58 protein-coding genes, 3 tRNA genes and 1 pseudogene (1 of these 62 cut by a window edge) are annotated in these 54,790 nt (G+C 63.4%); 26 read left to right on the plus strand and 36 right to left on the minus strand.

Translation table 11 applies throughout. The annotated features are described in order from the left end of the window. From RBB31_RS10110 to RBB31_RS10125, 4 genes and pseudogenes are all read right to left on the minus strand, one after another. Positions 1–748, minus strand: a pseudogene (locus RBB31_RS10110) (hypothetical protein); the annotation flags it as partial. Between the two features lie 130 nt (positions 749–878). Then, positions 879–2,180: an O-acetylhomoserine aminocarboxypropyltransferase/cysteine synthase family protein gene (locus tag RBB31_RS10115; RefSeq protein WP_306129169.1), complete on the minus strand. Its 1,302-nt coding sequence runs from the start codon at positions 2,178–2,180 to the stop codon at positions 879–881. A gap of 101 nt (positions 2,181–2,281) precedes the next feature. Further along, positions 2,282–2,683 (minus strand): hypothetical protein, encoded by a 402-nt coding sequence (locus RBB31_RS10120; RefSeq protein WP_306129170.1) that lies wholly within the window; start codon positions 2,681–2,683, stop codon positions 2,282–2,284. Continuing rightward, positions 2,683–3,684, minus strand: a complete 1,002-nt coding sequence (locus RBB31_RS10125; protein ID WP_306129171.1) for a hypothetical protein — start codon at positions 3,682–3,684, stop codon at positions 2,683–2,685. Before RBB31_RS10125 ends, RBB31_RS10120 begins: the two co-directional genes overlap by 1 nt. Before the next feature lie 107 nt (positions 3,685–3,791). Here RBB31_RS10125 and RBB31_RS10130 point away from each other — a divergent pair, with 107 nt between their 5' ends. From RBB31_RS10130 to RBB31_RS10175, 10 genes are all read left to right on the plus strand, one after another. Then, the gene (locus RBB31_RS10130; protein ID WP_306129172.1) at positions 3,792–4,283 is read left to right on the plus strand and encodes a hypothetical protein; all 492 of its coding nucleotides are present in this window, start codon (positions 3,792–3,794) and stop codon (positions 4,281–4,283) included. A 130-nt stretch (positions 4,284–4,413) separates the two neighbouring features. Continuing rightward, a complete protein-coding gene (locus RBB31_RS10135) occupies positions 4,414–5,490 on the plus strand; it encodes a hypothetical protein (RefSeq protein ID WP_306129173.1) in 1,077 nt (358 codons plus the stop codon). Positions 5,491–5,493: 3 nt separating this feature from the next. Further along, a complete protein-coding gene (locus tag RBB31_RS10140; protein WP_306129174.1) occupies positions 5,494–5,652 on the plus strand; it encodes a hypothetical protein in 159 nt (52 codons plus the stop codon). Positions 5,653–5,674: 22 nt separating this feature from the next. After that, entirely contained in the window at positions 5,675–5,878 is a 204-nt protein-coding gene (locus RBB31_RS10145) for a hypothetical protein (protein ID WP_306129175.1), read from the plus strand. After that, positions 5,868–6,995, plus strand: coding sequence for a hypothetical protein (locus RBB31_RS10150; protein ID WP_306129176.1), 1,128 nt, complete (start codon positions 5,868–5,870; stop codon positions 6,993–6,995). The genes RBB31_RS10145 and RBB31_RS10150 overlap by 11 nt, the downstream gene beginning before the upstream one ends. Before the next feature lie 76 nt (positions 6,996–7,071). Further along, a complete protein-coding gene (locus RBB31_RS10155) occupies positions 7,072–9,015 on the plus strand; it encodes an ATP-binding protein (protein ID WP_306129177.1) in 1,944 nt (647 codons plus the stop codon). Between the two features lie 18 nt (positions 9,016–9,033). Then, positions 9,034–9,402, plus strand: a complete 369-nt coding sequence (locus RBB31_RS10160; protein WP_306129178.1) for a hypothetical protein — start codon at positions 9,034–9,036, stop codon at positions 9,400–9,402. Between the two features lie 154 nt (positions 9,403–9,556). Next, positions 9,557–10,948, plus strand: a complete 1,392-nt coding sequence (locus tag RBB31_RS10165) for a DUF6638 family protein (RefSeq protein WP_306129179.1) — start codon at positions 9,557–9,559, stop codon at positions 10,946–10,948. A 3-nt stretch (positions 10,949–10,951) separates the two neighbouring features. Further along, complete coding sequence (locus RBB31_RS10170; protein WP_306129180.1) at positions 10,952–11,218, plus strand: hypothetical protein; 267 nt, start codon at positions 10,952–10,954, stop codon at positions 11,216–11,218. Between the two features lie 11 nt (positions 11,219–11,229). Beyond that, positions 11,230–11,892, plus strand: coding sequence for a DUF1523 family protein (locus RBB31_RS10175; RefSeq protein ID WP_306129181.1), 663 nt, complete (start codon positions 11,230–11,232; stop codon positions 11,890–11,892). Between the two features lie 18 nt (positions 11,893–11,910). On the opposite strand, the gene RBB31_RS10180 is transcribed toward RBB31_RS10175, so the two are convergent. From RBB31_RS10180 to RBB31_RS10190, 3 genes are all read right to left on the minus strand, one after another. After that, positions 11,911–12,813 (minus strand): hypothetical protein, encoded by a 903-nt coding sequence (locus RBB31_RS10180; RefSeq protein ID WP_306129182.1) that lies wholly within the window; start codon positions 12,811–12,813, stop codon positions 11,911–11,913. A 391-nt stretch (positions 12,814–13,204) separates the two neighbouring features. Then, positions 13,205–13,843: an abortive infection family protein gene (locus RBB31_RS10185; RefSeq protein ID WP_306129183.1), complete on the minus strand. Its 639-nt coding sequence runs from the start codon at positions 13,841–13,843 to the stop codon at positions 13,205–13,207. A 358-nt stretch (positions 13,844–14,201) separates the two neighbouring features. Continuing rightward, positions 14,202–15,488, minus strand: coding sequence for an AAA family ATPase (locus RBB31_RS10190; protein ID WP_306129184.1), 1,287 nt, complete (start codon positions 15,486–15,488; stop codon positions 14,202–14,204). Positions 15,489–15,635: 147 nt separating this feature from the next. Here RBB31_RS10190 and RBB31_RS10195 point away from each other — a divergent pair, with 147 nt between their 5' ends. Both RBB31_RS10195 and RBB31_RS10200 read left to right on the plus strand, forming a co-directional pair. Then, positions 15,636–15,947: a hypothetical protein gene (locus RBB31_RS10195; RefSeq protein WP_306129185.1), complete on the plus strand. Its 312-nt coding sequence runs from the start codon at positions 15,636–15,638 to the stop codon at positions 15,945–15,947. A gap of 347 nt (positions 15,948–16,294) precedes the next feature. Further along, entirely contained in the window at positions 16,295–16,918 is a 624-nt protein-coding gene (locus RBB31_RS10200; protein ID WP_306129186.1) for a recombinase family protein, read from the plus strand. 63 nt (positions 16,919–16,981) lie between these two features. Here the strand turns inward: RBB31_RS10200 and RBB31_RS10205 are convergent, their stop codons facing one another. Next, positions 16,982–17,236, minus strand: a complete 255-nt coding sequence (locus tag RBB31_RS10205; protein WP_306129187.1) for a helix-turn-helix transcriptional regulator — start codon at positions 17,234–17,236, stop codon at positions 16,982–16,984. Between the two features lie 1,701 nt (positions 17,237–18,937). Between RBB31_RS10205 and RBB31_RS10210 the strand changes: the two genes are divergently transcribed. After that, positions 18,938–19,150 carry a hypothetical protein gene (locus RBB31_RS10210; RefSeq protein WP_306129188.1) on the plus strand — a complete coding sequence of 71 codons (213 nt, stop codon included), beginning with the start codon at positions 18,938–18,940 and terminating at the stop codon, positions 19,148–19,150. A 10-nt stretch (positions 19,151–19,160) separates the two neighbouring features. Here RBB31_RS10210 and RBB31_RS20580 read toward each other — a convergent pair whose 3' ends face one another. Further along, on the minus strand, positions 19,161–19,802 hold the full coding sequence (locus RBB31_RS20580) for a DUF6538 domain-containing protein (protein WP_371931318.1): 642 nt from the start codon (positions 19,800–19,802) through the stop codon (positions 19,161–19,163). Positions 19,803–19,868: 66 nt separating this feature from the next. Further along, positions 19,869–19,952: transfer RNA gene (locus RBB31_RS10215), tRNA-Tyr, on the minus strand. Between the two features lie 107 nt (positions 19,953–20,059). Between RBB31_RS10215 and rlmB the strand changes: the two genes are divergently transcribed. The 3 genes from rlmB (at position 20,060) to RBB31_RS10230 (ending at position 21,888) form a co-directional block, all read left to right on the plus strand. Then, positions 20,060–20,842 (plus strand): 23S rRNA (guanosine(2251)-2'-O)-methyltransferase RlmB, encoded by a 783-nt coding sequence (rlmB, locus tag RBB31_RS10220; RefSeq protein WP_306129189.1) that lies wholly within the window; start codon positions 20,060–20,062, stop codon positions 20,840–20,842. A 27-nt stretch (positions 20,843–20,869) separates the two neighbouring features. Next, complete coding sequence (locus RBB31_RS10225; RefSeq protein WP_306129190.1) at positions 20,870–21,220, plus strand: hypothetical protein; 351 nt, start codon at positions 20,870–20,872, stop codon at positions 21,218–21,220. Between the two features lie 194 nt (positions 21,221–21,414). Then, positions 21,415–21,888 (plus strand): CoA-binding protein, encoded by a 474-nt coding sequence (locus RBB31_RS10230; protein ID WP_306129191.1) that lies wholly within the window; start codon positions 21,415–21,417, stop codon positions 21,886–21,888. Positions 21,889–21,910: 22 nt separating this feature from the next. Here RBB31_RS10230 and RBB31_RS10235 read toward each other — a convergent pair whose 3' ends face one another. Genes RBB31_RS10235 through hisF form a run of 3 tightly spaced genes read right to left on the minus strand, consistent with a single transcriptional unit; the run spans position 21,911 to position 23,270 of the window. Further along, a complete protein-coding gene (locus RBB31_RS10235; RefSeq protein WP_306129192.1) occupies positions 21,911–22,201 on the minus strand; it encodes a Dabb family protein in 291 nt (96 codons plus the stop codon). Continuing rightward, positions 22,198–22,509: a phosphoribosyl-ATP diphosphatase gene (locus tag RBB31_RS10240; protein ID WP_306129193.1), complete on the minus strand. Its 312-nt coding sequence runs from the start codon at positions 22,507–22,509 to the stop codon at positions 22,198–22,200. The genes RBB31_RS10235 and RBB31_RS10240 overlap by 4 nt, the downstream gene beginning before the upstream one ends. Further along, on the minus strand, positions 22,506–23,270 hold the full coding sequence (gene hisF, locus RBB31_RS10245; RefSeq protein WP_306129194.1) for an imidazole glycerol phosphate synthase subunit HisF: 765 nt from the start codon (positions 23,268–23,270) through the stop codon (positions 22,506–22,508). Before hisF ends, RBB31_RS10240 begins: the two co-directional genes overlap by 4 nt. A gap of 171 nt (positions 23,271–23,441) precedes the next feature. On the opposite strand from hisF, the gene RBB31_RS10250 reads away from it, so the two are divergent. Next, entirely contained in the window at positions 23,442–24,134 is a 693-nt protein-coding gene (locus RBB31_RS10250) for a hypothetical protein (RefSeq protein ID WP_306129195.1), read from the plus strand. A 163-nt stretch (positions 24,135–24,297) separates the two neighbouring features. Next, positions 24,298–24,750 carry a DUF302 domain-containing protein gene (locus RBB31_RS10255; protein ID WP_306129196.1) on the plus strand — a complete coding sequence of 151 codons (453 nt, stop codon included), beginning with the start codon at positions 24,298–24,300 and terminating at the stop codon, positions 24,748–24,750. 34 nt (positions 24,751–24,784) lie between these two features. On the opposite strand, the gene hisA is transcribed toward RBB31_RS10255, so the two are convergent. Beyond that, positions 24,785–25,507: a 1-(5-phosphoribosyl)-5-[(5-phosphoribosylamino)methylideneamino]imidazole-4-carboxamide isomerase gene (gene hisA / locus RBB31_RS10260; RefSeq protein ID WP_306129197.1), complete on the minus strand. Its 723-nt coding sequence runs from the start codon at positions 25,505–25,507 to the stop codon at positions 24,785–24,787. A 138-nt stretch (positions 25,508–25,645) separates the two neighbouring features. Here hisA and RBB31_RS10265 point away from each other — a divergent pair, with 138 nt between their 5' ends. Then, positions 25,646–26,038, plus strand: coding sequence for a DUF2147 domain-containing protein (locus RBB31_RS10265; protein ID WP_306129198.1), 393 nt, complete (start codon positions 25,646–25,648; stop codon positions 26,036–26,038). Positions 26,039–26,203: 165 nt separating this feature from the next. After that, entirely contained in the window at positions 26,204–26,521 is a 318-nt protein-coding gene (locus RBB31_RS10270; RefSeq protein ID WP_306129199.1) for a DUF2147 domain-containing protein, read from the plus strand. Between the two features lie 3 nt (positions 26,522–26,524). On the opposite strand, the gene hisH is transcribed toward RBB31_RS10270, so the two are convergent. The 12 genes from hisH to RBB31_RS10330 form a co-directional block, all read right to left on the minus strand. Then, on the minus strand, positions 26,525–27,163 hold the full coding sequence (gene hisH / locus RBB31_RS10275) for an imidazole glycerol phosphate synthase subunit HisH (protein WP_306129200.1): 639 nt from the start codon (positions 27,161–27,163) through the stop codon (positions 26,525–26,527). A 4-nt stretch (positions 27,164–27,167) separates the two neighbouring features. Continuing rightward, the gene (gene hisB, locus RBB31_RS10280) at positions 27,168–27,755 is read right to left on the minus strand and encodes an imidazoleglycerol-phosphate dehydratase HisB (RefSeq protein ID WP_306129201.1); all 588 of its coding nucleotides are present in this window, start codon (positions 27,753–27,755) and stop codon (positions 27,168–27,170) included. 146 nt (positions 27,756–27,901) lie between these two features. Further along, positions 27,902–27,976, minus strand: a tRNA-Gly gene (locus RBB31_RS10285). 88 nt (positions 27,977–28,064) lie between these two features. After that, the gene (locus RBB31_RS10290; RefSeq protein ID WP_306129202.1) at positions 28,065–28,199 is read right to left on the minus strand and encodes a hypothetical protein; all 135 of its coding nucleotides are present in this window, start codon (positions 28,197–28,199) and stop codon (positions 28,065–28,067) included. A gap of 167 nt (positions 28,200–28,366) precedes the next feature. After that, positions 28,367–29,935 (minus strand): GMC family oxidoreductase, encoded by a 1,569-nt coding sequence (locus tag RBB31_RS10295; protein ID WP_306129203.1) that lies wholly within the window; start codon positions 29,933–29,935, stop codon positions 28,367–28,369. Between the two features lie 15 nt (positions 29,936–29,950). Then, positions 29,951–30,481 (minus strand): Twin-arginine translocation pathway signal, encoded by a 531-nt coding sequence (locus RBB31_RS10300; protein WP_306129204.1) that lies wholly within the window; start codon positions 30,479–30,481, stop codon positions 29,951–29,953. Positions 30,482–30,572: 91 nt separating this feature from the next. Next, positions 30,573–30,968: a VOC family protein gene (locus RBB31_RS10305; protein WP_306129205.1), complete on the minus strand. Its 396-nt coding sequence runs from the start codon at positions 30,966–30,968 to the stop codon at positions 30,573–30,575. 88 nt (positions 30,969–31,056) lie between these two features. Further along, entirely contained in the window at positions 31,057–31,350 is a 294-nt protein-coding gene (locus RBB31_RS10310; RefSeq protein ID WP_306129206.1) for a ribbon-helix-helix domain-containing protein, read from the minus strand. Between the two features lie 128 nt (positions 31,351–31,478). Next, positions 31,479–32,297 (minus strand): phosphodiesterase, encoded by an 819-nt coding sequence (locus RBB31_RS10315; protein WP_306129207.1) that lies wholly within the window; start codon positions 32,295–32,297, stop codon positions 31,479–31,481. 108 nt (positions 32,298–32,405) lie between these two features. Continuing rightward, positions 32,406–35,849 (minus strand): pyruvate carboxylase, encoded by a 3,444-nt coding sequence (gene pyc / locus RBB31_RS10320; RefSeq protein ID WP_306129208.1) that lies wholly within the window; start codon positions 35,847–35,849, stop codon positions 32,406–32,408. Between the two features lie 266 nt (positions 35,850–36,115). Next, a complete protein-coding gene (locus tag RBB31_RS10325; protein WP_306129315.1) occupies positions 36,116–37,258 on the minus strand; it encodes an alpha-hydroxy acid oxidase in 1,143 nt (380 codons plus the stop codon). Between the two features lie 305 nt (positions 37,259–37,563). Continuing rightward, a complete protein-coding gene (locus tag RBB31_RS10330; protein ID WP_306129209.1) occupies positions 37,564–38,049 on the minus strand; it encodes a hypothetical protein in 486 nt (161 codons plus the stop codon). 311 nt (positions 38,050–38,360) lie between these two features. Between RBB31_RS10330 and RBB31_RS10335 the strand changes: the two genes are divergently transcribed. Both RBB31_RS10335 and RBB31_RS10340 read left to right on the plus strand, forming a co-directional pair. Next, positions 38,361–38,819 carry a hypothetical protein gene (locus RBB31_RS10335; RefSeq protein WP_306129210.1) on the plus strand — a complete coding sequence of 153 codons (459 nt, stop codon included), beginning with the start codon at positions 38,361–38,363 and terminating at the stop codon, positions 38,817–38,819. 147 nt (positions 38,820–38,966) lie between these two features. Further along, the gene (locus RBB31_RS10340; protein ID WP_306129211.1) at positions 38,967–41,477 is read left to right on the plus strand and encodes an ATP-dependent helicase; all 2,511 of its coding nucleotides are present in this window, start codon (positions 38,967–38,969) and stop codon (positions 41,475–41,477) included. A gap of 201 nt (positions 41,478–41,678) precedes the next feature. Here RBB31_RS10340 and RBB31_RS10345 read toward each other — a convergent pair whose 3' ends face one another. Then, a complete protein-coding gene (locus tag RBB31_RS10345) occupies positions 41,679–42,107 on the minus strand; it encodes a MarR family winged helix-turn-helix transcriptional regulator (protein ID WP_306129212.1) in 429 nt (142 codons plus the stop codon). A gap of 108 nt (positions 42,108–42,215) precedes the next feature. Here RBB31_RS10345 and RBB31_RS10350 point away from each other — a divergent pair, with 108 nt between their 5' ends. Beyond that, the gene (locus tag RBB31_RS10350; RefSeq protein ID WP_306129213.1) at positions 42,216–42,644 is read left to right on the plus strand and encodes an organic hydroperoxide resistance protein; all 429 of its coding nucleotides are present in this window, start codon (positions 42,216–42,218) and stop codon (positions 42,642–42,644) included. Between the two features lie 81 nt (positions 42,645–42,725). Here the strand turns inward: RBB31_RS10350 and lipB are convergent, their stop codons facing one another. Then, complete coding sequence (gene lipB, locus RBB31_RS10355) at positions 42,726–43,478, minus strand: lipoyl(octanoyl) transferase LipB (RefSeq protein ID WP_306129214.1); 753 nt, start codon at positions 43,476–43,478, stop codon at positions 42,726–42,728. 20 nt (positions 43,479–43,498) lie between these two features. Between lipB and RBB31_RS10360 the strand changes: the two genes are divergently transcribed. The 3 genes from RBB31_RS10360 to RBB31_RS10370 all read left to right on the plus strand — a co-directional run bounded on the left by RBB31_RS10360 (position 43,499) and on the right by RBB31_RS10370 (position 45,965). Beyond that, a tRNA-Leu gene (locus tag RBB31_RS10360) sits at positions 43,499–43,585 on the plus strand. Positions 43,586–43,878: 293 nt separating this feature from the next. Further along, positions 43,879–45,324: a hypothetical protein gene (locus tag RBB31_RS10365; protein WP_306129215.1), complete on the plus strand. Its 1,446-nt coding sequence runs from the start codon at positions 43,879–43,881 to the stop codon at positions 45,322–45,324. 170 nt (positions 45,325–45,494) lie between these two features. Beyond that, a complete protein-coding gene (locus tag RBB31_RS10370; protein ID WP_306129216.1) occupies positions 45,495–45,965 on the plus strand; it encodes a hypothetical protein in 471 nt (156 codons plus the stop codon). A gap of 157 nt (positions 45,966–46,122) precedes the next feature. Here the strand turns inward: RBB31_RS10370 and RBB31_RS10375 are convergent, their stop codons facing one another. The 8 genes from RBB31_RS10375 to RBB31_RS10410 form a co-directional block, all read right to left on the minus strand. Continuing rightward, positions 46,123–46,695, minus strand: coding sequence for a membrane integrity-associated transporter subunit PqiC (locus RBB31_RS10375; protein WP_306129217.1), 573 nt, complete (start codon positions 46,693–46,695; stop codon positions 46,123–46,125). Then, positions 46,692–48,776: an intermembrane transport protein PqiB gene (locus tag RBB31_RS10380; RefSeq protein WP_306129218.1), complete on the minus strand. Its 2,085-nt coding sequence runs from the start codon at positions 48,774–48,776 to the stop codon at positions 46,692–46,694. Before RBB31_RS10380 ends, RBB31_RS10375 begins: the two co-directional genes overlap by 4 nt. Beyond that, complete coding sequence (locus tag RBB31_RS10385) at positions 48,773–49,477, minus strand: paraquat-inducible protein A (protein ID WP_306129316.1); 705 nt, start codon at positions 49,475–49,477, stop codon at positions 48,773–48,775. Before RBB31_RS10385 ends, RBB31_RS10380 begins: the two co-directional genes overlap by 4 nt. Continuing rightward, on the minus strand, positions 49,438–50,067 hold the full coding sequence (locus RBB31_RS10390) for a paraquat-inducible protein A (RefSeq protein ID WP_306129219.1): 630 nt from the start codon (positions 50,065–50,067) through the stop codon (positions 49,438–49,440). The genes RBB31_RS10385 and RBB31_RS10390 overlap by 40 nt, the downstream gene beginning before the upstream one ends. Positions 50,068–50,190: 123 nt before the next feature. Further along, the gene (locus RBB31_RS10395) at positions 50,191–50,967 is read right to left on the minus strand and encodes a cobalamin-binding protein (protein WP_306129220.1); all 777 of its coding nucleotides are present in this window, start codon (positions 50,965–50,967) and stop codon (positions 50,191–50,193) included. Between the two features lie 73 nt (positions 50,968–51,040). Then, positions 51,041–52,462 carry a 3'-5' exonuclease gene (locus tag RBB31_RS10400; protein WP_306129221.1) on the minus strand — a complete coding sequence of 474 codons (1,422 nt, stop codon included), beginning with the start codon at positions 52,460–52,462 and terminating at the stop codon, positions 51,041–51,043. Position 52,463: 1 nt separating this feature from the next. Next, entirely contained in the window at positions 52,464–52,982 is a 519-nt protein-coding gene (locus RBB31_RS10405) for a hypothetical protein (RefSeq protein ID WP_306129222.1), read from the minus strand. Between the two features lie 4 nt (positions 52,983–52,986). Next, positions 52,987–54,790, minus strand: partial view of a DUF294 nucleotidyltransferase-like domain-containing protein gene (locus RBB31_RS10410; RefSeq protein ID WP_306129223.1) — the 3' portion only. It continues 17 nt past the right edge of the window; the window shows 1,804 of its 1,821 coding nt (coding positions 18–1,821); its start codon lies beyond the right edge, outside the window; the stop codon is at positions 52,987–52,989.

Here is a 54,790-nt window from a genome sequence, read left to right on the forward strand (position 1 = left end):
TGGGCGGGACCTCTGGTTCGGGCTGTGGCGGAAGGTCGGGTTCCGGCGCGGGCGGCACTTCGGGCTGCGGGCCGGGAGGGAGGTCCGGGTCGGGCGTGTGTGGCACTTCGGGATCGACGGTGTCGGGCGCGCCCTCGAGGGCGGCTTCGGGCGCGGCGCTTTCAGCGGCGGAGGCCGCAGCGGGCGTCGCGTGCAACGGGGCTGTGCCGATGACCCGGATGGCGGCGGTGTCACGGTCGATGCGCCCGCCTTCGGGCAAAAGGGATGCGGCGCCTTTGGTTTCGCCGAACCAGGGTTCGCCGACGAAATCGCGACCGCCGGGGGCGGCGACGAAACACAGTGGATTGAAGCCATGTTCGGCGGCAAAGGCCTCGGCCTCGGACAGGGTTTCGCGGGCCACCGCGGCGACATGCACCTGGCCGGCGGAAATCGACCAGTCATAGGCGAGGTCGTCGACCGGGTATGGCGTCGCGCCGTTGAGGGCGCGGTGCACGGCCGAGGCGATCTCGTCCGCTTCGAGGCCCTCGGAATCGAACTGGAGAAAGCGGATCTGGTCGTTGGGAATGACCAGCTTGGACCGGATCGGGTTGCTGTCGAGCTGTTCCGCCCGGTGGCGCAGTTCGGCCAGGGCGCCGGGCAGGTCGCTATTGTCGAGACTTACCTCGCCCACCATGTGCCAGCCGGGGAAGGCACGATGCAGAAGGCTGATGCCTTCGAAGGACAGGGTCAGGGCAAAATTCGGTTTCATTCACAACGCTCTGGCACCATGGACACGGCAGGGGCGAACCCCTGTCGCGCATGGATTCTACAGCAGCTTACCGCCGAGGGAAAGGCATACCCCGTTCACGATCCGCGCGATCGGCGGAGACCCCCGGTGGTCAGGCGCCGGCCTTGGCCAGGGCCTGTTCCAGATCGGCGATGATGTCGTCGGCATCCTCGCAGCCGATGGAAATGCGCACCACGTTGGGCGCGGCTCCGGCGGCGGTCTGCTGTTCCGGTGTCAGCTGGCGGTGGGTGGTGGAGGCCGAGTGGATGATGAGCGACCGCGTGTCGCCGAGGTTGGCGACGTGGCTGAAGAGTTCGAGACTGTCCACCAGCTTGACGCAGCCTTCGTAGCCCGACTTGAGCGCGACGGTGAAAAGCCCGCCCGCGCCCTTGGGGCAGACGGTCTTGACACGCTTGTGATAGGGAGAGGACTTCAAGCCAGCATATGTGACGCCCTCGACCGCGTCGTGCTTTTCCAGCCAGGCGGCGACGGTTTCGGCGTTCTCGACATGTTTCTGCATCCGCAGCGACAGCGTCTCGATCCCCATCAGGGTGTAATGCGCGGCTTGTGGGTTGAGGGTCATGCCCAAATCGCGCAGGCCGATGGCGATGCCGTGGAAGGTGAAAGCCAGCGGGCCGAAGGTCTCGTGGAACTTCAGGCCGTGATAGGCGGGTTCGGGTTCCGAGAGGGACGGGAACTTGTCGGAGGCGGACCAGTCGAAGGTGCCCGAATCCACCACGACGCCGCCGGTGACGGTGCCGTTGCCGGTGAGGAACTTGGTCATGGAATGCACGACGAGCGTGGCGCCGTGTTCGATGGGACGGCAGAGGTAGGGCGTGGCCGAGGTGTTGTCGACGATGAGCGGCAGGCCGGCGGCATCGGCCACATCGGCCACGGCGCGCAGGTCGGCGATGTGGCCGCCCGGGTTGGCGATGGATTCGCAGAAGACGGCGCGGGTGTCATCGTCGATGGCGGACTTGATGGCGTCCATGTCGTCGATGTCGACGAACTTGGCCGACCAGCCGAAGCGTTTGATGGTCTGGCTGAACTGGGTTATCGAACCGCCGTAGAGACGGGTGGACACCACGACGTTCTTGCCCGGACCCATCAGCGGGAAAAGCGCCATGATCTGGGCGGCGTGCCCAGACGAGCAACAGACGGCGCCGGCGCCGCCTTCGAGCGTGGCGACGCGTTCCTGAAGCACGGCGACGGTCGGGTTGGTGAGGCGGGAATAGATGTAGCCCACTTCCTGGAGGTTGAAGAGGGCGGCGGCATGTTCGGCGTCGCGGAATACATAGGCCGTGGACTGGTAGATCGGCGTCTGGCGCGCGCCGGTGGCCGGGTCAGGCCGGGCGCCGGCGTGGATTTGCAGCGTGTCGAAGCCGAACTGGTGAATGCGGTCGTCGTCGGACATGGAAAGCCTCCCTTATGGCGTTTGTCATTTGGGTAAGCGATGGCGGCACGCAGGACAAGCGGATTGAAGCGTTCTGCTGAGACTGGCGCAGAGATATGGGGCTACTTCTTCGGGGTACGCCCATAGCGGCCCCGGAGCGCGGGAGCGGTTCCGGTGAAGAGGTAGAACGCGCTTTCCACGACCCGGCGTAACAGGGAACGCTGGCGGGGCGGTGGCAGCTCGTCATCGGGGGCGCTCTCGAAGTCCGAGGGGGAAAGCACCTCGACGGAGGAGGTTTCCAGCGCGTCGAGAAAGGCCGCGGCCTCGGCTGCGCGGGCGGTCTCGACCATGATAGGCACGCCGCCCAGGGCAACCGAGAGGTATTGCGCGTTCGAGAGCGTGTGAAAGCCGGGAACGAAAACGCGGAAGCCCGCGCCTTCGAGGGCGGCGACGGCCAGCATCGCGTCCGACGGGCCGAAGACCTGCGCGATGCGGGTCAGGCCGGGCACATGGGCGAGCGCCATCAGCGCATCCAGAAGCCGTTGCGGCGGATGGTGTTGCGGATCGCTTGTTCCTTGCGCGGCATGTCCTCGCGGTCGAAGAGGTCGCGCACCTTGTGGCCGCGGCCATGGTAGATCATGAACTTCATGGCGTCGTAGTTCTTGAGGAGCTTCTTGACCGAATTGGGCGCGCTGATCTCTTCCAGCAGGGCGACGACATCATCGTTCTCGCGGGCATAAAGCAGCGGCAGCAGGCGGTAATGGCACGACACCTCGCCGTCGAGCAGACCTTCGGGCAGGGTGTCGCGACCGCCGCCAAGGGAATGAATGACGAGCGGCAGCGCGACCTGATCAAGCCAGGGATCGAGCGACTGGCAGACCAGTTCGGGGGGCGGGTCGTCGCGGATCGCCAACGCGTAGTCGAGGAAGCGCTGGCCGAAGACATGCGGGCATTTGTAGAAGAAGTAGCCGGCATTGAAGTAAAGGTAGCGGCGCCAGTATTCATCCGGTTGGGACGTGTCCAGCGAGGATTTGAAATCCAGCCCGAACTTGTCGTAGAGCGATTTCCAGGTCTGCGTGTAGCCCGGCCCGTAAAGCTGGATCTCTGGCCAGGTGCCTTCGCGACGGAGCGAGGCGGTGGGACGGTCGAAATCGAACGGCACGCGGGTGAGGTCGCCCGTGATCAGGGTATCGGTGTCGAAGAACACGAACGGTTCGCCCTTGGGCAGGGCGGTCAGGCATTCGATCTTGTTGCCGTAGGGATAGGTCTGACCGAAGTGCCGGGACTCGAACGGCACGATCTCGGCACCGTAGCTTTCCAGCAGGGCGCGGATGTCGCCGCGCATGGTCGGGTCGTTCTTCCACAGCGGGCCGGGCTGCGGCTCTGCCACGAATAGGCGGCCTTTGAAGTCGGGACTGCGAGCGCGCAGGGAGGCGGCGAACAGCACCGCCTCGAACTGAAGCCGGCCGGCCTGGCCGACCACCACGATATTGAACGCTTGGTCTTTTGACTTTTTCGCGGCCATACTCGGGTCACGCCTGCCTGAACTGCCCTTTCGGCGCAGTATAGGCGGTGCGGCGCGGTTGCGCGAGAGGCAGTTGCGCAGATTTTTGAAAGGAAAGGTATTTTCGGATGATCGACTGGTTTTTGATCGGGCTTGCCGTGGCGCTGAGCGGCGGCGCGGAGGACACAAGCCGCGATGGCGCGGCACGGGCGGGAGCGGGCGGGGCCCAAGCGCTCGCCGGGTTCGAAGCCGAGGATCAAACGCCCACAGGCAAGTTCACCACCGCCGCCGAAATCAAGCCAATTATCGAGGCCACGCGCGGCAACTGGGTGGCGGTGCGCGAATACGATGGCCAGGACCTCCTGTACCTGACCCATCTGCTGAGCTGGCGCTGCGGGATGCACCAGGTTCGGGTCGGCGTGAATGGCGGGGCGATGGAGGTCTGGCAGATGCCGCCGTGTCAGACGGACACCGCCGCCCCCAACGCATTCCCCGACAACGCGGTGATCTACAAGAGCTTCGGGCCGGGCGAGATCGAGAGCATAGCGGTCGAAATCCTGTATGACGACCTGGCCACGGCGGAGGGGACTTTTGGACGGGCGGAAGTTTTGATCCCCTGAGCATGCACGTCTTTCTTGCCCCGCGTGCAAGGTTTTGCGAAAACCTTGGGGGAGCGGGGCGCCTTCAAATCCGCGGCGGCGTGCCTATATTGATGTTAAGGTTATTAACTTTGCCTGAAAGGGATCAGTGATGGCGAATTTGGATGCGCAGGTGCGCGAAAGTCAGGAACAGGTCGCGTCGGCGCAGGCGAAGATCGCCGAGCTGACCAGCAAGATCGAAAGCGCGCGGTCCAAGATCAAGGGCGGCGAGGATGCCAGCCTTGATATCGAGAACGCGACGCTGGACGAGGTCCATGCCCATACCGAGACGATGAACGCAAACATCGCCGAGCTGATCATGGGACTGGACGACGTGACGGCCGGGTTTTCCAGGGATTTCGACGAGATGCGGACCAAGACGGGCTGGGAAAGCTTCGTCGGCATCTTCAACCGTCACAAGGCCGACAGCATGCGGCAGGAGCGGATCCGCACCGCCAGCATCGACGACAAGTTGCAGGACCTGATTTCCAAATCCGACATCATCGTGCAATTGCTGGAAGGCCAGTTGCGCACGCTGGAAGAGCACAAGGTGAAGGTGGAGACGAACCTGACCGAAACGCTGGATGAGCGAGAGGCGACGGTGGGCGAGCTGGAGACGCTGCGGGCCGATATTCAGGGGATGGACCCCAAGATCATCGAGTTGGAGAACAAGATCGCCAACGAGACCGACGCGGCGGCGCGCACCAAGCTGGAAAGCGAACTGGCCGAGATGAACGCCAGGTATAACGAGATGGTGCAGCAGGAGCAGGTGAAGCTGGCGAAAAGCCAGACGCTGGAGCGGTATATCGAGAAGGGCAAGACCTGGGTCGACAGCCTTCAGAACCAGGCGGCGACGCAGATGGTGCTGATCAACAAGTTGCAGACCGACACCAAGCAGCGGGTCGTGCTGTATGACGCGCTCACCAAGTCGCTGAAGACCGCGCAGCAGCAGGACGTGGCGCACCGGATCAACGAGATCGGGGTCAAGACCGACCAGGAGGCGCAGAGCGCCATGGCGGGTATCGGCGCGGCCACCAACCAGAAGATGGCCGACATGCTGGAGGCGCATGAGGATCACATGGTCTTTGCCCGCGAGGTGCTGGAGGCCAAGGCCAAGGCGGACGAGCGGTTCGCGCGGCGGTTCTCCAAGATCATCGAGAAGCACGACGCCAACGCTTATGGCGGCTAGGGCATGGGGCTGGGAACGCTTGCCATTGGTCTGTCCGTCGTCTGCCTCGTGGTGTCGTTCGTGTTTACCGTGCCGGCCTGGGTGAACCTTGTCGGTGTGGGCTTCGGCATTGCGGGGTTGATCGTGATCAGCAGAGGGCGCAAGGGCGGCGGAGGTTCTTGAGCGAAGCATTGCAGGGAAAAAGATGAAATATTCCAGCACGCGCAACCTGGCCCTGTTTGTCCTGTTCGGTTTGTTGCTCGCAAAGCGAGTCGTCATCGAGGTATGGGGGCGCGACGTCTACCGTGAGGGTTTCTTGCTACTATCGACCGTCGCTCTGGCGCTTGTGCTGACATATGGTGTCTTAAGTGTTTGGGGTGGTTGGAAAAAGTCGAAGCATGACGGATAGTATCCCCCAGCAATCGGACCGTGCCGCGCTGACCGACCTTTTCGCGTCGCGCCGGTACTTCGCGAAGTTCGAGCGGATCACGGCGCATCTGGGTCGCGTGGCCGCCGTGATGCAGGCAGAAGGCGCCCTGAGCACGCAGGAGGTCGAGGTTTTGACGACCTATGTTCAGGGCATCGCCTATACCTTCAAGGCGCTGAGCATGAAGTACCTGCTGGTGGGGCGCGATACCGGGCAGTTTTTTGGCTCGCTGGCGATGGACATTGAGGAAAGCGGCTTTCCGATGTTTTCGGAACTGATGGTGATGGCAAATGACGCGGCGCAGGCGCGGCGGCATTTGGAAGGCATGCCGGATACCGAAACGCTGAAGCGCGAGATGGTCGAGCAGATCATTTCCGAGAGGACGATCCCGACGCGGCTGCAATTTGCGCTGTCGCAGCGGCTTTACTATGAGGAAATGACGAAGGGTCATCTGTTCTGGGCCCAGAACGATCCACAGATCCAATGGGTAAGCGGGCTGGACGAGCGGCGGCGTTACCTGTTGCACTGGGCGGTCTATGACAGCCAGGTGAACCTGCCGACGATCTATTTGATGGAGGTCGAGGATACGGGCCGCGCGCCCCTGGGCAAGGACGAGCGGCGCTGGCCGGAGGTGCAGGCGCACCTGATGGCGCAATCCCTGGGCGGGCTGAAGCTGCTGACCATCGCCAAGGGGTTCGACGAAAGCTTTGACGACCTGCATCCCAAGCGGATGCGGCGGTTTCACGTGGGGCCGATGTACAGCCATGCCTTTACCCGGCAGTCGGGGCCGATGCGGGACGTTCTGGCCGAAGCGGGATCGCCTGTGGGTCAGGACTGGGCGCTCGCGTGGACCGACGAGGTGCTGGAAAGCGAGCGCGTGATCGAGGAGCGGTCGGGATGGTTCGGAACGGTGGAGCGCGAGGTCTTCGCGCTGGACCCGTTTTCCGGGCAGGGGGCCGAGACCGGGGCCACGCGGATGGACCGGAGCATCATTCTGCCCGAGCGGCCGTATCAGGTGCTGGCCGAAAAGACGCCGCCGGGGTTTTCTTCGGTCACCAAGTACGTGGTCAGCCCGGGGGGGCGGGTGCTGAGATATTGAACGCGAGGTGGGGTGAAACCCCACCCTACGCCAGATTGTAGGGTGGGTTTCAAACCCACCATCGGGGAGAAGATTAATGAGCCTGACGGCAGACACGATGGAATTGCGCGAAGAGGATATCGCCACGCATTACGCGGCGGCCGCGACGATGTTGGCGGGGTTCGATCACACCCCCCGGATTGCGAAAACGGCAGAGGCGCCGCAGGAAGAGAAGTCAGCCGGACTGGGCACGCGGCGGCGGTTCCGCACGACGACGCCGGGGCTGGTGACACGCTCGACCGCGCGGCCCGAGGGCGTGCATCTGGTGGAGCGGATCGAGGCCGCCGATGGCGACGACCCGCTGGTGAGCCCGATGCAGGCTACGGTATTGCACGGCTTGAGGCGGGCGATTGCCATCGCACTGGCCGTGGGCGAGCAGTTTTCCGACGCCACGGGGCTGGCCGATTTGCGGCGGGCGAACCTGGCCGGGTCGCTGGGCGTGGACCGCAAGACCGAGTTCACCGAGCTTCTGGGGGCCGAGGCGCTGGCGGTGGGGCATGTATTCGCCAACGCGACGGCCTTCCTTCTGGCGCCGCATGGCTCGGAGGTGAGCGTCGAGGTGGGTGAGGTGGAGGAGGTTCTGACCGACAATTCTCAACTGGCTTTGCATGGTGCGTTGTGGGAACTGGACCAGGATATCGCGGCCCACGCTGGCGACGATGCGCGTCTGGTGGCGACGGTCAGCGCCTTTGCCGAGCAGTTGATGGAGAAGATCGCGCTGCGCGCCCAGAATGCCGGGCGGCTGAGCGCATTCACCGGCGCAAGCTGGCGGGTGGAGGCGGATGATTTCACCATTCGCGGTTTTGACGCCGCATCAAAGGGCAAGTCGTCGACCCTGACCATGACCTTCAAGCAGCCGCATGAGGTGGTGGGCAACCATATCGCCAAGTATCAGGCGCTGAAGCTCAGCAAGATGCTGATGGCCTATGATTTCGAGCGAAAGCTGAACCCCTTCGCCGAGCTGGGCGGGTTCATCTTCACCTTCATGGGCGACGGCAAGCCGGGGACGGGCAAGACGACGCTGATCCAGATGATGGCGGGGCTGATCAAGGGCTATTGCGACAACGTGGGCTATCCGTTTCGGTATCAGAACCTGAGCACCGAGAGCATCGACAGCTACCAGGGCAAGTCGGCGCAGAATGCCAAGGCGTTCATCAACACCGTGATCGATCCGGGCGTGATCGGGTTCGGCACGATCGACGATATCGACCAGCTGGCGGGCAAGCGCGGCGACCGGCAATCGAGCGCGGGGCAGCTGGAGATCACCGCCGTGCTGATGGAGAGCTTTGCCGGGGCCAACACGGTGGTGCGGGGGAATTGCACCTTCGGCATGTTCTCGAACTATCCCGAGAACGTGGACGACGCGCTGCGCCAGCGGGCGGGGGCGCGGTTCCTGGTGGACGGGCCGCAGACGCGGGAGGATTATATCGACATCCTCTACCTGCTGATGGGCAAGAACCACGACATCCCTCTGGGCCAGCACGAGGTCTATGCCGCGCAGGAGATCAAGAAGGCCGTGGCGGCGTCGTTCGAGAGCCACGCCAGGCCCCACGAGGAGGGCCTGATCCGGGTCTATGAACGAGTGGAGAAGGATATCGGTAAGCTGGACACGATTGCCAAGCTGGGGACCTACCTGAAAGGTATCCAAGAGGCGGACGAGCGGTTTACGGGTCGTGCGATCAAGAACATCACCGACGCGGTGAAGGTGCGGGCGATGGATTTCGAGTTGCCGGACGAGTGGATGGAGAAACCCGACCTGTTCCTGTTCAAGTCCTACGAGGAGAAGAAGGGCATGATCGAGGAGTTGCGCCAACCGATCACGGTGGAGATGGTCATCCAGGAGATCAACCGCTACGCGGATTCAGAGTTCCGCTATGCCGACAAGTCGGACGAGGTGGCGATCGAGACCATGGTGCGCGATTTCGGGCGTACAGAGGAAGCCAAGCGGCGGTATCTGGCGGCGAAGGAGGGCAGTGCGTGACATCACGCACTCTACGGGATGAACGACACGAGCGTGACATTGGTGAATACGGGGCTGCCGCTGCTGATCATCGGCGGGTTGGCGGCGCTGTTGCCGTGGGTGCTGACGCCGCGGGGGACGCGGTCGCATGGCCGGGTTCTGGTGTCGGTCGTGCTGTCGGTCCTTCTGCTGCTGGCGGCGAGCGCGGGTGTGTTCGCGCTGTTCGACAAGCGCAGCCTGCTGGGCGGGCGGACGCTTGCCGGGCAGGGGATCATCGCCTGGATGTACTTGCGCAGTTCGTTGGGGGCGGTGGCGGTCTGGGGGCCGGTGCTGGCCTTCGTCTGGCTGGGGCTTGCGCAGCGGGTGGAGCGGTTGAAGGGCGAGGATATGGCGAGGAGGGAGGCGTGATGGGCGTGGAGGCGGTCATTGCGAGCGCCCGTCCCGGGCTTGACCCTGGACCTCGGTGCCGGAAAAAAGAGGCCCCGGATCGGGTCCGGGGCGGGGTGGCCCTTTCGGCAGGTGGGGGATGGTGGGTTGGAAACCCACCCTACGGAGGTGGTGCATGGAGCGTCTGATCAGATCCGGCCTGATGTTTGGCAACCTGGTGCATGTGGCGAGCCCGGCGCTGGTGGAGCGGTATAATCGGGCGCTGAGGCACCTGACGGGCAAGACCACGACACTGACGGATTTCTACGTCGATATCTCGGGTTATAGCCCAGAAGTGGGGCATGAGCTGGGGGATGATCTTTACCTCAACCATGCGGGGGTGAACCGGCAGTTCATCCTGCTGACCACGGACCAGAAGCGCGCACCGCTCTTGAATGCACAGTTCTCGACCTCGCGCGGCATCCTGAAACAGTTCATCGAGGAGAACGAGCCGGCGCTTTTCGCACTGACGGCGCGGGATGCGGTGGCGGGCGAGTTGGTCAATTCGGTCTATGACATGTCGAGCCCGGAGCGGCTGTTCGATATCCGGCGGATCAGGATCGAGGCGGACACCACCAACGGCGCGCTGCGGCAGGCCGAAAAGCTCGACGAGAGGGTCGAGCGGTTCATGTCGGAGGAGGATGCGTGGTTCGACGACGTGCTGATCGCCGAGATGATCGATCTGGCGGGGCAGACGGGCGACGTGCTGCGCAACCCCATCGAGCTGAAGGAAATGAGTTTCGAGCAGCGCAATTACTGGACCAGTCATTTCGGCGGGGTGTACCTGTTTCAGGACCTTGAGCTACCCGGCGTGATCTGTGTGCAGGACAAGACGCCGTTCGAGGGCGGGCGGATTGGGTACGTCTTCGACCTGGGCGAGCGCAACCGGATCGCCAGTTTTCTTGACCTGAATGGGCTGGTGGAGCCGATCGTCAAGGCGCGCGGCATCGACGCGGCGGCGATCCTGCGGCAGAAGATGGATTTCGTGCTGGTCGATGCGCTGGCCGGGGAAGGCGTGGAATTCGCCGGTCGCAGCCGGGCCGAAATGCGCCGTCTGGCGCGGCGGCATTCTGACCTCCTGCCCGAGGAGTTTCACACGCTGAATGCCCTGTTGAACTGGGCCGAGAATGGCGGGCCGTGGCCGGTCATCACCTCGGACAACCCGGCCTATTTCTACACGCTGCGGGCGGCGGCGCACAAGGACGCGGAGCTGGTGAACATGCTGCTGGCGGAACTGGCGCCCAAGGATGTGCGGCAGCTGTTCATCTGCCACAAGAGCCTGTTCTACCGCCGTTACGAGACCTGGGCGGATACCAAACGCGCCTATGTCGTCGATGTCTTGCTGAACGAATACCAGGTGGACAAGCTGGGCACGCGGGCGGCACTCTTCGGGCACGAGGCGCCGATGGAAGAGCCCGCGCCGCCGAAAGCGCCAGAGCCGGCGGCGGATCTCGATGCGGTGGTGGCGCGAGTCGGCCCGTGGGGGCCGGTGGTGCGGCGGTCGGGTGACAAGAAGGGAAGGGGATAGCACATGGCGGCATTGGGACGGCTTCTGGTCATCGGGTTCATCGTCTGCACGATCCTTTACGTGGTGCTGTCGCTCTATTCGCGCAGCGTGCGGAAAGCCAAGCTGCGCGAATGGTGGGAAGAGGCGGGCCGGCCCGGCGACCGTGACGCCTATATCGAGAAGGGGTTGGAAGAGTATGATGGCTCGCTGAGGCGCAAGCTGATCCTTGGTGTCTACGTCGTGCCGTTCAGCATCGTGGCCGCGATCATCTATTTCACGAACTTTCACTGAGGGGGCGGGCGATGGTGTATCTCAAATGGCTTTTCTGGGCGGTGTTCTGGGTGCTGGTGGCGGCGTTCTTTCATTATACGTTGCCGCAGACAGATATCGTGCGGGTCACCGACACCTATGAAAAGCGGATCGATTTCGGCGAGAACAGCCTGTTCTGGGCCAGCCCCGACGCCGGCAACGACGCCACGGCGATCAACCGCGATGTGTTCTTCATCCAGACGGTGCGGGCGGATGGCAGCACCATGGTCTATCGCAACGAGGACACGAGCTGGGGCTGGCCGCCCTATTTCAAGTTCGACACGTCGAACCTGCAGGCCGAGGCGGCGGACCTGAAATCGACCTCGGAGGCGCCGCGCTGGGCGGCGCTGAAGCATTACGGGTGGCGCAACGAGTTCCTGTCGATTTTTCCCAACGGGGTGAGCATCTGGCCGGTGGCGGGGCCGGATGTGGGCAAGCCCTTCCCGTGGCTGAATATCCTGATCCTGGCGGCGTTCGGTCTGGTGGCCTATGGCGTCTGGCGGCTGTGGCGAAGGTTCCGGGCGCGGCGGATCGACCCGATGTGGAACGGGGTCGAGGCGCGGTTCGACGCGGCGGGCAATGCCATCGATGACAGACGCGGACGGGTCCGGCGCTGGCTGGATACCTGGCGGCCCAAGGACAAGCGCCGGGGCTGAAACCCGGAAATTGCGGCCTCAGGCGACTTGGGTGCGGCTTCCGTCAGAGGCGCGGCCCTCGTCGGTGACGCGCATCGAGTCGGTGACCCATGCCGGCAGCACCAGCGGCGCAAGCGGGTTTGGCGCACCGCGCAGCACCTTCTCGCGCAGCGAGGCGACCATGTCGGCGCGTCTCGACTGGGTGCCCGACATGATGTGCAACAGCGCCTCGACCTGCATCGCGTCAAGTTGCGGTCGCGGCGGCGTGGGGCGCAGGGCGAAGGGCGCGGGATCGAGGCCGATGTCGCGCAGAAAGCTGCGCAGGTAAGTTTCGGGCCCGAGCTTGATCCGCTCGAACTGGCGCGACTTGACCTGCAGGTCGGGGTGCAGAGCGGCAAGCTCCTGTTCCAGAGCGTGAAAATTGATCGAATTGAAGTTCACGCTGCGGCAGAACTGCTCCAGCGTCATGGCGACCTGGTTCTGGCGGATCGCATCGGAATAAAGGCTGAGCAGGTAGCTTTCGGCGTTGCGAGTGTAGAGCAGCAGGCGCGTCTGCTCGAGCGGCAGGCCGGCCTGTACGTGCTGAAGGTTTGTGGCGGCCTGCGGGTAGAAGCCGGGATGCGGCTGGTTCCAGAGCAGGCTGCGGGTCATCGAGGGACCAAGCCGGTGCTCGTCCGAGATGAGAACCGTCTGCGCCCCGGCCTGCGCCGCGGCGTCGGTGATGGCGGCGTTTATCTCCGCGAAATTGCCGATGGCGTGCGGTGTCGAGCCAGGCTTGTGCCTGCGGCGGATCATGCGGATTTGGCGCTGCACCAGCTTGGGAATTTCGGCGTTCACGTAAAAGACGCCCTGTGCGCGCAACTGGTCGAGATTGGATGAAAGGTTTTGCTGCAACAGCAGGGACGCCGTCCTGTGGACGCCCAGATGGATTACGTATTTCATGGACCTGCCCGGTGCCTGTTTTCTTAATTTTATGGCGAGAGTGTAGCGCATGAAGCGGAATCGCGCAATATTTTGCGGATATGCTCCTGGCCGCACCATGCTGCGAACAGTTGGACATGAGGCGGCGCGATGCGCGGAGTAGCTTATCCTGCGAATAATTTGCCGCGCCGCATAGGTGCAGGGCTGCGTTTCTGCCGGCTGGATCCTGGTGGGGAAGTGGTGGGCGACCTAGGAATGCCCACCATTGCTGTAAGTGCTTGAAAACGCCCGGTCCGCGAGTAGCGAGAGTTGCGTAATGTCTCACCTTAGTGTCGCACCTGTGTTCAAAATGCAAGGCCGAGGCGCTCGCTAGTGAACGCGCTGTTTCGTGGCACTCGTGGAGTGAGCCGGGCTAATGGCTGTCGGCTAAGCACTCCAGAACGTACGCGGCCAGAGTATGGGCCGAATGGATGACCAAGCGCGCATGCCGGGGGCGCAAGGCTGTTTCGCGATACTGATCCTCCGTTCGGCCATGTGCGCCGCTCTTCTTGTTTCGCAGATACATCGTTCCATCCACGATGCTGTTCAGCCCGGAAGCTATCTTTTTGAGGTCCTTCGCCTCTAAGTTCTTCGGGTTAATACCAAGATCATCCCGGACGAGTTGCCAAAGAGTATTGAGTGTTTCTTTGTCGTCTTTGAACGGTATATCTTGAGCCTTTAAGTACGCCTTCAAGGCCGCCTCCAATACATTGCCTGCATAGTGGGCCGCTGCGTTCGGATCATCGTCAACTTGCTTTATGGCACGCTTCATCTCGACTTCGACTGCGGACATTCCGCCTTCGCGAATTATCTCAGCCAAGGACGCAGTGGGCGTGGCTATACCGCTTCCGATATACCCGCCTTCGGAATACGATAGACCGGACTTGGCCAAGGCCGCGCGGACTTTTTCTTGATAGGCGCGAAGGTCTGAGGACCATTCAGGCTCTTCCAACTGCGCCCACGGCGGGGCGTTCTCCAAAGTCCACGGCTCACGCTCTAGCAGGTCTTCCAACAGAGGGCCAAGAACGCTCAGAGGTTTGCGGGACAACTTGTTCGCCCTGCGCAGCCACTCAACAGTCTTGACAGTCTTGTTGCCGTCCGGCGCATCCCCGGGGGCATCTGCATACGTGAACTGTCGGTCAATTTCGCTATGTGAGTAGTATGCTGGGAATACCTCTCCGAGTACCCCGATGACCCTTGAAGGTATCTTGTCTGACATCGTTCGCTTTACCCCACTCTGTGATGGACGGTCGTCGCACTGTCTAACCCTACTGGATCCACAGACGCCGCCCGTACCAATTCGTCCCACTTCGGAACACTCTGGCTTTTGCGGCTTCGAAACTGGTAGATGGCAGTTATTTGCCTGTATTCTAGGTGCCCCGACTTCGCTGTATGCGCGGGTGGTCAACTTCCAACTCAACGCCAGCGGTCTCTGCACGCAATCGGACGTAACCCCTGACCATCTTCTCTGTGAACTCATACCAGCCTGCTCGCGAGCCAGTTAAGATGGCGGCGTGGCTTGTTTTCTTGAGGCTGTTGAGGCGCTGGTTGAACTTGGCGCGATCCAGAGGCTCGTCGCTCAACTGCCGCATCATGGTCTCGTAGCTGGCAAAAATCTCTTTGCTGGGTCGGATCAATTCATGCCCGTCCGCCACCGCCCACAAGACTGTCTCGTAGTCGTTGTTGTACTTTCGGGTTGCCTTCTCGTAGGGCGCGCGCAGACGCATCTCCATAGACTGTGAAGCCGCCAGCATGGCTTCGCCAAAGTCGTTAGGTGTCGCTACGCCGTCTGACTTCTTATAGAAGACTTGCCAGAACAGTTTCTCAGATAGGAAGTGGACATAGTGCGGGAACCCGTCCGATATGCGCGCAATTCGGATGCTGGTGTCCCTGTCGACATCAACCCCTACTGCATCGGCCGCAGTGGTGATGATTTCCTCTCGTGCTTCCCACGGAAGCTGACCGAGACCTACTGTATGAAAGTACCGATCCGCACTGCCGTGCGCTGACATGATGGCGTCTACGCTTTCTCCGATACCGCAGAATATGAACTTCGCGTTCACATGCTTGTCGGAGACCAGTTTGATGAAGGTCGCGAAGCGTTCTTGCTCGTCGCGGTCCTCCACCAAATCGAATTCATCAATGACAATGACGGGGGCACTTGCACAGACTTCGCAAAGGTACTGGACCAACCTCACTGCGTCGTTAGTTGAAGCTGGCAACTCAGCAGCGCCTTTGACCTCTTGGACCTTGCCGCCGAAGGTAAGGCCAAAACGCGAAAATGATCCGCTGACTTCCGACGCTCGTTGACGTAATCTCGGGTCTCGCCGGTCCACCTCGTCAAAAATCTCCCGGACGATGCTCTGGAACGTGCTGTGGCGATCACATCCAACCAGTATGGGGTCTTGCTCGCGTGCTAGCGCGTACGCTGCGGTTTGCGCCAAAGACGACTTCCCTACGCCACGCAGGCCGTGGATGAGGATATGCCGACCGGGCTGGTAAAGTGCCTGCTTGATTTCCGCGAGTTGTTGATGACGACCCCTCAAGAACTCGGCCGACTGCAAGGGCCGCGCCGGGGAGAGCACTCTACCAAGGAGTGCTCCGAATTCCGCGTCGTCGTAAGTTAGCACCGGTCTGTCGCTGTGCAGCTTCGCCATTCGTTACCCTTACCCCAGATTTCGGTTGGAGTAGAACAAAGCGGTAACCTCATGGCAAGGAATTACGACGATTTGTGGAATGGATCGGACGGGCATACTGCACATAGTGGCTTGCCCCATTCCCTGCGCTCGCTTACCTGGGACAGCATGGAACTGATTTACCCAATTAATTTCGAAGGCCACGAGGAGTGGCTGGACAGTGGATACGCGGTCAGCCTTGCCTCGGGGGATGTCATCACGCGCGATGGAGAGGTTCTGGGGACTTGGCGTGTTGCGTATAACCCTGAAGCCAAGCCGGGCGTTGACGACGGAAGCGGGTGCTTTGAGTTCATCGTGGATGGTCAATCTGCCCCGATTTTCTTGGCAGGTTTTGCGTCACTGGATAGCAGGATCAATCAGGGCACGGCTTTGTCCTACTTCACCCGGACGATCAGAGATTGGCACGAAGCGGGAAGCTGATGGCTCTCGTGTCTCGGAGTGGCCGAGTGTTCCGGAATTTCTGACGAATTTTTGCGAGGGGGTATCTATATCCCCCGCGAGCGATCTTCCCCCATAGGCCCCTCTGAACCTAGAGCGGCCTCACCAGCGCAACAGGCCCAGTGCTCGCCGTCTGTGGCTCTGCTGCTGTCCTCGGAGCCCTTTGCTGCCGATGAGTCGCTTGCGGCTCTGCCAGCGTCTCATTAGGCCCTGCTCTAGTGAGGCGTCTCAGAGGTTCCCGTAAAATGTCTCACAGAATACCTATTGCTATTTTGAGACGACATGTCTATCAATGTCTTAGACATCATTAAGACACTCGGAGTACAGCCATGATCGTTGGGTATGCCAGAACGTCCACCTTGGACCAGAAGGCCGGGCTTGAAGCCCAGCAGACAGAACTGAAAGCAGCGGGGTGCGAGAAGGTCTTCGTTGAACAGGTCTCCTCTGTTGATGTGAAAGCCCGTGAACGGCTTGCGGAGGCCCTCGATTATGTCCGGGAGGGGGATACCCTTGTCGTGACCAAGCTGGACCGTCTAGCCCGCTCTGTGGCGCACCTGCTGGAGGTGCTGGAGGTCATATCAAGCAAGGGGGCCTCGCTTCGCATCCTGTCCATGGGGATCGACACGGGCACCGCAACCGGCAAGCTGATGCTAACGATCCTCGGGGGCGTGGCGGAGTTTGAGCGGGAGATCATGCTGGAGCGGCAACGCGAAGGCATTGCAAAGGCCAAGGCCGCCGGGAAGTACAAGGGCAGGAAGCCAACTGCCAGAGCCAAGGCAGATGAAGTGATGGCCCTGAAATCTGATGGCGTCGGTCCTGCTGAGATCGCACGGCGGCTCGGGATGGGCCGGGCTAGCGTGTATCGCATCCTGAACGACCAGAAGGACAGGGCAGGGGCTGAGCAAGCAACTGATCCACTGGCGGAGGCCGCTGTACCAACTGCCTCGGGGTGACGGAGAAAAGCTAGCGGCGTGCAGGTCGTCCTCTTGCACAGGCGTATCCTTGTCCTAACAGGTCTATCCGTTCGCATCCTTGTCGATTTGTGCGAGATCAGCGACAGCCGCTGAGGGATCAAAATCAAGTACCTCGCTTAGTTTGATGAACTCGATCACATCAACCCGGCGCTCTCCGCTTTCAACGCGGGCAATGAATGATTGGTATACCTTCATCTGGGCCGCTAGCTGGACTTGGGTAAGACCTGCTTGTTTTCGCCGACGGATCAAGAAAGCCACGAGAGCGTCATGCCGGTTATCTCCAAGTGTTTTCGGCATGTTATCCCACCCATTGTAGATGGGGCCTTCAAGTATATCTGAAAATCGACTATCTAAAATCTGGATATTTTGATTGCCGGAGGAGGTTCCCCATTAGGTGAACTGGCAACTCTCGGCCATGTGCCAAATAGATGGGGAGACGATTGGGATGCGGTTCAGGCTTGTGACGTGGACAGCAGTGATTGCGGCGATGGCACTTGGGGCACCGGCGGAGGCTCAAGTGGAGTGCGTATTTGACCGCCTCAGCACGGTAGAAGGGTTAGATCGCCTAGATGACTATGGGTTCCGCGTCGTCGGGAGTGAAACTGGCTTGACGCTAGAACAGCGGTACGCCGATGGCAGTTGGATTGCGCACGGCGATGTTCAGCGTCGAGACGTTCCAGACTTCACGGTCTACGAGCATCTTCCCCTTGATGGCAGGGGCACTGTCTCTGTGCTCACCGTGCACGGATCAGGTTCAGCATCCCCGTGCGTCTCGACCCGGTGCTTCGGGCGGTCACTTATCCCTCCGTCTTTTAGAATACCAGGAAGCAGCTTCGCTTCTCGCGCTGGCTCCAACGCTGAGCACCTCCTTCTACGCATCCTGCTGCAGAACCTGACCTCTCCTCGGGTTCAGCCCAGCCGGGGCACGTGTTCAACCCGGTGGCGGGATAGGAGGTGCTCTGCCTTGAAGCGGTTCAGGATCAGACATGCCCTTAACTGGGCGGTTCGCTGCGCAGCTTGCGTCGCGCGGTGGCCGGGACGGCTCGAAACAAAAAGATCAGCCCGGATCATTTAATCAGTTTTCGGCTACGCGCCCAAGGCCATACAACAACAGCGAAAATCATCGGATGACGTACAGGCAAGAGCCCAAGTGAAATCCGGGTATATCTAGCTTCTTTTGAACTCCTGTGTCGGGATAGCTCACCAGTTTTCAGACCGGATTGAGTACCTGATAATCCTCGTGGTTCAATGGATCTGATTGAGATGCTGGACAGCATTCTTAGCGTTGCCCGGAGGGCCGCTCTGTAAATCCAGATTATCCTGAGATCATCCCCGATTAATAATCAGCTTAGAAGCTGCTTCCGAGTTAGATCCGGGTATCCGGCATTGCAGCCCGATCCGCTCGCCTCGCGCCCTTACTACGTATGCCCACGCCGAGATGTACCTTGGCCGGTTCCGTGACAGGGCCACCCTGACCCAACGATCCCAGTGATCGCTCACCAGACAATCAAACCCCACAGACAAGGAGGTGCGGCATGCCACGTGCCATGAAAGCCCCTGTGCGAAAGACGTGCGCGCACTGCAGCGCCACGTTCAGCACAACCGACAGCCGCAAGCTGTTCTGTAGCAGGTTTTGCAAGGACACTGCCCGCAACCGATCCAACGTACCCGTTGAAGCAGCGACCTCTGCGACCATTGGGAGCCCGCATCAAGCCCGCCGCAATGAGGAACGCCGGGCAGCCCAAGAGTGGATTTACGAGGCGATCTACGGCACCGCCCCGGCATTCCGGGCAGATGTGGTGATGGCCTTTCTCGTGTTCGCCGCGACTTCGCAGAACTCCGCGAACGCCGGGGCAAAGCGATACCGCGACATCCTAACGTACCCAACGGCCCAGCGGAGCAACCGCTTCACCGCGAAGGACAAGGGCACGGCGCATCTACACTATCGCGGCCACCGGCTTTGTCGAGGCCAGCCACCGCGATGGGTCCATCCTCGCGATGTACGACACCGCAGGCGATGAGCAGGGGCCGGTATCTTCCATGGCGCAGATGATGATCGCAGAGGGACGTTCCCCGACATCAACTCTTGTGATCGACGCTTTCGGTCGCCCCGGAGTGGGCTCAGGCCAGACGCTTGCGGCCCTCGCCGGTGGTGTGGTTGGCGAGGAGGTTCCCGGCACATCGGGTAGATTGCAGGGCATCAAGGCCTGATATGGCCTCCTCAGACATTACACGGAAGACGGACGCGGAACTCGCGCGGTTCAGCGGCTTGACGGGCTGGGGCAGGGGAGGCTAGCGCCGGGGCAGTATCCCGCAGGTCAATATCCCGCATGCTTACACTGTAAGATAGCGCCTCTTGCGCATACGCACGGTGCCCGGACTGAAGCGCCTCCAGCAGCCATTCTCGGTGCTCCTTTGTCAAGACGCCTTCATCAATTCCACGCGCCTCGCAGAAGTCCCGTAGTAGGCCGTCAGACCCGCCAGTGAAGGCCAGCTCAGCCCATGCGTCGGGATCGCCCTTAGCAAGCCCTTCAGCGGCTCTGATGGCATCCAATCGGACAGAGGGCATCGGTCCACCGCTGGCTATATCCTCCTGCGTCTCTCGCAGAAGCTGTCGGAAGTGATCCCGGACGTGTTCTCGGATTTCGTCGTACCGCATGCGGCGAATAGATGCGCAAGATATTTGCTGTTGTCCAGCCAGAGTGAGGGCGCGTGCAAGTCGGCGCGCGCTCTCAGGGCATCTGGTATGCAGCGATACCTTCACGTCCGACTTTTTGCCTTCTGGGTGAAAATGAGCGGGAAGGGGCCAGCGGAAGTAAAAAACACCGTGACGCGAGTAGGTTAGATAAGCTGGAAGGCGCATGCCAGTGTCTCACCAGTTTGTCGCACCGGCGGAGTTAGCGTGTTAAGCACTTGATTTCGCTAGAAATGGTGGGCGACCTAGGAATCGAACCTAGCGTGCGTCTCCGCGAGGGAGTTACAGTCCCCTGCCACACCTTGCGGCCTGTCGCCCACTGAGGCGGGTGTTTAGAAGCGGGCCGTTGCCCCGTCAACCGGAAAATCGCTTGCGATTGCGCAGGTCAGGGGCCATTGTCCGCCGCCTGTGAAGGAGGCCCCCGGATGGCAACGAAGAAACCCAAGTGGGTCGTGGAAAAGGAACAGGCGAAGAAGGCGTCGGCGGCGGAAACCGTGTGGCTGTTCGGGCTGCATGCGGTTCGCGACGCATTGGAAAACCCCCGCCGCGAGAAACTGCGGCTGGTGGTGACGAAGAACGCCGCCGACAAGCTGGCCGATGCCATCGGGGCCTCTGGAATGGAGCCGGAGATGGCCGACCCGCGCAAGTTCAGCGCACCGCTGGATCCGCAATCGGTGCACCAGGGTGCGGCGCTGGAAGTGAAGCCGCTGGACTGGGGTGCATTGGAAGAGGTGTGTCTTGGCGACGGGGTGCGACCGCCGCGGGTAATGATGCTGGACCGGGTGACGGACCCGCATAACGTGGGCGCGATCCTGCGCTCGGCCGAGGTTTTCGGCGCCTCGGCGGTCGTTGCGCCGCGGCACCATTCGGCACCCGAGACCGGGGCGCTGGCCAAGACCGCGAGCGGCGCGCTGGAACGCCAGCCCTATTTGCGGGTGCGCAACCTTGCAGATGCGATGAGCACGTTGCAGGGCATGGGATACCTGGTGCTGGGTCTTGACGGTGAGGCGAGCGAGACCGTCGAGGAGGCAATGGTCGGGATGCAGGACCGTCCGGTGGCGCTTGTGCTGGGGGCCGAAGGACCGGGGCTACGCCAGAAAACGCGCGAGACCTGCGACAAATTGGTGCGGATCGCCTACGCGGGGGCGTTCGGATCGCTCAACGTCTCAAATGCGGCGGCAGTGGCCCTATATGCATCCAGAGGATAACCGACAGATATAACCGACGGGGGCGGAATGGGCCGGAAGATCGCGACATGCTGTTACTGCGGAACGCGGGCTGTGCTGGTGCTGGACGAAGGCCGGCATGAACTGACCTGCGGGGCCTGCGGTGCGCCGCTGCACGACATGAAGATGATGCCGGTGTCGCGCGACGATGCCGACGAGCGCAAGGGCCAGCGGCGCGGAGTGCATCCCGGCAAGAAAGAGGACAGACGGCGGCAGGGGCGCCCCGTGGCGCCGCGGCCGGAATGGCATGGCGGCCCAGGGCCAGACCGCCCCAAGCGGCGCTCGAAGCGCAAGCGCAAACCGATCCTTGGCCGGGTTCTGGACGAGGTCTGGGACGTGCTGGAAGATATCATCGACTGAGAGCGGCGGATTTTTACCGAACATTCACACCTAGGTTACCAGCTCTTTATATCTGAGGATCAGTTCCTATCTGAATACGTGGAAGTGCCGAACTGGAACTGCGGTGCTTCCCTTCACTGTCCCTCGTTCCGCGACTGGCGCCCGGGTTTTCCCGGGCGCTTTTTTCTTCCGGCGCGCCGGTCTAGAGTGAGGCAATGAACGAATATTACAAAGATTCCGACCTGCGGGACATCCTGAAGCGGACCAAGCGGATCGCCGTAGTGGGCGTATCCATGAACGAGGTGCGCCCGAGTTTCTATGTCGCGCGGTACCTGAAGCTGAAAGGGTTCGAAGTGGTGCCAGTGAATCCCGTCCATGCGGGCAAGACGGCGTTCGGGGCAACCGTTCTGGGGTCGCTGGCGCAGATCGAGGGGGATGTGGACATGGTGGACATCTTTCGCCGGTCCGAGCATGTGCCGCCGATCGTGGACGAGGCGCTGGAGCGGTTTCCCGGCCTTCAGACGATCTGGATGCAGATTGGCGTACGACACGAAGAGGCCGCGAAAAAGGCGCGGGCGCGCGGTGTGGACGTGGTGATGAACCGCTGTCCCAAGATCGAGTACCAGCGCCTGTTTGGCGAGCTGCGCATGGGCGGGTTCAATACCGGCGTGATCTCGTCGAAGCTGTGAGCGCCGGGGCTACCCCGGCCCGTCAGCTCGCGACCACGTCGGCCGCGACGCGCATTTCGCGCAAGGGGCGGACACGGCGGATGGCTTCTTCGTAGGTCGGATGCGCCTTGTAGGCGGCAAGGTCCGCCTCGGTCTCGAACTCGACATACACCACGAAATCGACCTCGGTCCCGGTCAGGGTGTCAGTATGCAGGTTCTCTCCGACCTCGAAATGGGTGGAGTGGGGGATGGTTCCGAGCGTTTCGAGACCGGCGCGGATCTCTGGCAGATGCTTGGGATCGCGGGCCGTGAAAAAGACGATGTGGCGTATCATTCGGAACGGGAAGCCTTTTCTGCAAGACCGGAGCGCGACTGGCGCGCGGCGAGTTCGGCCATGACATCGGCGACTGACACACCGCGGCTGTGCAGCATGACGAGCAGGTGAAAGAGCACGTCGGCGGCCTCGGAGGTCAGGCCTTGCGCATCGCCTTTCACGGCCTCGATCAACGCCTCGATGGCCTCTTCGCCGAACTTCTCGGCCACCTTCTCGGGGCCTTTCGACAAGAGCTTGGCGGTCCAGCTGTCTTCGGGCGAGGCGCTGGCGCGGGCGGCGACGATCTGTTCCAGCTCTTCGAGAGTCATGCGCCGATCCTCATGGGGATGCCGGCTGCGGCCATGTGAGCCTTGGCCTCGGCAATGGTGTGATCGCCGAAGTGAAAGATGGAGGCGGCCAGTACGGCGGAGGCACCGCCCTTGGTCACGCCTTCGACAAGGTGATCGAGCGTGCCGACGCCGCCCGAAGCGATGACGGGGATCGAGACCGCGTCCGCGATGGCGCGGGTGAGGGGCAGGTTGAAGCCCGAACGGGTGCCGTCGCGGTCCATCGAGGTCAGCAGAATTTCCCCGGCGCCCTTGTCCTCGACCAGCTTGGCAAACTCGACGGCATCGATGCCGGTCGGTTTGCGCCCGCCATGGGTGAAGATTTCCCAGTTGCCGGGGCTGACCGTCTTGGCGTCGATGGCCACGACGATGCACTGGCTGCCGAACTGGTCGGCGGCAAGGCGTACCACGTCGGGGTCGGCGACGGCGGCGGAATTGAACGAGACCTTGTCGGCCCCTGCCAGCAGCAGCGCGCGCACATCCGCCACGGTACGGACACCGCCGCCCACGGTGAGCGGGATGTAGCACTGCTCTGCCGTGCGGGTGACCACGTCGAGCATTACGCCGCGGTTTTCGTGGGTGGCGTGGATGTCGAGAAAACACAGCTCGTCGGCACCGGCGGCGTCATAGGCGCGGGCCGCATCGACGGGGTCGCCAGCGTCGCGCAGGTTGACGAAGTTCACGCCCTTGACCACGCGGCCATCGGCCACGTCGAGGCAGGGAATGATGCGGATCTTGAGCATGGGCCATCCTTTCGCGCCTGCCTTCTAGCGTGGCCGGCGGGCGGTGCCAATGGGGCTTGGGACGCGCGCACGGTCTGGCGGTGATTTTTGAACGCTTCCGGGGGGATGGGCGACTGATAGGTGTCGGCGCGGTTCTGCGCCTCAATCCAAGCATTCCGAAAGGACCAAGCCATGATGTCTTTCAAATCCACCCTTGCCATGCTGTCGCTGGCCATTACAGCCGCCGTCGCCGCGCCGGCCGTGCCGGCAAAGGCCGAGACCATCACCTGCCCGCACAGCCAGATCCGGCGCGAAGTGACCACGGCCTTGCCCGGGGGCTGGTGGAACACGCCGATCGTCAACTCGCTGACCGAGGCGCGGGTCGCCAATATCGGCGGACGTGCCGCGTTGCAGTGCATCTATGGCCCGGCGGGATCAATCCAGCGTTATGCGCCGGACGGCGCGACCTGCCGGGTGAGCGGGCGGCAATTCGAGTGCAACAGTGGCTCGGCCTCGGGCGCTGGCGCGCGGACCTTCTCGACCGGGCCGCTGGATATCCCACAGACCTGGACCGCGGACCTTGACCGGGGGGCGGTGGGCCGCGGCAGTGGCGTGGACATCTGGTTCCAGGCCGAGACGGCGGAACTGCTGTACCTAGCGCCGCGCAACGGCGCGAAGCTGGGCGTGGGCGACCGGCGCAACCGGGGTTTCGATGGCTGCCGGGGTGCGCGGTTCAGCGCGAACCGGGTGTCGTTGCGGGATATTCCGGTGGGGTCCTACATCTGCGCCAAGACCAATGAAGGACGCATCAGCCAGTTTCGCGTGAACGCGGTGTCGGGCGGATCGCCCAAGACGCTGAAGCTGGGCTACACGACCTGGCGGTAAGTCTGCCTGTCCGAGAGAGCCTGCATCCGGCGGTTTGCCGGGTGCTTGCGTGCGTGAACGTGGGCTTCCGGCAAGATCGGGCCCATCACGCGAATGTCTGTTCCCACGCGACGCGGTCGGCTTACGTTATGGGGTCACGGACCCCTTGCAGGAGATATTCGAGATGAAACGATTTCTGACACTTGCCGCGTTGAGCTTTCTTGCCAGCCCCGCAGTGGCCGATGACGACCTGACGAAGGTGGAGGCCAGCAGCGATGTTGCGAGCACGATGGACGCGCTGGAAGCGGCGGTAAAAGAGGCGGGCGCCACGGTCTTTGCCCGTGTGGACCATGCCGGCGGTGCCGATGGCGTGGGCATGGAGCTGGCCCCGTCACAGGTTCTGATCTTCGGCAATCCGAAGCTGGGCACGCCCGCGATGCAGGACGATCCGCTGGCCGGCCTGTACCTGCCGATGAAGGTCCTCGTGTACGAGGATGCGGATGGGCAGGTCTGGCTGGCTTACGAGAATCCCGAGGAGATGTTCGATGAACTCGACGGGATCGACGACGACGCGGAGTATATCCAGAAGATGACTGGTGCGCTCGGCAAGTTGACGGGCAAGGCGGCGGGCGGCTGACTCGAACGCCCCGCCCTTGCGTGCGGGGCTCGCGTCAGGCGGAGAGAGCGCGCAGCGCTTCTTTCAGGTCGAGCGCCCCATCATAGAGCGCGCGGCCGGAGATGGCGCCGTTGAGGGTCGCGCCGCAGTTTTTAAGCGCGACGAGGTCGTCTAGGGAGGACACCCCGCCCGAGGCGATGACCGGGATCGAGACGGCGTTGGCGAGCGCCGCCGTGGCCTCGATATTCGGGCCCTGCATGGCGCCGTCGCGGTTTATGTCGGTGTAGATTATCGCGGCGACGCCCGCGTCCTCGAAGCTGCGGGCGAGGTCGGTGACCATCACATCGGTTTCTTCGGCCCAGCCCTTGGTCGCCACGCGGCCGTTGCGGGCGTCGATGCCGACCGCCACCTGGCCGGGAAAGGCCTGTGCGGCTTCGCGCACGAGCGAGGGGTTTTCGACCGCCACGGTGCCGAGGATGACCCGGGCGAGACCCTTGCTGAGCCAGCGTTCTATCGTCGCCATGTCGCGGATACCGCCGCCAAGCTGGGCGGGGACCTGTGTGCGTTCCAGTATTGCCTCGACCGGGGCGGCGTTGACCGGCTCGCCCGCGAAGGCGCCGTTGAGGTCGACGAGGTGGAGCCATTCGCAGCCGGCATTCACGAACTCCATCGCCTGTGCGGCGGGGTCGTCGTTGAACACGGTGGCTTTCTCCATTTCGCCCTTGAAGAGGCGTACGGCCTGGCCGTCCTTTAGGTCGATGGCGGGGTAGAGGATCATGGGTGGTTATCCGGGCAAAGGGCTTTGGCGCGATGTGCCATGACGGGACGGCGTTTGCAACGCGACGTGGCGTCAGGCTTGATCGGGGCCGGGCCGTGGCCGCATGCTGCGTGGCATCATTTGCGGGAGGAGATACGCATGAGAACGATGACACTGGCCTTCGTGGCCACCTTGATGAGTGCCGGCGCCGCGTTTGCCGCCGATCCGCTGGAAGGTTATTGGCGCACCGCCAAGGACGACAACGGTCATTCCGGGCTGGTCCACGTCCAGCCCTGTGGCGCGCAGCTTTGCGGTACGCTGGTCAAGGCCTATGACGCGAATGGCAACGAAATCCAGAGTGAGAATGTGGGCCGCAACATCATTTCGGCGACCGTGCCCAAGGGTAACGGCAGCTATACCGGCAAGGTCTACAGCCCGGACCGGGGCAAGACCTACAATTCCAGGCTTCAGATGAATGGGAATGCGCTGAAGGTGTCGGGCTGCGTTCTGGGCATCTGCCGGGATGGCGGGACATGGACGAAGGTGAAATAAGCCCTTTCCTGCGCATACGAAACCGTGATTGAACGATTTGGCCGGGCTGGACGTCTTACCTGTAGAATATCGATTTCAGGCAAGAAGGAGGCCCGGCCAATGCGTTTGGCGACATCCTGTGCACTTTTTCTGGCAATGACTGGGGCGGCGATGGCCGACCCGGCAATGGGAACCTGGCAAACCGAGCCCGACAAGAAAGGCATTTCCGCGTATGTGAAGGTATACGATTGCGGCGATGCGGTGTGCGGCGAGATCACCCGCACCTTCAACTCGCAAGGGCAGGAGATCAAGGCCGCGAGCCTGGGTCACACGGTGATCCGCAACGCTACGCCCACTGGCAACGGCAAGTATGAAGGCCGCGCCTGGATCCCGGCACATCAGCGGGAATACCCGGCAGGCATGACCCTTCAGGGCGATCGGATGACCGTGCGGGGCTGCATGGGGCCGGTTTGCATGTCGCAGAAATGGACCCGCATCCGATAGGTCTCAGGGCGCCCAGGTCAGAAAATTCCGGATGATGCGCAGGCCGGTGGCCTGGCTTTTCTCGGGGTGGAACTGGGTGCCGACGAGATTGTCGCGGCCCACGACCGCGGTGACCTTTCCGCCATACTCGACATGAGCGATACGCTGCGCAAGGTCCGATACCTCGAAGTGGTAGGAATGGACAAAGTAAGCGTGGTCGCCGGTGCCGATCCCATCAAGAACGGGGTGGGCCGTGTCGATCACCAAGTCGTTCCAGCCCATGTGCGGCACCTTCATCGACGGATCGGCAGGTGCAATCGGCGCGACCGTGCCCGCGATCCAGTCGAACCCGTCGGTTTCGGAATATTCCAGTCCGCGCGTCGCCAGCATCTGCATCCCGATACAAATGCCCATGAACGGGCGGCCGCCGGTCAGCACGGCCTCCTCGATCGCCTCGAACAGACCGCGATGGTCGTAAAGTGCGTTCCGGCAGGCCGGGAAGGCGCCATCGCCGGGAAGGACGATGCGGCTGGCACGGCGTACCGTGTCGGGGTCGGCAGTGACCACGACCGCGTCCGCGCCCACCTCGGCCGCCATGCGCTGGAACGCCTTTTCGGCCGAGTGCAGGTTGCCGGACTCGTAATCGACGATAACGGTTGTCATGAGATCAGAGCGTGCCCTTGGTCGAGGGGATGGCATCGGCCTTGCGCGGGTCGATTTCCAGCGCGTCGCGCAGGGCGCGTGCGACGGACTTGAACGCGGCCTCGGCGATATGGTGACTGTTGATGCCGTGCAGCGCGTCCACGTGCAGCGTGAGCCCGCCATGGGTGCTGAACGCCTGAAAGAACTCGCGGACCAGCTCGGTATCGAATGTCTTGATCTGGGCGGTGGGCATGGCGACGTTCCACACGAGGTAGGGCCGGCCGGAAATGTCCAGCGCGGCGCGCACCAGCGCGTCGTCCATAGGCAGCAGGCAGGCACCGTAGCGGCGGATGCCCTTCTTGTCGCCCACGGCCTGTGCCAGCGCCTGTCCAAGCGCGATGCCCACATCCTCGACCGTGTGGTGGTCGTCGATATGCAGGTCGCCCTTGCAGCGGATTTCCACGTCGATCAGCGCGTGGCGGGCCAGTTGGTCCAGCATGTGGTCGAAGAAGCCTACGCCGGTCTGATTGTCATAAGTGCCGGTGCCGTCGAGGTCGATCTTGACGGAAATGTCGGTTTCCGCGGTCTTGCGGGTGATGCTGGCGCTGCGCATGGGTGCGTCCCTGAGTGTTTTGCCGCGCCGTTATAGGCGGGGTTGGCCAGCGCGCCAAGGGGGCGAAAGAGGGTGGGGGGAACGTGGTGCCAATCGGCACTTGGACCGGTGTTCTACCGGTCCAGTCGATCAACTTGGAGAGAAATTGGAGCGGGCGATGAGATTCGAACTCACGACCCTTACCTTGGCAAGGTAATGCTCTACCCCTGAGCTACGCCCGCGTCCTTGGGTGAGGCGGAGATATAAAGTCTGGCGCGGCCCTGCAAGAGAAAATCGCAGCTTTCCAAGATTTTTTTCCGTGCCCGCCGATCAAGCGCTGTAGCGCAGGATCAACTCGACATAGACCAGTGTCGAGGCCAGCAGCAGAAAGGCGAGGAACAGGGCGCGTCGCAGCTTGGTGGGCGGCGTGGGAATATCCTGATCCTGGTCGTGCAGTCCGGTCACGTCACATCTCCTTCAAGAGAGGGCGCCAAAGGCAGCAAGGTGCAACCGAAAGTAGTGTGTTCGGAACGATGCGGCAAGAAAAACCGCCTGTAGCACGCCTTTGGGCGGAAAATTGCCCCGGGCGAGCGCAAGGCCCGCCCGGGAACCCCGACCCGGGGAGATGCGGGTCAGATATTGCCGGCTGACAACTCGCCGGCAATGTGATCGGCCTGACGGATGGCCAGGGCGACGATGGTCAGGGTCGGGTTTTCCGCCGCCCCCGTGGTAAACTGCGAGCCGTCGGAGATGAACAGGTTCGCGATGTCGTGTGTCTGGCCCCACTTGTTGCAGACGCCGTCCTCGGGGTTCTCCGACATCCGGTTGGTGCCGAGGTTGTGGGTGCTGGGGTAAGGGGGCGTCGGGAAAGTGCGCGTGGCGCCCACCGCGTCATATACCGCGGCACCGCGTTCATAGGCGTGGTTGCGCATTGCGATGTCGTTTGGGTGATCGTCGAAATGCACGTTCGCCACGGGCAGGCCGAACTGGTCCTTCACCTCTTCGTTCAGCGTGACGCGGTTGGTGGACTGGGGCATGTCCTCGCCCACGATCCACATGCCGGCCATGTTCTCGTACTCGTCGAGCGCAGTGGTGAATTCACGCCCCCACGCGCCGGGGTCGAGGAAGGCGGCCATGAAGGGCAGGCCGAGCGCCAGGGTTTCCAACTCGTACCCGCCGACGAAGCCGCGGCTTGGATCATGCTTGGCCTCGTCCTGGATTATGCCCGCCATGGTCGTGCCGCGCCACATCTTCACCGGTTTGTCGAACACGGCATAGACCGAGCCCGTCATGTGCCGCATGTAGTTGCGGCCCACCTGATCGGAGCTGTTGGCAAGACCGTTCGGAAACATGTTGGAGGCCGAGTTCAGCAGCATTCGCGGCGACTCGAACGAGTTGCCCGCGACGCAGACGACCCGTGCCTTCTGCATCTGCAGATCGCCGTTTTCGTCGAAATACTCGACTCCGGTGACCTTGCCTGCCTCGTTGTGCAGGATGCGTGCAACGTGGGCCTTTTCACGCACTTCGAGGTTGCCGGTTGCCTCGCCCTGGGGAATGTCGGTATAGGCTGCGGACCACTTGGCGCCCCATTTGCACCCCTGGAAGCAGAAGCCGGTCTGCTGGCACTTCGACCTGTCGCCGTCTTCGCTATTGATCGCCATGCGGCCGGTGTGGACCTCGGTATAGCCCAGCTTTTTCGCGCCGGCCTCGAACACCTTGTAGTTGTTGTTGCCGGGCAGGCCGGGGTTGCCGTTGGTGCGCGTGACGTTCAGCTTCTTCTCGGCCTTGTCGTAATAGGCGTCCATCTCGCGCGGGTCGATGGGCCAGTCGAGCAGCGATGCGCCCTCGACCTCGCCGTAGTTCGTGAGCGCCTTCCATTCGTGATCCTGAAAGCGCAGCGAGGCGCCGGCCCAGTGGGTGGTGGTGCCGCCCACGGCCTTGACTATCCACGCGGGCAGCCCCGAGAAATCCTTGGCCACGCGCCAGTCGCCGGAGGTCGTGCGCGGGTCGAGCCAGGCCAGTTGGCCGAAGCTTTCCCACTCGTCGTTGACATAGTCCTCTGGCAGATAACGGCCGCCTGCTTCGAGAGCCACGACACTGACGCCTTTCTGCGCGAGTTCGTTGGCCAGGACCCCGCCGCCCGCGCCGGTGCCGATGACGACGACGACGCTGTCGTCGGTAAGTTCAAATGGTGCAGTCATTGATTGAATCCTCCCTCAGCCGATCCAGGCGATGTCGTCGAAGCCGCGGTTGATGTAACCGCCCTTGGAGAAGCTTTCGCCCTCGTAGCCGAAGACCGGCCAGACCGCTTTCTGGTTATAAAGCCCGGTCACCAGACCGCCCCGGATGCGCTGGAAGAACGGGTCGTCCTCCATCGAGCGCAGCACGTCCACGCGGTCGCGTTCCCAACCGATATCGGCGTATTCGAGCCCGTGCATATTGCGTGCGGCATCGTTCACCGCGTCGATTCCGGCGGTGACGGCGTCGACTTCCTCAGGCTTGTCGTAGCCCTTGACGGCGGCCACGTAGAATTCGTCGGCAATGCGGTCGTGCGGGTAGATATCGCGCGCCATCTGGACGAGCGTGGCGAATGTTTCGGGCTTCAGCGCGTCCATTTCGGTGGCCCAGGCGCCGCCCGCGCCCGCCACGTAGCCGGAGCCGAGCACGAAGGCGCCGAAGGCGGTCGTGCCCTTCAGCAGGTCGCGCCGGGTCAGCCGGCGGAGTTGACTTGTCTGGGTACTCAACATCTTGTCCTCCCTAGATGCGGCGTGAGTTTTGGTGATTGGTGTTTGACCCGGCCCCGGGACACGCCATGCCCGAAGCCGGTTGTCGCGGGCGCTACTTGAAGCGCCCGGCGCGTTGCAGCACCTCGATCTCGTAGCCGTCGGGGTCTGCGACGAAGAAGAACTTGCCGACAAGTTCGCCGTCGGGTGCGAATTCGACGATCTTGCGCGGTTCCAGCCCGGCTTGGGTAAAGCGGGCGTGCTCGGCTTCCAGGTCGTCAACGGACACGGCGAAATGGCCGTAGCCATCGCCCAGGTCGTAGGGCTCCTCCCGCCCCTTGTTGACCGTCAGTTCAAGCTCGAACTCGGATTCGGAATTGCTGAGATAGACCAGCGTGAATTTTTCGAAATCCAGGCGGTCCGCGATCTTGAGCCCGAAGGCTGTCTTGTAGAACTCAACCGACCGCGCCTCGTCGAGGACGCGGATCATGCTGTGAATGGCTTTTGCCATGGGCTTCTCCGACTTTGTGATTGGTCGAAGAAGCGTACCAAGCGCCCGGCGAGTAGGGGTAGTAAACCGTTACTACAGGCGCCTATGCTTATTCCGCGGCGATGCGGGATTCAGGCTGGGTCGCCTGATTGTCCTGCCAGACAAGGCAGGTGCAGCGCAAAAGCGAGGTGAAATTCTTGGGCTCGCCATGCAGTTCCAGCACCTCGCCATGCAGTTTCGACACGAAGGCCGGGGTGGAAATATCCTCGATCGCGGCGATATCGTCGAGAATGCGCCAGAAGGATTTTTCCAGGCGGATGCTGGTGCTTTGGCCATTCAGGCGCATCCGTCGGGTCTCGAGTTCGTATCGTTCCGGGTCCTGCCCGGCAAACATGCGGCACATGTCACGTCCTCCCTAATGTCACGATGCCAATCCAAGAGTCCCATGATTGCCGATTACTCTGGGCACGGGAAGGGGCACTTTGGTCCTGCACGTAACGAAAGGCTTACCGGGACAAGGTGACCGGCGGGCTAGTGGTCGTAACATACCCCCGCTGCGGGCGGCAGGGTGAAATCCTCGGTATGCACGACGATACCCTCGGGTGTGAGCAGCAGAAGGCCATAGGCGCCGGGTTCGTCGATCGACAGGCTGGGATCCTGGAAGCCGAGTGCCATGGGCATCTGGTGGCAGGGGCTTTTGAAGATCGCGGTGGGGATGCGGTTGCCGGCGCGGGTGGCGAAACCGCCCTGGATGGTGCGGTGGATATGACCGGCGACGATCTGGTGAACGGTGTCGTGACCTTCCAGCCGTGCGGCCAGCTGGCGGCGTGATTTCAGCCCGATCCAGTCCATCCCGCCGAAACCGGTCAGGATGGGCGGGTGGTGCATGAAAAGGATGACCCTGCGGCGTCCGGCCCCTGCGATGGCGGCCTCCATCCAGTCGAGCCGTGCGTCGCACAGAAGCCCGCTATGGGTGTCGTCGGCGTCTTCGTTGAGGGTGTCGAGCAAGATGAGGCGGGTGTCGTCGAGGTCGATCACGTCCTGCACGAAGCCGTCGGGCGTTTGCGGCGTGTCGGGAAAGACCGCGCGAAAGGGGCTGCGTCGGTCATGGTTGCCCAGCATCAGCGAGACGGGGATCTGCGCCGTGGCCAGTGCGGCGTGAAGTCGTTCGTATTCGGGCGCCGTGCCGTGATGCGTCAGGTCGCCGGTGATCACGATGCGGGCGGCGTCGGGGTGATTTTCCTGCGCGTGGGCAAGCCCTTGGGCGAACCGCGCGGCCGGGTCGAGGCCGATGATCGTCTCGCCCTCGGGGACGAAATGGATGTCGGTGAAGACGATGATTTTGTGCATGCCACCCCCGGGTTTGGACCGGTGCAGCTTTGTCGGATTCGCGGGGTTTTGAAAGGGTCAGTTGAACGAGACCGGGCAGGGCGCACAGGGTTGCGCGCCCGCACCCTGTCATTCCAACTCTACCAGCAGGTCCTTTGCGTCGATCTGGGCGCCGGGCTGGACGTGGACGGCCTTCACTGTCGCGTCGCGTTCGGCGTGCAGGCCGGTTTCCATCTTCATCGCCTCGATGGTCAACAGCAGGTCGCCGGTCTTGACCTGCTGCCCCGCGCTGACCGCCACGGTGGCCACGGCGCCGGGCATGGGCGCGCCGATGTGGTCGGCATTACCGGCCTCGGCCTTGGGCCGGCCCTGGACGGTTTCCTTGACGCGCCGGTCGGGCACGCGGATCGTGCGGGGCTGGCCGTTCAGCTCGAAGAACACCCGCGCCTCGCCGTCCTCGTGGGTTTCGCCCACGGCCACGAGCCGGATTTCCAGCGTCTTGCCGGGGTCGATCTCGGCCGAAATTTCCTCGGCCGGTTCCATGCCGTAGAAGAAGGTCCTGGTCGGCAGGGTGCGGACGGGGCCATAAACTTGGTGGCGCTCCATGTAGGCGTCAAAAACCTTGGGATACATCATCGCGCCCATCAGGTCTTCGTTGTCGATCTCCTCGTCCTCGAACTTGTCCTGAAGTTCCTTGCGCCGCGCCTCGAGATCCTCCGGCTCGAGCAGGGTGCCGGGGCGGACGGTGATGGGTTTCTCGTCCTTGAGCACCTTGCGCACGATATCGTCGGGGAAGCCGCCGGGGGCCTGACCCACGTAGCCTTTCATCAAGGTGACGACACTTTCGGGAAAGCTGACCTCGGTCTTGGGGTCGAGCACGTCCTCGCAGGTCAGGCCCTGGCTGACCATCATCAGTGCGAGGTCGCCAACGGTCTTGGCGATGGGGGTCACCTTGATCACGTCGCCGAACATCTGGTTCACGTCGGCATAGGTGCGGGCAATCTCGGGCCACTTGGCCTCGAGCCCCAGCGAGCGGGCCTGGGCGCGCAGGTTGGTGAACTGGCCGCCGGGCATCTCGTGCAGGTAGACCTCTGACGTGGGCGACTGCATCGCGCTCTCGAACGCGGCGTAATGCTCGCGTACGTTTTCCCAGTAGATCGAGATTTGCCGGATGGCATTGATATCCAGGCCAGTGTCGCGGTCGGTGTGGCGCAGCGCCTCGACGACCGAGCCCATGGTGGCCTGTGACGTATTGCCGGACAAGGCATCCATGGCGCAGTCGACAGCATCGACGCCCGCATCCGCGGCGGCCAGGATGGTGGCCGAGGCCACGCCGGCGGTGTCGTGGGTGTGGAAGTGGATGGGCAGGCCGATCTCTTCCTTCAGGGCCTTGAACAGCACGGTGGCAGAGGCGGGTTTCAGAAGGCCGCCCATGTCCTTGATGCACAGGATATGCGTGCCGGCCTCTTTCAATTCCTTCGCCATGTTGAGGTAGTACTTCAGGTCGTACTTTGCCCGGTTCGGATCGAGGATGTCGCCGGTATAGCAGATGGCCGCTTCCAGAACCTTGTCGGCGTCGCGCACGGCGTCCATCGAGACGCGCATGTTTTCGGTCCAGTTCAGCGGATCGAAGACGCGGAAGATATCCACGCCGCTCTCAGCCGCCTGTTTCACGAAAGCCTGCACGACGTTGTCGGGATAGTTGGTGTAGCCGACCCCGTTGGAGCCGCGCAGCAGCATCTGCGTCAGCAGGTTGGGCATGCGTTCGCGCAGGTCGCGCAGTCGCTGCCATGGGCATTCGTCGAGAAAACGGTAGGCCACGTCGAAGGTGGCGCCGCCCCAACATTCGACTGAGAAAAGTTGTGGTAGATCATGGGCATAGTTCTCGGCGATCTGGATCATGTCGATCGAGCGCATCCGCGTGGCCAGCAGGGACTGGTGGCTGTCGCGCATGGTGGTGTCGGTCATCAGGACCTTGGTCTGGGTCGCCATCCAGTCGGCCACCGCCTGCGGGCCGTCGCGGTCGAGGATCTGCTTGGCGCCATCTGTGATCGTTTCGTTCTTCGGCTTGGGCGCGCGGGGCAGGGCAAGATCCTCGCGCGGTTTTACGCGGCCCTGCACCTCGGGGTGGCCGTTGACGGTGATGTCGGCGATGTAGGTCAGCACCTTGGTGCCGCGGTCGCGGCGGGCGGCGAAATCGAAGAGTTCGGGCGTCGTGTCGATGAACTTGGTGGTGTATTCGTTGCTGAGGAACGTGGGGTGCTTCAGCAGGTTCTCGACAAAGGCGATGTTGGTGGAAACCCCGCGGATACGGAACTCGCGCAGGGCGCGGTCCATGCGGGCGATGGCGCCTTCTGGCGTCTGCGCATGCGCGGTGATCTTGACCAGCAGGCTGTCGTAATACCGTGTGATGACGCCGCCGGAATAGGCCGTGCCGCCGTCGAGGCGGATGCCCATGCCGGTGGCCTCGCGGAAGGCGGTGATGCGGCCGTAGTCGGGGATGAAGTTGTTCTGCGGGTCCTCGGTGGTGATCCGGGTCTGGATCGCGTGGCCGTTGAGGGTGATCTGGTCCTGGCTGGCTTTGCGGGTGGCTTCCTCGAGCGTCTTGCCCTCGGCGATCTTGATCTGGGCCTGGACGATGTCGATGCCGGTGACCTCCTCGGTCACGGTGTGTTCGACCTGCACGCGGGGATTGACCTCGATGAAATAGAACTGGTCGGTGTCCATATCCATCAGGAACTCGACGGTGCCCGCGCATTCGTAGTTGACGTGCTTGCAGATCTTGTAGCCGAGCTCGCAGATCTCGGCGCGCTGCGCGTCGGTTAGGTAGGGTGCGGGGGCGCGTTCGACGACCTTCTGGTTGCGGCGCTGGACCGAGCAGTCCCGCTCGAAAAGGTGATACATGTTGCCGTGCTTGTCGCCCAGGATCTGGACCTCGACGTGGCGGGCGCGGGTAATCATCTTTTCCAGGTAGCCCTCGCCGTTGCCGAAGGCGGCCTCGGCCTCGCGCCGACCCTCGCGGACTTTTTCGGCCAGTTCCTTTTCGGATTCGATGGGTCGCATCCCGCGGCCGCCGCCGCCCCAGGAGGCCTTGAGCATCATCGGATAGCCGATCTCGGCGGCTTCCTTGCGGATCTGGTCCATGTCCTCGCCCAGCACCTCGGTGGCGGGGATGACGGGCACGCCGGCCTCGATCGCCACGCGGCGGGCGCTGGCCTTGTCGCCCAGGGCGCGCATGGTCTCGGCCTTGGGGCCGATGAAGGTGATGCCGTTGGCCTCGCACGCGTCCACCAGGGCGGGATTCTCGGACAGCAGGCCATAGCCCGGATGGATCGCGTCGGCGCCGGATTTCCTGGCGACGCGGATGATCTCGTCGATCGAGAGATAGGCCTGTACCGGCCCCAATCCCTCGCCGATGCGATAGGCCTCGTCCGCCTTGAAACGGTGCAGGCCCAGCTTGTCTTCCTCGGCATAGACGGCGACGGTGCGTTTGCCCAGCTCGTTGGCGGCCCGCATGATGCGGATGGCAATCTCGCCCCGGTTGGCGATGAGAATTTTCTTGAATTCGGCCATAGCCTGTCCTCCCGTCGTGTCGTTCGCTGCGGTCGCGCAGAGCCTATCGTGCTGCAACGCAGCGTTTCGCAGGTTTGTAAGTTTTGCAACAAGATTGCGCAATCCGACAAAGTGGGTAGAACCACCGCTGGGCGAATTTCTTGGCCGGGCGGGTAGAAAGACTACCCGTTCGGAGAACGAGCGGGAGAAAAACGCAATTTCGCGTTTTTATGCGGGACAATCCACCATGCCTGTTAACAGCGGATTAATCCGGAGAGCGAGACCAGTCACGCCCCGTCTGGCGGCAGGCGATTGGCGGCATCCTGGGGCCGGGCCAGACCGAGCTGTCCCATGTTCGCCTCGAGATCGGATTTGAGGATATGCACGAGATGGTCGGGGCCCCGCGGGCCAAGCGCGGCCAGCGCATAGTGCCAGGCCCGTCCCATCATCACGAAATCCGCGCCCAAAGCCAACGCGCGCAGGATGTCGAGTCCGCTTTCGACACCACCGTCGAGAATGATGGGCAGATCTGTGGCGGCGCGGATGCGGGGCAGGGCCTCGATCGTGGCGGGGGCGGCGTCGAACTGGCGGCCGGCGTGATTGGATATCCAGATCGCGTCGACGCCTTCGGATTGCAGGCGCGGGACGTTGCGGTGGTCCTGCACGCCCTTGACGATCAAAGGGCCATCCCAATGCTCGCGCAGCCATGTCAGGTAGGACCAGTCGGGCGAGGTGCGCAGCAGGTAGCCCGCATGCTTGTTTGAGGGCAAGCCTTTGGTATCCGGGGCATAATCGTCGATGAAGCGCATCCGGGGCATGCCGCGCCCGGCCATGCCCATGGCCCAGGCGGGGCGGATGGCAATCTGCGCAAGGATGCGCGGCGTGATACGGGGCGGGGTGGTCAGGCCGGAACGGATCTGCCTTTCGCGGCGCGAGGCGATGGGGACGTCGACGGTCAGGACGAGAGTGGAAAATCCGGCGTTCCTGATACGTTCAAGCATATCGGTCCGGATGTCGGGATCCCTTGGAGGGTAAAGCTGGAACCACGCATGTTCGCCGATGTCGCCGGTCAAGTCCTCTGGCTTTTGCGTGGCGACGGTCGAGAGCGTGTAGGGGATGCTGGCGCGGGCCGCGGCGCGCGCCAGGTGCTGTTCCGCGCCGGGCCAGATCATCCCGGACATGCCCAGGGGTGCGATCCCCACGGGCAGGTTAAAGTCCTGCCCCATAAGGGAAGTTTTCAGGTCTGGCGTGATCTCGCCATGCAGGATCGACGGCATGAGCCGCACATCGTCGAAGCACGCCTTGTTGCGCCGCGTCGTGGCTTCGGATCCGGTGCCGCTGTCGAGATACTCCCAGACGAAATGCGGTAGCCGGCGACGGGCGCGGGTGCGCAAATCGGAGATGGCAGGGAAACGGGCATCGAGCGACATGGCAAAGCGATAGCAAGCCGGGATGCGACCGGAAAGGGAAATCATCCGCCGGAAAGCTAACGGCGCAGATCGATTCGAAAACCCACGTCGGTATCGCGTCGGTATTCTGGCGGTATGGCGACAGTGCCGGTGGGCTGACGTGCGGGGTTAATGCACCGGGCGGTGCGCGGGATGCCGAATTCAGAATACGGCGAGAAAAACGGGGGAGGTCTCGGACCAAGCCCAGAACGGGGGCAGGCACGGGAACGCCGCCGGTCCGGGCGGATCGGCGGCGCTTCGAGATCATGTCGGGCGTGGGCCCTGGGTTAGGAGTTGCGCGCTTCTTCGACGGCTTCCATGCACGCCGTCTCGTCACCTGCTTCGAGCGCGGCCTTCGCGGTTGCGATCGCGTCCTTGGCCTCTTGCGACATCTCTTGCGAGCCGCTTGCCGAACTGTCGGCGCTGTCGGCGCTGTCGCCCTCCTGCTGCGCCGCGGCATCCTGGCCGGAGGTGGCGACTTGCGACGTGTCGGCGTCAAGCGGCTCGTTGTCGCCGTCCTTGACGACCTCGCCGTCATCGGTGGCGTCGTCGCCGGTGTCGCCGGACGAGGCTGCGGACGTGTCGGTCGCACCAGCGTCCGCATCGGGATCTTCCAGTGGCGCGAGGCTGCCATCCTTGGAGATCTCACCTTCGGTTTCCATGCCGGCCTCGCCGGTCAGCTTGGCCAGTTCTTCCTGGCAATCCGCGAATGCGGGGCCGGACAGGCCGGCGATGGCGCAAAGTGCGATGGCGCTTGTCAGTTTGTGTTTCATGGGTTTCTCCTCCGATTTTTCCATTGCCTCTCCAACGAGACTGTCGCCGTTTCGTTCCGACAGGACCTCGGCGGGCGGCGGGTTTGTGCCGGTGGTGGAGGTGCAAGCCATTCGCGGTGCGGGCGAAATTTGTCGGGGGGAGATTTCCCTCGTGAGACGAGCAGGAATGGCCGGGTGCACGCGTTAACCTTTGTTGAGATTTGTTGTTGTCCCAAAGCCCGGCCGGTGCGACCAAAATCGGGGATATGGTTCATCGCGGCCCCCGTGTTAACCTTTTGTTAACGATTTGCAGGCGTGCGAGGGTGTGTTGGATGGGTGAGGTCGAACTGGCCGCGTTGTTATGCGCGTTTCTTGCGGGAAGCGCCGAGGAGCAAAGGCATTACTTCGATGTCGCGGGCATGAAGCGATACGTCCGTGTGGACTGCGAAACCGACCGCCATGTGATCGAGCTTGGGCTCGATGGAAGCCCGAGCGCGCGGGATTCCGTGCATCAGGCGCTGTTTGCGCAGCATCTGACGGGCAAGCAGCCGGTCGTGATCCTGATCGACCGGGATGGGCATGAAGGCCGGTTCGAGTTCGAGATGCGCCATGTCGCCAAGGCGGCGGGGGTGCTGTATCTGCGCTGTTCGCAAGGCGCGATCCAGCGCTGGGCGGCGACGTCGGGGCTGCGGCAGGGGATGCCGGGGGCGGATGACCTGCCGGGGCCGGCCGAGGTTGCGGCCAGTTGCGATTTGCAAGCCTTGCGGCGGGCGCGTGGCGCGGGGTCGTGAGGCGGGTGCGCGTGGTCTTTGGTGGAACACAGGTGGGTTTGAAACCCACCCTACGCGGCGTTGACGGGTGAAAATAAGTGTTAACGGGTTGGAACACAGTGTGAACATTGGCTTTCCCTCGGGTGGGGCCCGCGCTATTCTTCGGCCATGAGCAGTTTCGACGAATCCGATGCCTTCGAGAGCGCGTCGCTGGCGACGCGCGCGATGGCGGCCCGCCCGACGCCCTATCTGGATGATCTGAACCCCGCGCAGCGCGAGGCGGTGGAGGCGCTGGAGGGGCCGGTTCTGATGCTGGCGGGCGCGGGCACGGGCAAGACCAAGGCGCTGACCACGCGCATGGTGCATCTGTTGAACACGAACACGGCGCGGCCGAACGAGATTCTGGCGGTGACCTTTACCAACAAGGCGGCGCGCGAGATGAAGATGCGCGTGGGCCGGATGATGGGCGAGGCAGTCGAGGGGATGCCGTGGCTGGGCACGTTCCACTCGATCTGCGTGAAGCTGTTGCGCCGGCACGCGGAGCTGGTGGAGTTGAAGTCGAACTTCACCATTCTGGACACGGACGACCAGCTGCGGCTGCTGAAGCAACTGGTGGCCGCGGCGAATATCGACGACAAGCGCTGGCCCGCGCGTATGCTGGCCGGGATCATCGACCAGTGGAAGAACCGGGCATGGACGCCCGACCAGGTGCCCGCCGCAGAGGCCAGCGCATATGACGGCAAGGGCGTGGCGCTGTACAAGCAGTACCAGACCCGATTGCGCGAGCTGAACGCGGTGGATTTCGGCGATCTGCTGCTGCACATGGTGACGATCTTCCAGACCCATGACGATGTGTTGGAGCAGTACCGGCGCTGGTTCCGCTATATCCTGGTGGACGAGTACCAGGATACCAACGTGGCGCAGTACCTGTGGTTGCGGCTGTTGGCGGGGGGGCACCGCAACATCTGCTGCGTCGGCGATGACGACCAGTCGATCTATGGCTGGCGGGGGGCCGAGGTGGGCAACATCCTGCGGTTCGAAAAGGATTTTCCGGGGGCGACGGTGGTGCGGCTGGAGCAGAACTATCGCTCGACGCCGCATATCCTGGCCGCCGCGTCGGGCGTGATTGCGGGCAACAGGGACCGGCTGGGCAAGGAGTTGTGGACGCAAGCAGAGGAGGGCGAGAAGGTGCGCCTGATCGGCCACTGGGACGGCGACGAGGAGGCGCGCTGGGTCGGGGAAGAGATCGAGGCGTTTCACAGTGGCACTTCCGGAGTGGCCAAGCGTCGAGACAACGTGCGTTCAACTAGCGCAACTCAAGAGTCCGAGCGCATCGCAAAAGGTGGGAAGCGTTCTCAAAACCGAGAAGGCGATATCCACGAAATAAATCTTCAGCGAACCGAAGCTTTAAGTGAGCAAGGAAAGAGCAACTTACCGCGTCCACGAACATTTGGACTGGACGAGATTGCGATTTTAGTGCGGGCGTCGCACCAGATGCGGTCCTTCGAGGACCGGTTCCTGACGATCGGGATGCCGTACCGGGTGATCGGCGGGCCGCGCTTTTACGAGCGGATGGAGATCCGCGATGCCATGGCCTATTTCCGGCTGGTGGTCAGCCCGGCCGATGATCTGGCCTTCGAGCGGGTGGTGAACACGCCGAAGCGGGGCCTGGGCGACAAGGCGCAGCAGAAGATCCAGGTGACGGCGCGGCAGAATGGCGTGTCGTTGGTGGAAGGGGCGGCGATCCTCTTGGAGGAAAAGGGGTTGACCGGGAAGGGCGCCTCGGAGCTGGCAAAGCTGCTGGAGGGTCTCAGGCGCTGGGGGCGGCTGGTGGGAGACAAGGATGTGTCCCACGTGGAGCTGGCCGAGATGGTGTTGGACGAGAGCGGCTATACCGAGTTCTGGCAGATGGACAAGACGCCCGAGGCGCCGGGGCGGCTGGAGAACCTCAAGGAACTGGTCAAGGCGCTGGAAGGCTTCGAGAACCTGCAGGGGTTTCTGGAGCATGTCAGCCTGATCATGGACAACGAGAGCGAGGAAGTGGGCGAGAAGGTCAGCATCATGACGCTGCACGCCGCCAAGGGGCTGGAATTTCCCGCCGTGTTTCTGCCGGGCTGGGAGGATGGGTTGTTCCCCAGCCAGCGCAGCATGGATGAAAGCGGGCTGAAGGGGCTCGAGGAGGAACGCCGGCTGGCCTATGTGGGGATCACGCGGGCCGAGGAGGTGTGCACGATTTCCTTTGCGGGGAACCGGCGGGTGTACGGGCAGTGGCAGAGCCAGATGCCGAGCCGGTTCATCGACGAGCTGCCGGAGGACCATGTCGAGGTGCTGACGCCCCCCGGGCTTTATGGCGGGGGCTACGGGGCCGCTGGCGGTGGTCTTGGCACGATCGAGTCCCGTGTCGCGGAGGCCAATGTCTACAACTCGCCGGGATGGCGCCGGATGCAGGCGCGCAGCCAGCAGCGGCCCATGAGCCAGCCGCAGGAGGCGCGGGACATGGTGATCGACGCGCAGGCGGTGAGTGCGCACGAGATGGGGGAACGGGTGTTTCACCAAAAGTTCGGCTATGGCGCGATCATCGGGATCGAAGGCGACAAGCTGGAGATCGATTTCGAGAAGGCCGGGGTCAAGAAGGTGGTGGCCCGGTTCGTGACCGGGGCGGATGATATACCGTTCTGACGGGGTGGGGTTTCAGTGGCTCCGGTTGCTTAAAGGAGCGCGTTTCACACGCGCAGGACGTCTCGACACCGCCATGTGCGGCGTCTCGCGGGCGTTGGGGATGTGCCGCGTCGTGCTGGGCGTGGCGTGCGAGGCAGGCCGGGGCCTCCGGCGGGGATTTTTCGGCCAGAGGAAGACAAGGCGCGTCGGGTTGCGCAGTCTTCAGGTGGAACTCAGCCGGTTGCGCAGGGCGAGGATTTCGTCGCGCAGGCGGGTGAGGTCGTCCGGTGCCATGCCGGTTTCACGGGCGATGCAGTCGGGGATGTGGGCGGCCTCGGCCTGCAGCGCGCGGCCCGAGTCGGTGAGGGTGACGCGAACCTGACGGTCGTCGCCCGTGTCGCGGGTGCGTTGCACGAGGCCTTTGCTTTCAAGACGCTTGATCAGGGGGGTGAGCGTGTTGCTTTCGAGTTGCAATTCGCGCCCCAGGGCGCCGACGGTGCGGGCGTCCTCGGACCAGAGCGCGCTGAGCAGGAGGTATTGCGGATAGGTCAGGCCCAGCGGTGCCAGGAGCGGTTTGTAGGTTTGCTGCATCCGATGCGCGGTGGAGTAGAGCGCGAAGCACAGCATGTCGGGCGGGGGGAGGGGGGTCATCTCGGTAAGGTATGTCGCGCGCGATTTGATCGCAAGCATTGACATGCAGGAAAACCGTAATATTTATCGTGTGCGATTTAATTGCGAGCGATGGAAAAGGAGATCTCCATGTCGACCGATATCAAGTACTGGACCGAAGCCCATGCCACGGGGGGCGGGCGTGAAGGTGTTTCGCGTCTGAAGAACGGAATGCTGACCCTTACGATGGATACACCCGAGGCGCTGGGCGGCGCCGGCAAGGGGCACAACCCCGAGGAGCTGTTCGCGACGGGCTATGCCGCCTGTTATCTGGGCGCGATGCGGTTTGCCGCGCAGAGCGAGAAGCTGGGCGTGGTGCCCAAGGATGCATCGGTCGATGCCAGGGTCGGGATCGGGCCTCGTGACGATGGCGGCTTCGGTCTGAAGGTCGAACTGAAGGTGAAGATGCCGGGTGTCGATGAGGACACCGCCAAGAAGATCATGGAGCGCGGGCATTTCATTTGTCCGTATTCCAACGCGACGAAGGGCAATATCGAGGTGAAAACCGAACTGGCCTGACGGCCGGCGATTGTGCCCCCGCGTGAAGCCCGGGCGGAGCAAGACCGTGAGTCGCGCTTCGTCCGGGCTTTTTAATGCCGATCAGCCGAACACCTTGGGAAAGGTCTGTTGCAGGGCTACGTCCACGTCGCCCATCGTCACCGGCAGGCCGAGATCGACCAGCGAGGTGACGCCGTGCTCGGTAATGCCGCAGGGGACGATGCCGGTGAAGTGACCGAGGTCCGGCTCGACGTTGATCGAAATGCCGTGAAAGCTGACCCATTTGCGCAGGCGGATGCCGATGGCGGCGATCTTGTCCTCGGGCTTGTGCCCCGCGGCGGTGAGGGGCTTGTCGTCGCGCACGACCCAGACGCCGACGCGGCCGTCGCGAGTCTCGCCCGTGACGTTGAACTGGTCGAGGGTGGCGATGACCCAGTTTTCCAGTTGCTGGACAAAGGCGCGCACATCGCGGCCGCGCTGGCCCACGTTCAGCATGACATAGACGACGCGCTGGCCGGGACCATGATAGGTGTATTGCCCGCCGCGCCTGGTGGGGTAGACCGGGAAGCGGTCGGGATCGGTGAGGTCGGCGGGCCTGGCGGAGGTGCCGGCGGTGTAGAGGGGCGGGTGCTCCAGGAGCCAGATCGCCTCATCTGCCTCGCCCCGCGCGATGGCCTCGGCGCGGGCCTCCATCTCGGTGCAGGCGGTCTCGTAGTCGACGAGGCAGGGGGAGGTGATCCATTCCGTCATCGGCGTGCTTTGGCAGGTGGCGCGGATTTTGTCAAAGCCGTGGAAAATTTGGCCTTCACAAGCCCGGCGCGATTGCCTATACGGCGCTTCACCAAGGCGGTCCATGGGGCGCCTTTCGGTCACGGGCGGTCGTGGCGGAATTGGTAGACGCGCAGCGTTGAGGTCGCTGTGAGCTAACACTCGTGGGGGTTCGAGTCCCCCCGACCGCACCATTTTTTCGACAGACGATTTCGGCGACTTTAGGGTGGCAAGGGTCGCGGGTGATCCCCGCATCCGCACTGTCCCGAAATGGCAATTCTCGAGTTTTCAGAGACCCTTCCGGGCGAGGCTGTTCTCCGGCCCGGGCGCGTTCACGTCGCCTGCGACACGGTGAATCCGGTCGGGTGAATGCTTGGTACGTGGCCGGACCGGATCGGAAATCGGGCAATAAAGTTGGAACATCTTCACGACGGGCCCCGTTTTCCTTCTACGCGAAACCAGTCAAGCAAAGGAGAGAAAAGCCTTAATGACTTTGAGGAATCCCCAGAACAAATTTTCGGTCCGGACCGCCCTGCTCTGCAGCGCGATCGCCGCACCGCTCATGACGCCCGTAGCGGCGTCCGCGCAACAGCAGGGCGACGCAGAACCTTGCATGCAACTTCAGCAAGCCGGCGACCAGATCAATTTCGAAGAGTCCGGCATTTCGCAGGACGAGTTCAATTCCGTCGTCGATGGCAATGATCCGCAGCAATGCACGACGTGGCTGGCCCAGGTAAGAGAAGAGGCCGGTATTGAGGGCGAGGTCGCCGAGACCGAACGTGCCCGCGTCGAATTGCAGGATGAAGTCGTCATCGAAGGCAAAGTGATCGTCGATCAGCAACAGCCGAGTGTCGAGGTTGACGAGCAGGCGCCCGAAGTGGCCGTCGCAAACCCCAGCCCGGATGTGAACGTCCAGGAAGGGCCGATCGACGTGCTGATCCGCCAGGATGCGCCGCAGATCTCGATGGAGATGCCGCAGCCCTCGATCACGATCGAGCAGCCGGCGCCGGAAATCATCGTGACGATGCCCGACCCGTCGGTTGATGTCAGCAACGCACGCCCCGAAGTCGAGGTGCGCCAGGCAGAGCCCGAAGTGCGGGTTTCCATGGCCGAACCGACGGTGGAACTCGAACTTTACCAGGCCGAAGATCCCGAGAATTCGCCCGGTATCGAGGTGGAGAGTCGCCAGGCCTCGGGTGATGGCGCAAGCGACACTGCCGAGCCGCAGGTGAACATCAACCGCTCGAAGGCCGAGATCACCTTTGAGGAAAGCCAGTCGCAGGCAAACGTGAACGTGTCGCGCAGCGAGCCGAGCGTCAGCTTTGAACAGGCCGAGCCTGAAGTGAATGTTGCGTCCTCGGGCGAGCCGACCGTGAACTGGAGCCAATCCGGTGAGCCGAAGGTTACGTTCCGGCAGAACGCCGACGACGCGTCCAGTGGCCAGTCGTCCAGCGACCAGGCGCGCAACGACGCGCAGCAAGGCAACGATGCCGAGTCGCAAACTGCTGCCGCGATGCAATCGCAAGAGAGCGATTCGCAGAACGAGCAGGAACAGATGGCGCGCAACGAAGCGTCGCAAGGTGACGCGGCCGCCAACATGCAGGCATCCGATGCGGAAGACGGCGGACCTGCCGTGCGCCGTGACGGATATACCGAGGTTTCCGCTGACGAAGTGGAAGTCCGGGAGCTTGCCGGCACCACGGTCTACGCTGTTCAAGGCGACGAGATCAGCGAAGCAGGTGAACTGAACCTCAACGGTGAAGACACCCGCTCTGTCATCGTCGATATCAGCGAATTCGTCGAAGAAGAGGAGCGTCAAGTGGAGGTCATGCTTTCCGAGCTGACGCTGCTGCAGAACGACGAAGCAGACGACATGCGGGTCTACATCGACCTGAGCGAAGACCGTCTGAACGATTACTCCGACGCGGGGTAACGGACACGAGCGATCAGTGCCGCACCGGTTGACCCGGTGCGGCGCACCCTCGCTTCGGATTTCTGTACCGTGCCTTGAGCCCCTTTGACGCGCCCGAGCCTGGGCATCTGACGATAGCACCGGCGTGGCCGCGACGAAGACAGAAACCACAAAGACAAAGGAACCATATCATGGCGACCCCCCCAAGAAACGATCAGCACGACGCCCACATGGGCGCGACCGGCAGCAAGCGCAGCCGCTTGCCGATGTATATCGGTGTCGTCGTTATCGTGCTGTTGCTCATTTTCCTGCTGTTCGGAAACGTTTTCTCACCCGAGGAAGCGGTCGTCAGCGACGATGATCAAACCATCGAAACAACGGAAACCGGCAACGAGGACGGTGCGGTTACCGGAACCGCGACCTCGACGCCCGAGACCGAGACTGAGACCGATGGCGCCGCGAATGACGCGGCCGGAACCGATACCGATGCCGCCACCGGCACGGCGACCTCGACACCCGAGACCGAGACCAGTGGCGCTGCAAACGACACGGCGGACGCCGGTACCGATGCCTCGGATCCCGACGCTGAAGAGAGCGCTGAGGAAGTTATCGAGATCGAAGGCGATGCAGACGTCGAGATCGTCGACGACACCCAGAATTGATCTGACGTCAAACGCTGGCGCACAGGCAGGGGCGATACATTCGCCCTTTTGCCGTGCTCGGGCACCCGAGGGTCATGGGGCGAGGCGGTTTTGACGGCGACGCGCGTGCCATACCAATTTAGCTAAAATTTTATCGAACCCGGCGCGACGGACGGGGTCAGCGCAACCCCTCGCGGGCGATGATGCGCGACAGGTCGAGCACCAGTTTACCTCGGGCGCTGGCGAGGGCGGGGATGCCGCCTTCGGGGTCGTAGGGCACGGCGAGTTCGAAGATGCCCGAGCGTTCGCGGCGCCCGTCGGGGACGCCGACGAAATACTGCCCGGATCCGCGGAAATTGCCGTCGGCGCCGGCGACGAGGCTCTCGAAGCGTACTTCGAGCCGCGCGTCGGGAAATTCCTCGAACGGCCAGGGTTCGGACGCGACGCGCGCGCCCGAAAGCCGGGCGAGGTTGCGGGCGATTTCGAGTGCGACGGCGCGTTCGGGCGAGTCGGCCCAACGGACATTGGCGTCGGTGACGAGCTTGCCGTCCTCGTCCTCGATCGCGATCTCGTCGGCGGCGGCATAGGCGGGCAGCGACACATCGCGCACCTCGACGGTGCTGTAGGAGATACGGATCGTGTCGGTGACCTGTGGCGCGGCAACCGGGTAGAGATCGGCGGAGGGGCCGCCACAGGCGGCGGTCAGCAAGGTTGCAGCGACAAGGGCGGTGGTGCGAAACGTCATGGTCATCTTCCTCGAATTAGCGCGCTGGGATTGCGTTCCAGCATGCGGGCCAGGGACGTCAGGGCATCCGCGGCCTCGGATATGTCGCGCAGGGCGCTCTGGGCCTCGCGGCTGAGCGTATCGCCCTTATTGTAGCCCGCGATCGTGACGCTGGCCTGATTGAGCACGTTGCCGAGCCGTTCGACCAGCGCCGGGAGGTCCTCGGTGGAGGTGGCGACGGCGTCGGCGGCCCGGCGGGCGGAGCCGAGCGTGGCGTTGAGATTGGTGACCGCGCCGCCTTCGCGGAATTCGGTCAGGGTGGCGTTGATCTGGTTGAGGGCCGCGCCCAGGTCGGCGGGCAGCTGCCGGGCGGACTCGGTGTCGAGGATGGCTTCGGCGGCGGCGGCCAGCTCGGTCAACTGGGTGGCCAGTTCCTCGACCGGCAGGGATTCGGCCTTGGCGGCGACGGCCTCGATCTGTTCTATCAGGTCGGGGATGCCCTCGACCGAGGTCGAGACGCCCTGCGCGGCAGCGGCGGCGGCATCGACGGCCTCGCCCAGACGCTCGGCCAGGCGGTTTTCCTCGATGTCCTTCAGCAGCGTCTCGAGCCGGGTGACGGAGGCGTTGAGCGCGACGGGAATGTTCTGGACGTCCTCGGAAGCCACGATCTGGCGGATTTCGGCGAGGATGGCACGGACATCGCCCGGCGTCTGCTGAAGGTCCTCGTTGGCGACGAGCGCCTGGGCGCTGTCGAGAAAGTCGATGGCGCTTCCCAGCAGTTCCTCGATCGGCAGGTTGTTGATGCGGGAAACCACGCCCTCGACCGTTGCGGCGGCATCGATGATGTCGCTTTCGGTGGTCGGAATGGTCGGCAGGGCGTCCTCGGTGATTTCCAAGGTCTGCGGTTCGGCATCGTCGACCTGCACGAGGTCGATCTTGAGCCCGCCGGTCAGAATGCTTGCATTGGTCAGGCGGGCGCGCAGCCCGTTCGCGACGCGGTCAGCGAGAAATTCGCGGGCGGTCTCGGGCGTGGCGTCGTCCTGCAGGCCGAGGCGGGCCGGCTGGATCGCCAGCACGACGCTGAGGCGCACGCGGGTGTCGCCGAATTCCTCTTCGTCGATTACGCCGAGGACGCTCTGGACCTCGCCGATCTTGAGGCCGTTGATTTCGACCGGAGCATCGACGGCGAGGCCCGAGACGTTCTCGTCGAAGATCACGCGCACTTCCAGTGGTTCGACATCGGGTGCCTGGAAGAGGCTGTTGCGGGCCTCTTCCTCGATTGTGTAAACTTCGAACACGGTGCCGTTGCGCACCGGCTCGCCGCCCGAGACGAAGGTGTCGAATGTCAGCCCGCCGCTAACCAGCGTTGCGATCGAGGAAAAGTCGATTTCAGCCCCCTGCGGTCCGACGGAGAATGTGAAGCCGGAGGTTTCCCAGAAGCGTGTGGAAGAGGAGATCAGGCGTGAATGCTCTTCGTAGATCAGCGCCTCGGCCACGGCGTAGTTGCCCTGGGGCGAGATGCTGGCCTTGCCGACGCGGCCCACCTCGATGCCGCGGAAGGTGATCGGGCTGTCGTCGGTCATGGTGCCGCCCGGGGTGGTGCGCAGGACAATCTCGAGACCATTGCCGCCGGGCCGGAAGAGCGGTGCATCGGCCAGCCCGTCGAAGCTGGTCTGCGGCGCGCCGATCTTGCTGTCCCAGGTGCCCTCGATATAGACGCCCGACAGGACGGTATCGAGACCGGTCACGCCGCGGGCGGTGACCTCGGGGCGGACGATCCAGAAGCTGGCGGAGACGTCGATATAGGCGGCCACGTCCTTGTCGACGCGCACCTCGGCCACGACGGACGCGAGATCCGGGGAAAAGCGGACTTCCTCGACAATGCCCACGGCGACGTCGCGGTAGCGTAGCTCGGTCTCGCGTTCGGCGATGCCGGCGCCGTTCTCGAAGGCGATGGTGATCACCGGACCGCGGGCGCTGTAGGTCTGCCAGGCCACGGCGAGGGCGATGACCATGGCGAGGACCGGGATGATCCAGACGATGGAGACACGGCTGAGGCGCGACTTGCGCTGGCGTTCGACCTGGACGGGGGGCGGCGTGTCGCTCATGACGCGGTCCGGTTCGGTGTGGCGGACGTGTCGGAGGTATCCGACGTGTCGTCGGGCGTATCGGAACTGCGGGACTGGAGGTCCCAGATCATGCGGCTGTCGAAGGCTTGGGCAGAGAGCATCGTAAAGATAACCGATAGGGCAAAGAACAGGCTGGCGCGGCCCGGTGTGACCGCGGCCAGTGTGTTCAACTGCACCAGCGACGACATTATGGCAACCACGAATATGTCGATCATGGACCAACGGCCAATGTATTCAACCACTTCGTAGAGAAGCTGGCGCTGGTGCATGGACACGCTGGAGACGCGCACGACGGAGAGGGCGAGAAAGGCGATGGCCAGGAACTTGCCCACGGGAATGGCGACGCTGGCGATGAGGATGATGAGCGCCACACCGGGCGAGCCGTAGTGAAACAGCTCGATCGCGCCGCCGACGATGGTGTCTTCCTGCACGGTCAGCAGCGTGCGGGTTTGCAGCATCGGGTACATGTTGGCCGGGATGTAGCACAGAAAGCCCACGAACCAGTAGGCCCAGACCCGCTGCAAGCTGGTGGAGTCGCGCGATTGCAGGCGCTTGCCGCAGCGGCCGCAGGTCTCGGTTCCGGCGGGCCAGACCTTGGTGCAGCGGGTGCAGGCGACGAGGCCAAGCTCGCGGGCGCTTTTTATCTTTTGGGATTTTCCAGCGAGTTCCATACCGACCATCTGCACAGGAAATTGTCCTGAACCACAACCAGAAACACCAGCGCGGCGAACATCCAGAACGCCGGCCCGAACCCGACATCCGCCAGATCGGTGATCTTGACCAGCGCGACCGCGCAGCCGATGGCGAAGATCTCGGCCATGGACCAGGGCCGCATTGCCTCGGACAGGCGGAACGCCTGCTTTGCCCCGCGTGCCGGCGGGCGGTCCAGCACGATGGGGATGAGCACGTACATCGCCAGGAGCACCCGGGCGAGCGGGATGAAGACGATGAGCGCCGCCGTTGCGAGCGACAGCGCGATGAGCGGGCCGTCGCTGAAGGCCAGTGCCGCGTCGAGGATCGAGACAGAGTTCGACGTGCCCGCCGCTGTGATCGTCAGAAAAGGAAACACCGTAGCCGAGATAATGAGGATCGCCACGGTCATGGAGAGGGCGATGATCTGCATCCCGGCCTTGTGCCGTGGCGTGATCAGTACCGTGCCGCATCGCACGCATCGGGCCCGCTCGCCGATCGCCGGCCGGCGCAGGCTGTAGGCCGCGTCGCATTGCGGGCAGACGATCATATCGTCGAGGGGAAGCGGGGTGTCGCGCATCATCGTGTTAGTTAGCTTAATTGCGTGGTTGGCAAGCTGCAAATCACGTTGCTTGCCGCCGGAAGGCATCATGGAGCACGGCGCTGGTCTGTTTGGAACGCAGATAGAGGAGAGCCTTGGGGGTCACGAGAGGGCCGTCACGATGGCGTCGAGCCCGTCGGTCAGCGCGGCGGGGCCGGGTTGCAGAATGAGGGGCGACTTGATCTCGAAGATGCGTCCGTCGCGGACCGCCGGAATGGTGTCCCATCCGGGGCGGGCGGCGATCTTTTCGGGGCGGACCTTCTTGCCGCACCACGAGGCGAGGATGACGTCGGGGGCGGCGGCGATGACCTGATCGGAGGTGACGAAACGGTCGCGGGCCTTGTCCCTGGTGGCAAGCTCGGGGAAGGCGTCCTGCCCGCCGGCGATCTCGATGAGATCCGAGACCCAGCCGATGCCGGAAATCATCGGCTCGTCCCATTCCTCGAAATAAACTTTCGGGCGCGGTTTGCCGGCGGCGTTCGCGGCCACCTGGGCCAGCCGGTCGCGGTAATGGTCGATCAGTTGCGCGGCCTTGGCCTCTTGCCCGACGGTGGCACCGAGGTGGCGGATCATGGCGAGGATGCCGTGCAGGTCGCGCTGGTTGTAGCCCATGACGGCGACGCCTTCGCGCAGCAGTTCGGCGGCGATGTCGGCCTGAAGATCGGAGAAGGTCAGCACGAGATCGGGCTGAAGTGCCAGGATCCTGGGGATGTCGGCGGAGGTGAAGGCCGAGACGCGGGGCTTTTCCTGGCGCACGCCCTTGGGGCGCACGGCGTAGCCCGAGACGCCGACGATGCGGTCCTGTTCGCCCAGGAGGTAGAGGGTTTCGACGGTCTCCTCTGTCAGGCAGACGATGCGTTCGGGAGGGAAGGTCTTCATGGCGTTGGGTCCGGATGTGCTGTGCTGGAGGCGTTGCTAACACAGGAGGCGGGCGTGTCCATCCGGTGCCGAGCTAGTGGCGCGGTGTGTTGAGATCCTGGATCAGGCGGCCGTGGCGCCGGGTCTCGGCGATGACAGCGCCGAAGGTGGTCAGGCCCTTGCCCTCCAGAAGGGGAATGAGTTTGACCAGCGCCTGAGCCGTGGCCTGCGCGTCGCCGAGGGCGGTGTGGCGCAGTTCGGGGGGGATTGTGACCCCCAGGCGCTCGCAGAGGGCGTCGAGGGAATGCTGCTCGGTGGTGCCGAAGACCACCGCGGACAGCAGTACGGTGTCGAGCACGGGGTGGTTCCACGCAACGCCCATCCGGTCGGCGGCGCGGTGGAAGAACCCCAGGTCGAAGGGCGCGTTATGGGCCACAAGCACGGCATCGCGGGCGAAATGGTGAAAATCGCGGCCCACGGTTTCGAAATCGGGTGCGCCTTGCACCTGTTCATCGGTGATGCGGTGGATTTTGGTCGAGGCGCGTGGGATCGGGCGCTTGGGGTCGACATAGGTGTCTATGGTCTCGCCCTCGACGATGCGACCGTTGAGGATGCGCACCGCGCCCAGCTGGATCACGCGGTCGTCGGTGGGCGAAAGGCCGGTGGTTTCGGTATCGAACGCGACGCAACAGAGCGACGTGAGCGGCGTGTCGCGGATATCGCAGGCTTGCGCGGTTTCCATCAGGTCGAAGTCATAGACCAGCGGGCGTGGCTTGGTGGGGTCCACCTCGGTTTCCTGGGTGTCGAGGAACAGCATGTAGCCGCCTTCGCCGAGGGGCTTCAGCCGTGCCTTGTAGCGTCGCGCGCCGGAGTGGTCGTGCAGTTCGGTGGTGATTTCGGCTTCGGTTCCGGCCAGCCTGCCCTGAGCGGTGGCCAGGTCGTCGGCGTCGAAATAATCGCCTAGTGGCGCCTTGAGGCGGGGTTGCGCGATCTGGCGGAGGATATCGGCGGCCTGTCCGTCATAGAGCACGATTTCATGGGCCGGATTGACGAGGATCGTGGCCACGGGGATCTCGGTGAGCAGGGAGGTCAGGCGCCTGGCTTCGCTGCGCAAGCGTTCGGTTTCCCGGGCGACCTGGGCGGCGGTGTCCATGACGCCCGCGCTGAGCGTGCGTGTGACAGCATCGGCGGCGGAGCCGAGGTCGCCGAGATACCGGGTGTCCTCGGCGTGGAGTTCGGTGTCGACGCCGGCATGGGCGCGCAGGCGCAGGTTGGCGGTGAGCTTGCCGATGGGTTTGGCGAGATTTTCGTCGAAGAGAAGCCAGACGCCAACCAGAAGGGCGGTGTTCAGGAGCGCGAAGATGATGAAGGCCGTGACAAAGGGCGCCGCGGGCAGCGCGGGGTCTGCCCGCGTCCAGCCGATCCAGAGCGCCACGCCGGCCAGTGCCACCGCGCCCGCCGCCAGGAGGCAGAAGAAGAGGAAGATGCGCAGGCGCAGGCTGAGGCGGGTGCCCATGTCAGGTCTCGCAGACGATGCCGAGAATGGGGTCGCCCTCGGGCCGCGTCTGCCAACTTGCGTCCGACACGGTGCCGTCCTCGGCAAACTCGGCGCCGTCGACGAGGAGGGCGGAGCGGTTCGCGGTGCAGTCGAAAAGCATCGGTGCCTTGTTCACGGGCGACCACCGGCCGAAGAAATAGAGGTCGGTCATGACCTGGCCGGGCAGGTTTTCGTTTCGCAGGGCGTTGCCGGTATCGACCGCGACGAAGCGTTCGGTATAGGGCCAGGCCTGCGTCCAGGGGCGGACCCAGCTTTGTTCGTCGACCGTGACGGCGACTTTCATGCCTTCGGGCAGTGCGCCGGCGGTGCGGTCGTACCACGTGTATTCGTTCGAGATGGTCGCGGCGATCATGCCCAGGCCCGCCGCGACCGGCGTGAGCCAGCGGGGCAGGCGGCGGCCCAAGGCGATGTTGACCAGCATCAGAAGGCCGGCGGCGGCGATGCCTGCGAAGACGGTGGCGATGAGTTCTATGAACATGAGGTTATCCTAACATGCCTTTGCCCGAGGACACCGAAGATTGCATCGTCTTGACCACGACGAAGGCGTCGCGCAGGTGGCTGCGCTCGAAATCCGAGAGGGTGGAGGGGTCGAGGAAGTTGTCGGGCAGGTCGCCCGCCTTGACCTGTGCGGCCTGGTGGTCGAGCCGCAGGGTGGCGATGAGGTCGTAGGCATCCAGAAGGTCAGCGCCGCCCGAGATGGAGAGCCGACCGGCGGCCTGCGCGGCCTCGAGCCGGGCGCGGGTGTTCACCTGCCGCAGCTGGCCTTGCAGGGCGTAGATGCGGCCCAGATCGGTCACCGGCACCACGCCATTATGCTTGAGGTCGAGCCGGTTGCGATGCTCGCCCGAACGGATGGTGGCGAGGCCGCGCAGCAGGCCCAGGGGCGGCTGGTGCTTGATCGAGTTGGAGATCATGTGGGCGGTGAAGATCGAGTTCTTCGCGGCCTTGGCGAGCGTGTTGGTCTGCAACGTGTCGAAGAGCGTGGTGTCGCCGCCGATGGGGCGCAGGTCGAACATGACGCTGGCCAGCATCTGCGCCTCGGGATTGGGGCGCGCGATCCAATCGTCGAAATAGCCGCGCCAGACGCGCAGGGGCTGGCACCAGCGCGGGTTCGTCGCCATCATGTCGCCGGGGCAGTAGAAATAGCCGCAGGTGTCCAGCCCGTCGCTGACGAATTTGGCGAGGCTGGCGAACCAGGGCATGTCGGCGTCGGTCGCGTCATCCGACAGGATCAGGCAGTTGTCCTGGTCCGAGACGCCGGTCTGTTCCTGCCGACCTTGAGAGCCGCAGGCGAGCCACAGATAGGGGACGGGCGGCGGGCCGAGTTCCGCATCGGCCAGTGCAAGCAGGCGGCGGGTGACGGTGTCGGCGATGTCGGTGATGAGGCGGGTGACCACGTCATGGCGGTTGCCCGAGCCGACAAGCTGGGCCAAGAGTTGCGGAATCTCGGCGGTGGCGCGGGACATTTCGGCAGCGTCGCCGGCCCTTGCGATACGGCCCACGAGGGCGCCCGACGACAGCGCCTGAACGCGGGTGAGGTCGGTTTGCGTGACGATGCCGACGAGGCGCGTGCCTTCCGTAATGGGCACATGGCCGATGCCGCGTTCCATCATCAGGTGCAGCACGTCGGTGCCAAGCGCGTCCGGGCCGAGCGTCAGGAGGTCTTCGGTCATGATGGTGGAGATGGGGGCGGAGGGGTCTGCGCCCTGCGCCACCACCTTGCCGTTCATGTCGCGGACGGTGAGAATGCCGCGCAAATCCGCGTCTTCGGTGACGCAGATCGAGGAGATGTGCTTGGCGTGCATCTGCGCGGCCGCGTCGCGGATCGGGGTGTCCGGCGCACAGGTGAGCGGGTCGCGGGTCATCAGGTCGGCGACGCGCAGGGTGGTGAGGTCCTTGCGGTCCGCGCGGGCGGGGCGGCGGCGGTCGAAGAACCGGGCGACCTTGGCGGAGGACTTGATGAGCGCGAAAAGCGCGTCCGCCGGCATCACGATCAGTGTGGAATCGGAGCGGGCGGTGGCGGTGCGGCTGGCGACATCCTCGCGCAAAAGCGCGCGTTCGCCGAAGGAATTGCGGGGGCCGAGCAGGGACAGCTGAACATTGGTCTCGTCGGTGATCTCGATCTCGCCGGTGACGACGATATAGAGGCTATCGACCGTGTCGCCGAGGTTGAAGACGTGGGTCCCGGCGGCATAGGCGGCCTCGTCGCAGCGCGTTGCGAGCTGCAGGAGGTCACCATCGTCGAGGCTGTCATAGGGGTGAACGGAACGCAGGAACTGCGTGAGG

Origin of the sequence: Roseovarius sp. MMSF_3350 (genome assembly GCF_030733425.1) — a bacterium.
In the GTDB taxonomy this organism is placed as follows: domain Bacteria; phylum Pseudomonadota; class Alphaproteobacteria; order Rhodobacterales; family Rhodobacteraceae; genus Roseovarius.

Coding starts and splice junctions, on each gene's coding strand:
- RBB31_RS10115 (WP_306129169.1), bottom strand. CDS start 2,180: ATGTCCGACGACGACCGCATTCACCAGTTCGGCTTCGACACGCTGCAA.
- RBB31_RS10120 (WP_306129170.1), bottom strand. CDS start 2,683: ATGGCGCTCGCCCATGTGCCCGGCCTGACCCGCATCGCGCAGGTCTTC.
- RBB31_RS10125 (WP_306129171.1), bottom strand. CDS start 3,684: ATGGCCGCGAAAAAGTCAAAAGACCAAGCGTTCAATATCGTGGTGGTC.
- RBB31_RS10130 (WP_306129172.1), top strand. CDS start 3,792: ATGATCGACTGGTTTTTGATCGGGCTTGCCGTGGCGCTGAGCGGCGGC.
- RBB31_RS10135 (WP_306129173.1), top strand. CDS start 4,414: ATGGCGAATTTGGATGCGCAGGTGCGCGAAAGTCAGGAACAGGTCGCG.
- RBB31_RS10140 (WP_306129174.1), top strand. CDS start 5,494: ATGGGGCTGGGAACGCTTGCCATTGGTCTGTCCGTCGTCTGCCTCGTG.
- RBB31_RS10145 (WP_306129175.1), top strand. CDS start 5,675: ATGAAATATTCCAGCACGCGCAACCTGGCCCTGTTTGTCCTGTTCGGT.
- RBB31_RS10150 (WP_306129176.1), top strand. CDS start 5,868: ATGACGGATAGTATCCCCCAGCAATCGGACCGTGCCGCGCTGACCGAC.
- RBB31_RS10155 (WP_306129177.1), top strand. CDS start 7,072: ATGAGCCTGACGGCAGACACGATGGAATTGCGCGAAGAGGATATCGCC.
- RBB31_RS10160 (WP_306129178.1), top strand. CDS start 9,034: ATGAACGACACGAGCGTGACATTGGTGAATACGGGGCTGCCGCTGCTG.
- RBB31_RS10165 (WP_306129179.1), top strand. CDS start 9,557: ATGGAGCGTCTGATCAGATCCGGCCTGATGTTTGGCAACCTGGTGCAT.
- RBB31_RS10170 (WP_306129180.1), top strand. CDS start 10,952: ATGGCGGCATTGGGACGGCTTCTGGTCATCGGGTTCATCGTCTGCACG.
- RBB31_RS10175 (WP_306129181.1), top strand. CDS start 11,230: ATGGTGTATCTCAAATGGCTTTTCTGGGCGGTGTTCTGGGTGCTGGTG.
- RBB31_RS10180 (WP_306129182.1), bottom strand. CDS start 12,813: ATGAAATACGTAATCCATCTGGGCGTCCACAGGACGGCGTCCCTGCTG.
- RBB31_RS10190 (WP_306129184.1), bottom strand. CDS start 15,488: ATGGCGAAGCTGCACAGCGACAGACCGGTGCTAACTTACGACGACGCG.
- RBB31_RS10195 (WP_306129185.1), top strand. CDS start 15,636: ATGGAACTGATTTACCCAATTAATTTCGAAGGCCACGAGGAGTGGCTG.
- RBB31_RS10200 (WP_306129186.1), top strand. CDS start 16,295: ATGATCGTTGGGTATGCCAGAACGTCCACCTTGGACCAGAAGGCCGGG.
- RBB31_RS10205 (WP_306129187.1), bottom strand. CDS start 17,236: ATGCCGAAAACACTTGGAGATAACCGGCATGACGCTCTCGTGGCTTTC.
- RBB31_RS10210 (WP_306129188.1), top strand. CDS start 18,938: ATGTACGACACCGCAGGCGATGAGCAGGGGCCGGTATCTTCCATGGCG.
- RBB31_RS20580 (WP_371931318.1), bottom strand. CDS start 19,802: ATGCGCCTTCCAGCTTATCTAACCTACTCGCGTCACGGTGTTTTTTAC.
- rlmB (WP_306129189.1), top strand. CDS start 20,060: ATGGCAACGAAGAAACCCAAGTGGGTCGTGGAAAAGGAACAGGCGAAG.
- RBB31_RS10225 (WP_306129190.1), top strand. CDS start 20,870: ATGGGCCGGAAGATCGCGACATGCTGTTACTGCGGAACGCGGGCTGTG.
- RBB31_RS10230 (WP_306129191.1), top strand. CDS start 21,415: ATGAACGAATATTACAAAGATTCCGACCTGCGGGACATCCTGAAGCGG.
- RBB31_RS10235 (WP_306129192.1), bottom strand. CDS start 22,201: ATGATACGCCACATCGTCTTTTTCACGGCCCGCGATCCCAAGCATCTG.
- RBB31_RS10240 (WP_306129193.1), bottom strand. CDS start 22,509: ATGACTCTCGAAGAGCTGGAACAGATCGTCGCCGCCCGCGCCAGCGCC.
- hisF (WP_306129194.1), bottom strand. CDS start 23,270: ATGCTCAAGATCCGCATCATTCCCTGCCTCGACGTGGCCGATGGCCGC.
- RBB31_RS10250 (WP_306129195.1), top strand. CDS start 23,442: ATGATGTCTTTCAAATCCACCCTTGCCATGCTGTCGCTGGCCATTACA.
- RBB31_RS10255 (WP_306129196.1), top strand. CDS start 24,298: ATGAAACGATTTCTGACACTTGCCGCGTTGAGCTTTCTTGCCAGCCCC.
- hisA (WP_306129197.1), bottom strand. CDS start 25,507: ATGATCCTCTACCCCGCCATCGACCTAAAGGACGGCCAGGCCGTACGC.
- RBB31_RS10265 (WP_306129198.1), top strand. CDS start 25,646: ATGAGAACGATGACACTGGCCTTCGTGGCCACCTTGATGAGTGCCGGC.
- RBB31_RS10270 (WP_306129199.1), top strand. CDS start 26,204: ATGGGAACCTGGCAAACCGAGCCCGACAAGAAAGGCATTTCCGCGTAT.
- hisH (WP_306129200.1), bottom strand. CDS start 27,163: ATGACAACCGTTATCGTCGATTACGAGTCCGGCAACCTGCACTCGGCC.
- hisB (WP_306129201.1), bottom strand. CDS start 27,755: ATGCGCAGCGCCAGCATCACCCGCAAGACCGCGGAAACCGACATTTCC.
- RBB31_RS10295 (WP_306129203.1), bottom strand. CDS start 29,935: ATGACTGCACCATTTGAACTTACCGACGACAGCGTCGTCGTCGTCATC.
- RBB31_RS10300 (WP_306129204.1), bottom strand. CDS start 30,481: ATGTTGAGTACCCAGACAAGTCAACTCCGCCGGCTGACCCGGCGCGAC.
- RBB31_RS10305 (WP_306129205.1), bottom strand. CDS start 30,968: ATGGCAAAAGCCATTCACAGCATGATCCGCGTCCTCGACGAGGCGCGG.
- RBB31_RS10310 (WP_306129206.1), bottom strand. CDS start 31,350: ATGTGCCGCATGTTTGCCGGGCAGGACCCGGAACGATACGAACTCGAG.
- RBB31_RS10315 (WP_306129207.1), bottom strand. CDS start 32,297: ATGCACAAAATCATCGTCTTCACCGACATCCATTTCGTCCCCGAGGGC.
- pyc (WP_306129208.1), bottom strand. CDS start 35,849: ATGGCCGAATTCAAGAAAATTCTCATCGCCAACCGGGGCGAGATTGCC.
- RBB31_RS10325 (WP_306129315.1), bottom strand. CDS start 37,258: ATGTCGCTCGATGCCCGTTTCCCTGCCATCTCCGATTTGCGCACCCGC.
- RBB31_RS10330 (WP_306129209.1), bottom strand. CDS start 38,049: ATGAAACACAAACTGACAAGCGCCATCGCACTTTGCGCCATCGCCGGC.
- RBB31_RS10335 (WP_306129210.1), top strand. CDS start 38,361: ATGGGTGAGGTCGAACTGGCCGCGTTGTTATGCGCGTTTCTTGCGGGA.
- RBB31_RS10340 (WP_306129211.1), top strand. CDS start 38,967: ATGAGCAGTTTCGACGAATCCGATGCCTTCGAGAGCGCGTCGCTGGCG.
- RBB31_RS10345 (WP_306129212.1), bottom strand. CDS start 42,107: ATGACCCCCCTCCCCCCGCCCGACATGCTGTGCTTCGCGCTCTACTCC.
- RBB31_RS10350 (WP_306129213.1), top strand. CDS start 42,216: ATGTCGACCGATATCAAGTACTGGACCGAAGCCCATGCCACGGGGGGC.
- lipB (WP_306129214.1), bottom strand. CDS start 43,478: ATGGACCGCCTTGGTGAAGCGCCGTATAGGCAATCGCGCCGGGCTTGT.
- RBB31_RS10365 (WP_306129215.1), top strand. CDS start 43,879: ATGACTTTGAGGAATCCCCAGAACAAATTTTCGGTCCGGACCGCCCTG.
- RBB31_RS10370 (WP_306129216.1), top strand. CDS start 45,495: ATGGCGACCCCCCCAAGAAACGATCAGCACGACGCCCACATGGGCGCG.
- RBB31_RS10375 (WP_306129217.1), bottom strand. CDS start 46,695: ATGACCATGACGTTTCGCACCACCGCCCTTGTCGCTGCAACCTTGCTG.
- RBB31_RS10380 (WP_306129218.1), bottom strand. CDS start 48,776: ATGAGCGACACGCCGCCCCCCGTCCAGGTCGAACGCCAGCGCAAGTCG.
- RBB31_RS10385 (WP_306129316.1), bottom strand. CDS start 49,477: ATGGTCGGTATGGAACTCGCTGGAAAATCCCAAAAGATAAAAAGCGCC.
- RBB31_RS10390 (WP_306129219.1), bottom strand. CDS start 50,067: ATGCGCGACACCCCGCTTCCCCTCGACGATATGATCGTCTGCCCGCAA.
- RBB31_RS10395 (WP_306129220.1), bottom strand. CDS start 50,967: ATGAAGACCTTCCCTCCCGAACGCATCGTCTGCCTGACAGAGGAGACC.
- RBB31_RS10400 (WP_306129221.1), bottom strand. CDS start 52,462: ATGGGCACCCGCCTCAGCCTGCGCCTGCGCATCTTCCTCTTCTTCTGC.
- RBB31_RS10405 (WP_306129222.1), bottom strand. CDS start 52,982: ATGTTCATAGAACTCATCGCCACCGTCTTCGCAGGCATCGCCGCCGCC.